Annotated in this window: 62 protein-coding genes (1 of these 62 cut by a window edge); 35 read left to right on the top strand and 27 right to left on the bottom strand. The window is 59.0% G+C overall.

Translation table 11 applies throughout. The features are described from left to right. Positions 1-20: 20 nt before the first annotated feature. The 6 genes from GOW31_RS17470 to GOW31_RS17445 form a co-directional block, all read right to left on the bottom strand. Positions 21-1115: a flagellar basal body P-ring protein FlgI gene (locus GOW31_RS17470; protein WP_171171820.1), complete on the bottom strand. Its 1095-nt coding sequence runs from the start codon at positions 1113-1115 to the stop codon at positions 21-23. Continuing rightward, positions 1112-2083 (bottom strand): flagellin, encoded by a 972-nt coding sequence (locus GOW31_RS17465; RefSeq protein WP_254441750.1) that lies wholly within the window; start codon positions 2081-2083, stop codon positions 1112-1114. Before GOW31_RS17465 ends, GOW31_RS17470 begins: the two co-directional genes overlap by 4 nt. 38 nt (positions 2084-2121) lie before the next feature. Continuing rightward, positions 2122-3573: a flagellar hook-associated protein FlgK gene (flgK, locus tag GOW31_RS17460; RefSeq protein ID WP_171171816.1), complete on the bottom strand. Its 1452-nt coding sequence runs from the start codon at positions 3571-3573 to the stop codon at positions 2122-2124. Between the two features lie 32 nt (positions 3574-3605). Beyond that, positions 3606-4901, bottom strand: a complete 1296-nt coding sequence (locus GOW31_RS17455) for a flagellar hook protein FlgE (RefSeq protein ID WP_152459745.1) — start codon at positions 4899-4901, stop codon at positions 3606-3608. 91 nt (positions 4902-4992) lie between these two features. Further along, the gene (locus GOW31_RS17450) at positions 4993-5832 is read right to left on the bottom strand and encodes a flagellar motor protein MotB (RefSeq protein ID WP_171171814.1); all 840 of its coding nucleotides are present in this window, start codon (positions 5830-5832) and stop codon (positions 4993-4995) included. A gap of 85 nt (positions 5833-5917) precedes the next feature. Beyond that, a complete protein-coding gene (locus tag GOW31_RS17445; protein ID WP_171171812.1) occupies positions 5918-7255 on the bottom strand; it encodes a FliI/YscN family ATPase in 1338 nt (445 codons plus the stop codon). Positions 7256-7315: 60 nt separating this feature from the next. Between GOW31_RS17445 and GOW31_RS17440 the strand changes: the two genes are divergently transcribed. The 9 genes from GOW31_RS17440 to GOW31_RS17400 are packed head-to-tail and all read left to right on the top strand — an operon-like array spanning position 7316 to position 11887. Continuing rightward, positions 7316-7729 carry a FlgB family protein gene (locus GOW31_RS17440; RefSeq protein ID WP_217356704.1) on the top strand — a complete coding sequence of 138 codons (414 nt, stop codon included), beginning with the start codon at positions 7316-7318 and terminating at the stop codon, positions 7727-7729. An 11-nt stretch (positions 7730-7740) separates the two neighbouring features. Then, a complete protein-coding gene (gene flgC / locus GOW31_RS17435; RefSeq protein WP_170345698.1) occupies positions 7741-8127 on the top strand; it encodes a flagellar basal body rod protein FlgC in 387 nt (128 codons plus the stop codon). 12 nt (positions 8128-8139) lie between these two features. Beyond that, positions 8140-8430, top strand: a complete 291-nt coding sequence (gene fliE / locus GOW31_RS17430; RefSeq protein ID WP_171171810.1) for a flagellar hook-basal body complex protein FliE — start codon at positions 8140-8142, stop codon at positions 8428-8430. A 4-nt stretch (positions 8431-8434) separates the two neighbouring features. After that, the gene (locus GOW31_RS17425; protein WP_170345696.1) at positions 8435-8707 is read left to right on the top strand and encodes a flagellar biosynthetic protein FliQ; all 273 of its coding nucleotides are present in this window, start codon (positions 8435-8437) and stop codon (positions 8705-8707) included. Beyond that, positions 8707-9417, top strand: coding sequence for a flagellar hook-basal body complex protein (locus GOW31_RS17420; RefSeq protein ID WP_171171808.1), 711 nt, complete (start codon positions 8707-8709; stop codon positions 9415-9417). The genes GOW31_RS17425 and GOW31_RS17420 overlap by 1 nt, the downstream gene beginning before the upstream one ends. 21 nt (positions 9418-9438) lie before the next feature. Next, on the top strand, positions 9439-10224 hold the full coding sequence (gene flgG / locus GOW31_RS17415) for a flagellar basal-body rod protein FlgG (RefSeq protein WP_171171806.1): 786 nt from the start codon (positions 9439-9441) through the stop codon (positions 10222-10224). Then, on the top strand, positions 10224-10640 hold the full coding sequence (gene flgA / locus GOW31_RS17410; RefSeq protein WP_171171804.1) for a flagellar basal body P-ring formation chaperone FlgA: 417 nt from the start codon (positions 10224-10226) through the stop codon (positions 10638-10640). The genes flgG and flgA overlap by 1 nt, the downstream gene beginning before the upstream one ends. Continuing rightward, on the top strand, positions 10640-11371 hold the full coding sequence (gene flgH, locus GOW31_RS17405) for a flagellar basal body L-ring protein FlgH (RefSeq protein ID WP_171120216.1): 732 nt from the start codon (positions 10640-10642) through the stop codon (positions 11369-11371). Before flgA ends, flgH begins: the two co-directional genes overlap by 1 nt. Before the next feature lie 9 nt (positions 11372-11380). Then, positions 11381-11887, top strand: coding sequence for a flagellar basal body-associated protein FliL (locus tag GOW31_RS17400; protein ID WP_171171802.1), 507 nt, complete (start codon positions 11381-11383; stop codon positions 11885-11887). A 33-nt stretch (positions 11888-11920) separates the two neighbouring features. Here GOW31_RS17400 and GOW31_RS17395 read toward each other — a convergent pair whose 3' ends face one another. The 8 genes from GOW31_RS17395 to GOW31_RS17360 all read right to left on the bottom strand — a co-directional run bounded on the left by GOW31_RS17395 (position 11921) and on the right by GOW31_RS17360 (position 19089). Continuing rightward, positions 11921-12307 (bottom strand): hypothetical protein, encoded by a 387-nt coding sequence (locus GOW31_RS17395; protein WP_171171800.1) that lies wholly within the window; start codon positions 12305-12307, stop codon positions 11921-11923. After that, positions 12304-13392 (bottom strand): flagellar type III secretion system protein FlhB, encoded by a 1089-nt coding sequence (flhB, locus tag GOW31_RS17390; protein ID WP_171171798.1) that lies wholly within the window; start codon positions 13390-13392, stop codon positions 12304-12306. The genes GOW31_RS17395 and flhB overlap by 4 nt, the downstream gene beginning before the upstream one ends. After that, the gene (locus GOW31_RS17385; protein WP_171171796.1) at positions 13389-14162 is read right to left on the bottom strand and encodes a flagellar biosynthetic protein FliR; all 774 of its coding nucleotides are present in this window, start codon (positions 14160-14162) and stop codon (positions 13389-13391) included. Before GOW31_RS17385 ends, flhB begins: the two co-directional genes overlap by 4 nt. After that, positions 14159-16186, bottom strand: coding sequence for a flagellar biosynthesis protein FlhA (gene flhA, locus GOW31_RS17380; protein ID WP_217356708.1), 2028 nt, complete (start codon positions 16184-16186; stop codon positions 14159-14161). The genes GOW31_RS17385 and flhA overlap by 4 nt, the downstream gene beginning before the upstream one ends. A gap of 69 nt (positions 16187-16255) precedes the next feature. Next, a complete protein-coding gene (locus tag GOW31_RS17375; protein ID WP_371813786.1) occupies positions 16256-16954 on the bottom strand; it encodes a transglycosylase SLT domain-containing protein in 699 nt (232 codons plus the stop codon). Between the two features lie 73 nt (positions 16955-17027). Then, entirely contained in the window at positions 17028-17456 is a 429-nt protein-coding gene (locus GOW31_RS17370) for an Lrp/AsnC family transcriptional regulator (RefSeq protein ID WP_152459759.1), read from the bottom strand. 52 nt (positions 17457-17508) lie between these two features. Beyond that, a complete protein-coding gene (locus tag GOW31_RS17365) occupies positions 17509-18828 on the bottom strand; it encodes an MFS transporter (RefSeq protein ID WP_171171792.1) in 1320 nt (439 codons plus the stop codon). Positions 18829-18831: 3 nt separating this feature from the next. Then, positions 18832-19089 carry a metal-sensing transcriptional repressor gene (locus GOW31_RS17360; protein ID WP_171171790.1) on the bottom strand — a complete coding sequence of 86 codons (258 nt, stop codon included), beginning with the start codon at positions 19087-19089 and terminating at the stop codon, positions 18832-18834. Positions 19090-19222: 133 nt separating this feature from the next. Between GOW31_RS17360 and GOW31_RS17355 the strand changes: the two genes are divergently transcribed. From GOW31_RS17355 to ptsN, 7 genes are all read left to right on the top strand, one after another. Beyond that, positions 19223-19837: a ribonuclease D gene (locus GOW31_RS17355; RefSeq protein WP_152459762.1), complete on the top strand. Its 615-nt coding sequence runs from the start codon at positions 19223-19225 to the stop codon at positions 19835-19837. Further along, positions 19834-20802 carry an SIS domain-containing protein gene (locus GOW31_RS17350; protein ID WP_171171788.1) on the top strand — a complete coding sequence of 323 codons (969 nt, stop codon included), beginning with the start codon at positions 19834-19836 and terminating at the stop codon, positions 20800-20802. Before GOW31_RS17355 ends, GOW31_RS17350 begins: the two co-directional genes overlap by 4 nt. A 29-nt stretch (positions 20803-20831) precedes the next feature. After that, complete coding sequence (gene lptC / locus GOW31_RS17345; RefSeq protein WP_253282598.1) at positions 20832-21413, top strand: LPS export ABC transporter periplasmic protein LptC; 582 nt, start codon at positions 20832-20834, stop codon at positions 21411-21413. Positions 21414-21416: 3 nt separating this feature from the next. Continuing rightward, complete coding sequence (locus tag GOW31_RS17340; RefSeq protein ID WP_371732247.1) at positions 21417-21908, top strand: LptA/OstA family protein; 492 nt, start codon at positions 21417-21419, stop codon at positions 21906-21908. After that, a complete protein-coding gene (gene lptB, locus GOW31_RS17335; protein ID WP_152459766.1) occupies positions 21908-22666 on the top strand; it encodes an LPS export ABC transporter ATP-binding protein in 759 nt (252 codons plus the stop codon). Before GOW31_RS17340 ends, lptB begins: the two co-directional genes overlap by 1 nt. A gap of 252 nt (positions 22667-22918) precedes the next feature. Then, complete coding sequence (hpf, locus tag GOW31_RS17330) at positions 22919-23482, top strand: ribosome hibernation-promoting factor, HPF/YfiA family (protein WP_171120161.1); 564 nt, start codon at positions 22919-22921, stop codon at positions 23480-23482. A 59-nt stretch (positions 23483-23541) separates the two neighbouring features. Further along, a complete protein-coding gene (gene ptsN / locus GOW31_RS17325) occupies positions 23542-24006 on the top strand; it encodes a PTS IIA-like nitrogen regulatory protein PtsN (RefSeq protein WP_117872900.1) in 465 nt (154 codons plus the stop codon). Positions 24007-24061: 55 nt separating this feature from the next. Here the strand turns inward: ptsN and GOW31_RS17320 are convergent, their stop codons facing one another. After that, a complete protein-coding gene (locus GOW31_RS17320; protein WP_171120163.1) occupies positions 24062-24577 on the bottom strand; it encodes a CAP domain-containing protein in 516 nt (171 codons plus the stop codon). A 169-nt stretch (positions 24578-24746) separates the two neighbouring features. On the opposite strand from GOW31_RS17320, the gene GOW31_RS17315 reads away from it, so the two are divergent. After that, positions 24747-25346, top strand: a complete 600-nt coding sequence (locus GOW31_RS17315; protein WP_152459769.1) for a L,D-transpeptidase — start codon at positions 24747-24749, stop codon at positions 25344-25346. Between the two features lie 139 nt (positions 25347-25485). Next, entirely contained in the window at positions 25486-25668 is a 183-nt protein-coding gene (locus GOW31_RS17310; protein ID WP_117870963.1) for a hypothetical protein, read from the top strand. A 72-nt stretch (positions 25669-25740) separates the two neighbouring features. On the opposite strand, the gene hemH is transcribed toward GOW31_RS17310, so the two are convergent. Together hemH and GOW31_RS17300 are read right to left on the bottom strand one after the other, a co-directional pair. Further along, a complete protein-coding gene (hemH, locus tag GOW31_RS17305) occupies positions 25741-26790 on the bottom strand; it encodes a ferrochelatase (RefSeq protein ID WP_171171784.1) in 1050 nt (349 codons plus the stop codon). A gap of 56 nt (positions 26791-26846) precedes the next feature. After that, positions 26847-27677 carry an SAM-dependent methyltransferase gene (locus GOW31_RS17300; protein ID WP_171171782.1) on the bottom strand — a complete coding sequence of 277 codons (831 nt, stop codon included), beginning with the start codon at positions 27675-27677 and terminating at the stop codon, positions 26847-26849. Here GOW31_RS17300 and GOW31_RS17295 point away from each other — a divergent pair. Genes GOW31_RS17295 through GOW31_RS17280 form a run of 4 tightly spaced genes read left to right on the top strand, consistent with a single transcriptional unit; the run spans position 27658 to position 30001 of the window. Beyond that, entirely contained in the window at positions 27658-28422 is a 765-nt protein-coding gene (locus GOW31_RS17295; RefSeq protein WP_371813785.1) for a double zinc ribbon domain-containing protein, read from the top strand. The two genes, GOW31_RS17300 and GOW31_RS17295, sit on opposite strands and share 20 nt — an antisense overlap. 38 nt (positions 28423-28460) lie before the next feature. Continuing rightward, positions 28461-28718, top strand: coding sequence for a glutaredoxin 3 (gene grxC / locus GOW31_RS17290; protein WP_171171778.1), 258 nt, complete (start codon positions 28461-28463; stop codon positions 28716-28718). Continuing rightward, positions 28718-29548 carry a carbon-nitrogen hydrolase family protein gene (locus tag GOW31_RS17285; protein WP_171171776.1) on the top strand — a complete coding sequence of 277 codons (831 nt, stop codon included), beginning with the start codon at positions 28718-28720 and terminating at the stop codon, positions 29546-29548. Before grxC ends, GOW31_RS17285 begins: the two co-directional genes overlap by 1 nt. Before the next feature lie 12 nt (positions 29549-29560). Next, a complete protein-coding gene (locus tag GOW31_RS17280) occupies positions 29561-30001 on the top strand; it encodes a MarR family winged helix-turn-helix transcriptional regulator (RefSeq protein WP_171120173.1) in 441 nt (146 codons plus the stop codon). A 4-nt stretch (positions 30002-30005) separates the two neighbouring features. On the opposite strand, the gene ubiG is transcribed toward GOW31_RS17280, so the two are convergent. Continuing rightward, positions 30006-30752 carry a bifunctional 2-polyprenyl-6-hydroxyphenol methylase/3-demethylubiquinol 3-O-methyltransferase UbiG gene (gene ubiG, locus GOW31_RS17275; RefSeq protein WP_171171774.1) on the bottom strand — a complete coding sequence of 249 codons (747 nt, stop codon included), beginning with the start codon at positions 30750-30752 and terminating at the stop codon, positions 30006-30008. A gap of 48 nt (positions 30753-30800) precedes the next feature. Between ubiG and pip the strand changes: the two genes are divergently transcribed. The 6 genes from pip (at position 30801) to infB (ending at position 38095) form a co-directional block, all read left to right on the top strand. Further along, positions 30801-31778, top strand: a complete 978-nt coding sequence (pip, locus tag GOW31_RS17270; RefSeq protein WP_171120177.1) for a prolyl aminopeptidase — start codon at positions 30801-30803, stop codon at positions 31776-31778. Further along, entirely contained in the window at positions 31775-32596 is an 822-nt protein-coding gene (locus tag GOW31_RS17265; RefSeq protein WP_171171772.1) for an ABC transporter substrate-binding protein, read from the top strand. Before pip ends, GOW31_RS17265 begins: the two co-directional genes overlap by 4 nt. 160 nt (positions 32597-32756) lie before the next feature. Continuing rightward, complete coding sequence (gene rimP, locus GOW31_RS17260) at positions 32757-33347, top strand: ribosome maturation factor RimP (RefSeq protein ID WP_152459779.1); 591 nt, start codon at positions 32757-32759, stop codon at positions 33345-33347. Beyond that, positions 33347-34966, top strand: a complete 1620-nt coding sequence (gene nusA / locus GOW31_RS17255; RefSeq protein WP_171171769.1) for a transcription termination factor NusA — start codon at positions 33347-33349, stop codon at positions 34964-34966. Before rimP ends, nusA begins: the two co-directional genes overlap by 1 nt. Before the next feature lie 22 nt (positions 34967-34988). After that, positions 34989-35612, top strand: coding sequence for an RNA-binding protein (locus tag GOW31_RS17250; protein WP_171171767.1), 624 nt, complete (start codon positions 34989-34991; stop codon positions 35610-35612). 8 nt (positions 35613-35620) lie between these two features. Then, positions 35621-38095: a translation initiation factor IF-2 gene (infB, locus tag GOW31_RS17245; protein ID WP_152459782.1), complete on the top strand. Its 2475-nt coding sequence runs from the start codon at positions 35621-35623 to the stop codon at positions 38093-38095. Positions 38096-38163: 68 nt separating this feature from the next. Here the strand turns inward: infB and GOW31_RS17240 are convergent, their stop codons facing one another. From GOW31_RS17240 to GOW31_RS17215, 6 genes are all read right to left on the bottom strand, one after another. After that, positions 38164-38991, bottom strand: coding sequence for an alpha/beta hydrolase (locus GOW31_RS17240; RefSeq protein ID WP_171171765.1), 828 nt, complete (start codon positions 38989-38991; stop codon positions 38164-38166). A gap of 3 nt (positions 38992-38994) precedes the next feature. Next, positions 38995-39879 (bottom strand): tryptophan 2,3-dioxygenase, encoded by an 885-nt coding sequence (locus GOW31_RS17235; protein ID WP_171171763.1) that lies wholly within the window; start codon positions 39877-39879, stop codon positions 38995-38997. Between the two features lie 64 nt (positions 39880-39943). Continuing rightward, on the bottom strand, positions 39944-40972 hold the full coding sequence (tdh, locus tag GOW31_RS17230) for an L-threonine 3-dehydrogenase (protein WP_171171922.1): 1029 nt from the start codon (positions 40970-40972) through the stop codon (positions 39944-39946). Between the two features lie 19 nt (positions 40973-40991). After that, complete coding sequence (locus GOW31_RS17225) at positions 40992-41942, bottom strand: PLP-dependent cysteine synthase family protein (protein WP_171171761.1); 951 nt, start codon at positions 41940-41942, stop codon at positions 40992-40994. Beyond that, positions 41939-43126, bottom strand: coding sequence for a glycine C-acetyltransferase (locus tag GOW31_RS17220; RefSeq protein WP_171171759.1), 1188 nt, complete (start codon positions 43124-43126; stop codon positions 41939-41941). The genes GOW31_RS17225 and GOW31_RS17220 overlap by 4 nt, the downstream gene beginning before the upstream one ends. A gap of 110 nt (positions 43127-43236) precedes the next feature. After that, on the bottom strand, positions 43237-43800 hold the full coding sequence (locus GOW31_RS17215) for a helix-turn-helix domain-containing protein (RefSeq protein WP_171171757.1): 564 nt from the start codon (positions 43798-43800) through the stop codon (positions 43237-43239). 116 nt (positions 43801-43916) lie between these two features. Between GOW31_RS17215 and GOW31_RS17210 the strand changes: the two genes are divergently transcribed. Further along, positions 43917-45092 (top strand): acetyl-CoA C-acyltransferase family protein, encoded by a 1176-nt coding sequence (locus GOW31_RS17210; protein WP_171171753.1) that lies wholly within the window; start codon positions 43917-43919, stop codon positions 45090-45092. A gap of 97 nt (positions 45093-45189) precedes the next feature. On the opposite strand, the gene ubiB is transcribed toward GOW31_RS17210, so the two are convergent. Together ubiB and ubiE are read right to left on the bottom strand one after the other, a co-directional pair. Then, positions 45190-46719, bottom strand: coding sequence for a 2-polyprenylphenol 6-hydroxylase (gene ubiB / locus GOW31_RS17205; protein WP_171120198.1), 1530 nt, complete (start codon positions 46717-46719; stop codon positions 45190-45192). A 3-nt stretch (positions 46720-46722) separates the two neighbouring features. Beyond that, positions 46723-47475, bottom strand: a complete 753-nt coding sequence (gene ubiE, locus GOW31_RS17200; protein WP_171171751.1) for a bifunctional demethylmenaquinone methyltransferase/2-methoxy-6-polyprenyl-1,4-benzoquinol methylase UbiE — start codon at positions 47473-47475, stop codon at positions 46723-46725. Between the two features lie 86 nt (positions 47476-47561). Between ubiE and mutM the strand changes: the two genes are divergently transcribed. From mutM to recF, 6 genes are all read left to right on the top strand, one after another. Further along, positions 47562-48413, top strand: a complete 852-nt coding sequence (gene mutM, locus GOW31_RS17195) for a bifunctional DNA-formamidopyrimidine glycosylase/DNA-(apurinic or apyrimidinic site) lyase (protein ID WP_171171749.1) — start codon at positions 47562-47564, stop codon at positions 48411-48413. 66 nt (positions 48414-48479) lie between these two features. Continuing rightward, positions 48480-49256, top strand: coding sequence for an enoyl-CoA hydratase (locus GOW31_RS17190; RefSeq protein ID WP_117870917.1), 777 nt, complete (start codon positions 48480-48482; stop codon positions 49254-49256). Between the two features lie 221 nt (positions 49257-49477). Next, entirely contained in the window at positions 49478-49741 is a 264-nt protein-coding gene (gene rpsT / locus GOW31_RS17185) for a 30S ribosomal protein S20 (RefSeq protein ID WP_152459792.1), read from the top strand. Positions 49742-50296: 555 nt separating this feature from the next. Then, on the top strand, positions 50297-51682 hold the full coding sequence (gene dnaA / locus GOW31_RS17180) for a chromosomal replication initiator protein DnaA (protein WP_170345655.1): 1386 nt from the start codon (positions 50297-50299) through the stop codon (positions 51680-51682). A 225-nt stretch (positions 51683-51907) separates the two neighbouring features. Beyond that, positions 51908-53029 (top strand): DNA polymerase III subunit beta, encoded by a 1122-nt coding sequence (dnaN, locus tag GOW31_RS17175; RefSeq protein WP_171120205.1) that lies wholly within the window; start codon positions 51908-51910, stop codon positions 53027-53029. 59 nt (positions 53030-53088) lie between these two features. Beyond that, on the top strand, positions 53089-54186 hold the full coding sequence (recF, locus tag GOW31_RS17170) for a DNA replication/repair protein RecF (protein ID WP_171171747.1): 1098 nt from the start codon (positions 53089-53091) through the stop codon (positions 54184-54186). Here the strand turns inward: recF and GOW31_RS17165 are convergent. Next, positions 54183-54590, bottom strand: the 3' portion of a protein-coding gene (locus GOW31_RS17165) for a carboxymuconolactone decarboxylase family protein (RefSeq protein WP_171171745.1). It continues 159 nt past the right edge of the window; 408 of the gene's 567 nt are visible here — the last part of the coding sequence; its start codon lies beyond the right edge, outside the window; its stop codon occupies positions 54183-54185. The two genes, recF and GOW31_RS17165, sit on opposite strands and share 4 nt — an antisense overlap.

The following is a 54590-nucleotide window of genomic DNA, read 5'->3' as shown; positions in this document are numbered from 1 at the left end:
TATCCCGCTGGCGGTGCCCTTCACCTGACGATGAATTCCGCATGCAGCGCGCCTGCTGCCTTGATCGTTTTCAGAATGTCGATCATGTCCTGAGGCGAGACCCCAAGCGCGTTCAGACCTGCGACAACCTCGGACAACGTGGTGGCCTCGGGGATTTCGGCGAGGCCGGTTCCCTCTTCTTCCTCGATACCTGCGATTGTACGTGGCACGACCACTGTTTCACCTCTGGCGAACGGGTTGGGCTGCACCGCAATCGGTGCTTCCTGAACCGTCAGAGTCAGGTTGCCTTGAGACACCGCAACACGCGAAATTCGGACCTCCTGCCCCATGACAATGGTGCCAGAGCGCTGATCGACAACAACGCGCGCTTTCGATTCAGGCTCGACCAGAATGTTTTCGATACGCCCTATGGCGTGGGCTGTCGAAACCGCCTGCGTCGCCGCGACGTTGATCTCAACCGTGCCGGAATCCCGCATGATTGCCACAACTCTGTTGAACTCGGTGTTTATCGCGGTTTCGATGCGCGCGGCTGTGGTGAAATCGGGCTCTCTGAGTGCAAGGCGCATTTGAGTGAGAGTTGACAAATCGAAGTCAATTTCACGCTCGACCCTTGCACCGGATGGGATCACGCCCGAAGTTGGCACCCCACGCACGACCGAGGCTGCCTCTCCTTCAGCCGAAACGCCACCTGCAAGGATTGTGCCCTGCGCGACCGCATAGATTTGGCCATCGGCTGCGTTAAGCGGGGTCATGATCAATGTTCCACCCAACAGGCTGCTTGAATCGCCTATGGCTGAAACCGTTACATCGATTTGACCACCCACCCGTGCAAAAGGCGGCAGGCTGGCCGTGACCAATACCGCTGCCACGTTTTTGGGCCGAAAATCCTCACCGGTGACGTTGACGCCAAGACGTTCGAGGATGTTGGACATGATTTCTTCGGTGAAAGGCGCGTTTCGTAACCCATCGCCGGTTCCGTTCAAGCCGACCACCAGGCCGTAACCCACCAGATCGTTGCCCCTTACACCGTCAAAATCCACGAGGTCCTTGAGACGGATTGTCCCAGCCCAAGCCATGCCGGGAAGGAAAATCAGGAGAAATATCAGCGCCCTCATCTCAGAAAGTTCACCAGCGACAGGTTCGCATTGCGAACGGTTACGGAATACAGGCTTTCCAGCTGAAATTGCACCGTTTGCAGTTTCGCTGCCGTCTCATAAGGATCGGCCGCGATCAGTTCGTTCCGGCTGAATTCCAGGCTGGTCCGGGCCGAGGAGTTGCGTGTTGCCGCCTCTTCGATGCGGGCTTCGGCCGCCCCGACCTTTGCCCGGAGCTTGACAGTGGCATCCTGTGCGTTGGCCAGATCGACCCCTAACTCCGTGAACAAAGCGGTACGTTGATCGGGCGAAAGTGCCAATGCGCTGTCGGTGGCCAGCGCCGCAACGGCGACGTCCCTGAGTGCGGCCTTGAACGCCGGATCCGTTGCCGTGATCGGCAGCGTGACGCTTTCGTTTTCCGAAATCTGCATCGGAGACAGGGTGCTGTTTGACCCCTGATAAATCACGGCGTCGAAACCGGCTGGGTCATTGAACCAGTTTTCTGCCGCCAGCCTGATATCAGCGACCGTGGCAAGCCCCGTCAACTGCGATTTCAGCGCCGTCAAAAGATCGCTCGAAGATTGCAGGGGCGACACATCGGTGGCGGTACCGGAAAACAGGCTGCGCCCTCCTACGCGCGTGTTCAGTGTCGAGATCATCGTGTCCAGCTCATTCTTCGCCTGCTGGGACGCTTGTTCATGATTGACGGGCTGATTGGCGGTTCCGTAAGCCAGCAAAGACGCGGTCATGTCTCCGACCGAATCTCCGAAGGTTTTCAGGCTCAGTTGCATGGTATCGGTGAACAGGGCCGCTTCGGACGTTGCGATGCCAAAGGCGTCGAGTCTGGCGAGGCTGCGGTCGAGATCCAGAATTTGCGAATAATCCCCGCCAAGCCGCCCCGAGACGTCCTGTACCCGCCCGGTGGACATTTCATAAGACAGGGTTTCGATCTGGGTTTTGGTATCTGTTGCGCGGGTTCGCAAGGTCATTCCTCGCGCCAAATCGCCGATAGAAGTGATATTCATGGTCACAACCTCAGAAGAGTTTCCATAAGCTCGTCAACAACCGAGATGACACGAGCGTTTGCGGCATATGTCTGTTCGACCTGCATGAGCCGCTGTAGTTCCTGATCGATATCTACTCCCTGCGCGGCCTCGATCTGCGCCATTTGCCGCTGGAAGCTGTTTGCAAAAGCCTTGCGTTGATCTGCGGCATGGGCGTGTGCGCCCGCTTTCGACAACAGGGCCTCGGTCAACTCGGCAGCGCGCATGTTTCCCGTGCCGAACAGCCCGCCGGGTACCGGACGTGCGTCGTTCAATATGCTCCCGAACGCGCGCAGTTGAGCAGCCTGCCCGGGGTCACCCGGAGTTGCGGCACCCAGACCCGCGCGCAGTTTCCAACTGTCCCCGCCATTGTCAGGGTCCACGGTTGAATTGAGTGAAATCCGTGATGCAAGCCCGGCAACAGATGCAGGATCAAATCGGTTGCCATCGTCGGTGAACAGACCAGGATCTGTCGCAAGAGCCGACGAATCCAAACCGGGCGTTTCAAATCGTTCAATCAGGTCCCTTGCAACCGTGTCGAGCTGAACCTGCGCCTCGACTGCCAAGTCGTCGCGGATGGTGAACTGCGCCATCAGTGCCCCGCCGCGGATTTGAGCGTTGTCTCCGCTTGTCCGTACCGGGTTGCCGTTCATCTCCAGACCGGACAACAGACCATTTGCCACGGTCATGTGAGATTTTGTTTCGCCGGTCGTGGAAAAAGTGAACTCCGAGGCCGTGCCTTCCAGCAGGATCAGCCCGCCCTCCGAGTACAGGGATACCTGATCATTGGCGCGCGGCACGACATTGACCGGGATCAAGGTATTGACCTGGTCGATCAGGACATGCCGCTGATCCAGCAGGGCACCGATGTCACCGCCAGAGTTTTGAATGGCGGGAATCTTGGCGTTCAGTTCTTCGATATCTTTCAGAGTCTGATTCAGGGTGTTGATCTGGGCGCCAATTTTTCGATCAGCATCCGAGCGTGCCTGGCGTACGCCTTCGGACGCCGCGTTCAGCTCGTTGGTCAGATCGCGGGCCGAGCGCGCAACCTGATCCAGCCGTTCGATCGAGTCAGGCAGACTGGCCGCCGTGATAAAGGCGTTTTCCAACGAGGACAGACGGGTAGACAGCGAAGGGCCGTCATCAGGAGACCCCACCAGTTGTTCGAACCGTGCGTGAAAATCTGAAACGTCCGACCGAAAGGCGAGTTCGGCATCAGACGAACGTCTGTTGGCGGTCAAAACCGGATCCTGATGCCGGATCACGCCAACGGTGCGTACGCCATTTCCGGATATTGGGCTTGTTGCAAGTTCCAGGGACCGGCGCGCATAGCCGGGGGTCAGCGCATTCGCGATGTTTCCGGACACCACAGCGGCCCCGCGACTGGCCGCAGTCAGCCCGCCCAATGCGTTATTGAGTGCTGTCGACATGTTCATGAGGCCGCTCCTTTCTTTGGGTCAGAGCTGGATTAACGTTTCAGGTTTGTCGTTTCCTGCAACATCTCGTCCACCGTCTGGATCACCGTGGCGCTGGAGGAGTAAGCACGTTGCGTCTGAATCAATGAGGTCAGCTCGGTCGCTACATCCGTGGTGGATTCCTCGCGCGCGAAAGAAACAAGATCCCCGGTCGGGCCTTCGCCGGCATTCCAAAGAAAGAACGTACCGCTTTCACGGGAAGGCGCGTAAGTCTGGCTGTCCAACGCGGTTAAACCGTTGGGATTGGGTACATCTGCCAACGGAATCTGGTACATCCGGCGACTGACGCCAGTGTCGTAGAACGCGTAGACATATCCTCTCTCATCGACCTGAACGCTGGTCATTGTTCCCACGGCAGAACCGTCACGTGTGATCGAAACAGGCGCGAACGTGTCGGACAATTGGGTTATCCCGTCTGCATCTCCGATCAGGCCGATATTGACCTCCATCGCTCCGCCGGCGACGTTGACCATGACACTGCCCGTTGCTGGATCATAAGCTCCGCCAGAAACAGGTGTGACGCTGGCCAGAGTGCCGCCTGCCGTTCGGTTGTCGGTGAATGTCAGCGTGTATTCACCGATGACCGCGCCACCCGACGCCGAGTCACGCAAGACCATGGTCCATTCGTTGCTGCTGCCGGTTGCGGGAACAGTTGGGATCAGCTGGATATCGACGCTTTCAGACTTGCCGAGATTATCGAAATACTCAACCGACAAAGGTTGAACGTCGCCCGGCGCGCCCGCATTTGTCGCCGTGGCCGGAAGGTTCATACGCAGTTTCATTTCTGTGGTTGGTGAACCCGACAGCTGGTTCACGCTCAGCTGAATGGGTTCAAGCGCGGCGGGTGTATCGCGCGAAACCGGTGGAATAGTGCCATCAGGTGCCGCGGGCCACCCCAGAAGAACAAGGCCTGATTCGGTAACCAAATACCCTTCTTCGTTGGTGCGGAACGACCCGGTGGTTGTCAGCAGCATCTCGTTCGAATTATTCCCGATCTGCGAACTGGGGCGCACAGGCAACATGCCGCGCCCACGAACTGCCAGATCGGTTGAGTTGCTGGTTGTGACCAGGGGCCCGCGTTGATCAATCATGCGCTGGCTTGTCGTCCGCACGCCGCCTGCCGAATAGCTGCCACCCTGGCCCGACGTGACCATTGAATGAAAATCCGTCTCGACCCGTTTATACCCGTAGGTTGAAGAATTCGCGATGTTGTCGGAAATCGTCGCCAACCTGTTGGCATTGGCTTTCAGCGCCGCCACACCGGCATTGAGCGAAGAGGAAATGGTCATGGGTGCGCCCTTCTGTTGCGTCCGTCTTTGATGCAACAGGTAACGCGCTGCCCCTTAACAGCGCGCTAACATGTAAAATACGCTCTATCATTTAGGGCTGGCGCAGAAAGATCACTTCGATCCTGTTGTTCCTCGCAGCCATGGGATTGTCGGCGAACAATTCTCGGTCTGCATGGCCCGTAACACGATCCATCCTTTGTGCCGCAACGCCCTTGTCCTGTAGCAATTGACGCAATTTTTGGGCCCTTGCCGTGGACAGTTCCCAGGCAGTGTTGCGCGCCTGCACAACCGGAGACGCGCTGACATGCCCTTCGACGGCGATCGAATTGACGACAAGATCCGAGGCTCGGGCGATGATCAGGGCCAGGGACCGCAGAAAGCTGGTTGGCTTGTCAGAACCCGATTCGAACAATGCCTGATCGTCGGTGTCGAACAGTTCCACCACCAATCCTTCATCGGTGACCCGTGTGACGATATGCTTGAGCAGTTTGTCTGAGACCTCGCTTTCACCCGTGCGCCCCAGCAGTTGCGCCTCCAGGGTAGAGAAATCTTCCTTGGCCCCTTTGTCGCCGCCCACGGCGTTCACTCCGATCGAGCCACGAGCCTGATGCGATTCGGTCGGGTGTGTGGTCGTGGCACCCTGACCGTCCCGCAGCAGCACTTCTTCAGACAGCATGCTGTCGCCGCCAAACGCCCCGTCCCCGCCGCCGGATTCCGGGCTTAGCGGAATTGTCGGTGCGAAATAATCCGCCAACCCTTTTCGTTGCTGTTCCGTTGTTGCGTTCAGCAGCCACATCAACATGAAGAAGGCCATCATGGCCGTCACAAAGTCGGCATACGCGACTTTCCACGCGCCACCGTGATGGCCATCGCCACCCGATACACGCTTCTTCTTGATGATGATTGGCGCTGCATTGGTTTGCGCACCCATCTCCACCACCTTTTTATCACCCGACTATTGGAATAGCAGTGCAGGTCTTAAGGCGGCCTTAATACTTAAAACTGTTCCGAGTTCACTAACGCGGCAGGCCGGCCGAAGCACGGCGCAGAATCAGGGACAGCCGGTTAAAGCTGTTTTCAATCCCTTCGGAATCGGGTTTGCCGAAAAACGAGTCCAACTCCTCATGAACGCGCACGGCCTGATCCAAGAGCGGATCTGATCCTTCTGAATACAGCCCGGCCTTTATCATGACTTCGGATTGTTCGTAGCTGCCGACAAGTTTGCGGGTTTCGTTGATCATCTGGTTCTCTGCCTCAGATGCAGCGACTGGTAAGCTGCGAGATACAGATCTGCTGAGATCAATCGCCGGGAAACGCCCGCGTTCAGCAATGTCCCGGCTAAGCACTATATGCCCGTCCAACACGCCGCGTAGAATGTCCGCGACAGGCTCATCCATGTCGGACCCGGCCACCAGAACGCTGAACACAGCCGTAATGTCCCCCTGATCTTGTGCGCCCGGACCAGCGCGTTCGCACAGGTTGGCAATCAGGGGTGTGACCGAAGGCGGATACCCGCGCAGAGATGGCGATTCCCCCATTGCGACGGCAATTTCCCGGTGCGCTTCGGCAAAACGGGTCACAGAATCGGCCAGAAAAAGAACGTTCAGGCCCTGATCGCGCAGGAATTCTGCTGCCGACATTGCCGACCACGCGCAACGCCTGCGGGACAAGGCCGACTGATCCGAGGTGGCAGCAATGACGATGGTCCGTCTCATGGCTTCTGGACCGACCGCGTGGGCGACAAACTCATTCACTTCGCGCCCCCGTTCACCAACCAGAGCGACCACGACTGCGTCGGCCTGTATGGAGCGTGCGAGGGTTGATAGGAGTGTGGACTTCCCAACGCCCGATCCGGCAAACAACCCGACTCTCTGACCACGTACAATCGGCAGCATTGTATTGAGAACGGACAAACCTGTGGGCATTCTCTGTCCCAACGGTTTGCGCGAAACGGCAGGCGGCGGGGCCTGCATGATATCGCGGTCCTGCGCCCCGTTTAGCAGAGATTTCCCGTCCAGTGGTTTGCCAAAAGGATCGATGACGCGCCCGAACCAATGCAGGCCCGGTGCGAAGCCGGGAGAAGGATCAAGATACACGCGGTCCCCCAGACTGACACCATCTGGTGCGGCGCCTGGCATCATATGAACGTGATCTGCATCCACGTGCAGAACTTCACCGGAAAGATCAGGCCCCGAGCGCCGCTGCAATGTAAGTTGGTCGCCAACTCGCGCGTGACTGTTCAGGCCGCTGATCTCGATCAACCCTTTTGCAACTCCGCTGACCAGCCCCACATGACGGACCGCAGTCATCCTGTCGAATTCATGTTTCAGAAGCATAGGGTCGAGATCGGACATTGTGGGTTCTCCAACTGAGTTCTGAAAACGGTTTCTAAAGGAATCGGGGTTAAGCCTTGATTGAAATTGATCGAGGGAGAAGCCCCGGTGTTCTATGACTTGAACGTCCTTAAGACCGCGCACGCAATGGCAACCCATGCCGGGCAACGGCAGGCGGTGATTGCGCGCAACATGGCCAATGCGGATACGCCGGGCTACCAGCCGCGCGATATCGACCTCTTCCATAAAGCACTTGAAAACTCGGGACGCGAAGTGACCATGATGGCCACGCGGCGGGGTCATCTGCATGGCGGTACGGGTACGCAGCCTTGGGCAGAGCACCAGGCCGCTCCGTCGGGTGATCCAAATGGCAACGGCGTATCGCTTGAAGAAGAGATGCTGAAATCGGTCGAGGTCAAACGACAGCACGACCGCGCGTTGGCGATCTACAAATCCTCGATGAACATCCTTCGCACCAGTCTGGGACGTGGATAAGGGGGCCGAGGATGAGCGATTTTTCCCACTCACTTGCGGCATCCGCCAGCGCCCTGCGTGCGCAGGCAGCCCGTCTGCGCCACGTGTCCGAAAACATATCGAATGCGGATACGCCCGGGTATCGGCGCAAGACGGTGCCGTTTGAGACCATAGAAAAAGATGGTCAGAACGTGGTGCAAGCCGGCCGCGTAAAGCTTGATCGACGCGACCTGACACGAATTTTCGACCCCGGCCACCCGATGGCAGATGCCAGTGGTCACTATCTGGGATCGAATGTCGATCTGATGATCGAAATAGCCGACGCGCGCGAGGCGCAACGGAGCTACGAAGCCAACCTCAAGATGTTCGATCAAACACGGCAAATGTCGTCGTCGTTGATGGAACTGCTCAGAAAATAAAGGACAGCCAGAATGGACATCCGATCATTGAACGCCGCGCAGAATTATGCCGGCGCCCGTCCTGCAACCCAGGCCGACCCCGATCACTCGGGCATGGTGCAGGGGCTGAAGGCAAGTTTTCAGGACTTTGCATCCACGTTGAAACACAGCGAGCAGATGTCGCAGACCGCGATGGTCGGGCAAGCCGACCCGCACGCGCTGGTGCAGGCGCTGGCACAGACCGAACTGGCCGTTGAGACAGCTGTGATCGTTCGCAACAAGGTGGTCGAGGCCTATCAGGAAATCCTGCGGATGCCGGTCTGATACGATGCTGAGCGAAGGTCTTTTCTATGACATCGTGCGTCAGGCTCTTTGGATCGCCGTCATCACATCGGTCCCGATTCTGGCAGTTGCTCTGGTGTCAGGCCTGGTCGTTGGTCTGTTTCAGGCTCTGACGTCGATACAGGAAATGACGCTGACCTTTGTTCCCAAACTGATCGCCATCGTCGTCGTGTTCTGGATCTCGATGGGGTTCATGACTCAGACCCTTGTTACGTTTTTCACCGGTACGCTTGTTCCATTGATCGCAGGAGGTCGCTGATGGACACCGCCTATGTCACCCTGTCCCGCCAGTCCGGGCTGATGAATGAAATGCGCCTGGTGGCGAATAACATCGCAAATGCCAACACGACCGGCTATCGCCAGCAGGGGCTGGTGTTCTCGGAATACATTCGAGATATGCCGAACAGCCTCTCCCTCTCCATGAGCCGGGCCGAGGCGCGAAATACGTCAATGCAACAAGGCGTGCTGACGCAAACCGGCGGGCAATTTGATTTTGCCATCGAAGGCGACGGTTTCTTCTTGGTCGAAACCCAGGATGGCAACCGGCTGACGCGGGCTGGCAGCTTTTCTCCCAATGCCGATGGCGATCTGGTTTCAATGGATGGCGCGCGCGTGCTCGATGCCAATGGCGCGCCTGTGTTCATCCCGCCTGACGCAGCGTCAATCGATGTCGGCAGCGACGGAACGCTGAGTGTCGATGGTCAGCTTCTGGGTCAGCTGGGCGTTTTCAACGTCGCCGATACGAACGAACTTGTACGCGAAGGAAACACTCGTTTCCGCACCGACGGTGCAATTGAGCCGGTCGACGAGCCGGTGGTTTTGCATCGCTTTCTCGAAGGGTCAAACGTGAATGCGATTCAGCAAGTGACCCGTTTGGTGGAAATCCAGCGCGCCTATGAGCTGGGGCAAAGCTTTCTTGAGAGTGAAGATGAGCGCGTGCGTGGAGCACTCAAGGCGCTGATGCGCTGATTTGGATGAGGAGAGTTGGACATGCGGGCCCTTAAAATTGCCGCCACCGGGATGACAGCACAACAGATGCGGGTTGAGACGATCTCGAACAACCTCGCGAATATGAATACCACCGGCTACAACGCCCGACGGGCCGAATTCGCCGACCTGCATTATCAACAGATGGCGCGGGCCGGCACCGTGAATGCGTCGGACGGAACGGTTCTGCCCACGGGTATTCAACTGGGTCTGGGTGTGCGACCGGCAGCGGTGACAGTGCAATTGGAACAAGGCGCCTTGTCGGCCACCGGGAGCGATCTGGATGTTGCAATCGAAGGTCGCGGATATCTGGAGGTGACCTTGCCCAGCGGTCAGGCCGCGTATACGCGCGACGGCAGTTTGAAGCGGTCGGCAGAGGGCCTGATCGTCACCTCTGACGGGTTTGCGGTTTCGCCGGAAATCACCATCCCTGACGATGCGCGTTCTGTTTCGATCAACGCGTCGGGCGAAGTCTATGCATATTTTGACGATTCCCCCGAAGGTCAGTTCCTTGGGGAGTTTACGCTGGCCAGTTTTTCGAACGCCAAAGGCCTGGAAGCCGTCGGAGGCAATCTTTTCAAGGAAACCGAAGCTTCGGGTGCTCCGGTTCTGGGTACGCCGGGCGAAGACGGTCTGGGAACTTTGCGGCAGGGTTATCTGGAAGACAGTTCGGTTGACGCCGTTCGCGAAGTTACCGAGTTGATCGAAGCGCAACGCGGCTATGAGATGAATGCCAAAGTCATCACCGCGGTGGACCAGATGATGAGCGCGACAACGCAGGTACGGTGATGCGACATCTGGTTCTTTCTCTGGTGCTGCTGGCGCCATTTGCCGCCCAGGCTGACATCGTGGTGCCGACACGCACGATCCGGGCCAAGGAAGTCATTTCTGCGGCCGATCTCGAGTTGAAGCCAACAGATGTTGCCGATGCAATTTCAGACCCTGATCTTCTGATCGGACAAGAGGCCCGGGTGGCGCTCTACCCCGGTCGGCCAATTCGCGGCTCTGATGTCGGGCCACCTGCCATCGTGGATCGAAACGATCTGGTCGTGCTGGTGTTCAGCAGCCAACCCTTGTCGATCACCACAGAGGGCCGGGCCTTGGGGCGCGGCGCGGCGGGGGATCGCATTCGGGTCATGAACCTTTCATCCCGAACAACCGTAACAGGCCGAATCCGTCCGGACGGTCAAATCGAGGTACAATGATGCACGGATTGCCAAAAACCCTTGTCCTGACGGCTTTTGCCTTGTCCGCATGTGGACGAATGGATCATTTGGGCAAACCGCCAAGTTTCACACCCAACGAGGATTCCCCGGAACAGGTTGCAATGTTGTGGCCGGGATTGCCATTGCACACCCAACCCCAGCGAAACGTCGACCGGTCCTCTTTGTGGAGCGGCGGGCAGCATTCGTTGCTGGGCGACCAGCGGGCGATCAAGAAAGGCGACATTCTGACCGTCGTCATCGAGCTGGACGAGAAGGCAGAAATTTCGAACAATACCAGACGATCCCGATCTGGGTCCGAGAACCTCGAAGTCCCCAGCCTCTTCGGCCTGCCTCAGCGCGTGCAAAAGAACCTGCCCCAGGGCGCGTCATTGGATGAAGCCGTTTCGATTGAAGCGGATTCCTCGAGCTCTGGCCGGGGATCCGTCAGGAGAAACGAAAAACTGACTCTGCGTGTTGCCGCAACAGTGCTGGATGTGTTGCCGAACGGAGTTCTTTCAATATCGGGATCCCAGGAGTTGCGGGTCAACTTCGAACTGCGAGAGCTTCTTGTGACGGGATATGTCCGCCCGCAGGACATCTCGCGGCAAAACGAAATAACCTATGACAAAATCGCGTCAGCGCGCGTGTCATATGGCGGCAGAGGGCAGATAACGGATGTCCAGCAACCCCGCTATGGTCAGCAAGTTCTTGATTCCCTTTTGCCGTTCTGAGGTGAGATCGTGGTCGCGAAATTGATTCCCGTGATTTTTCTGATTGTTGGACTCGGCGCGGGTATTGGCGCGGGTCTGGTTCTTGCACCTGCAAAAAAACCTGAAACTGCCGTTGCCGAAAAAGAAGCAGTCAAAGAGGATAAGTCGGCCGGCAAAAAAACCGGGAAATCAAAGGAAAAAGGCGAGGGGGAAAGCTTTGGTTATCTGAAAATGACCAAGCAATTCGTCGTCCCCGTTGTAAAAGACGACCAGATCGAAGCCATGGTAACGCTGTCGCTGAGCCTTGAGGCGAACCCGGGCATTACAGAAACCTTTTATGCAATCGAGCCTAAACTCAGGGATGGCTTTCTTCAGGTTCTTTTTGACCATGCAAACACGGGCGGCTTTGACGGGGCTTTTACAGAATCCGGGAACTTGGATGTATTGCGGAATTCCTTGCTGGAAGTGGCGCGCAAAGAATTTGGCGACGACGTGTCCAAAGTGCTGATCCTGAGTGTAAACCGACAAGACAGCTGACACTGACCGGCCCGATACGTCGGGTCGGTCAAGCTAGGGCCCGAAGTGCTTTTTGGCATTTGCTTTTCGGTTTGCCTGCTGAACTTTCTTTCGCAATTTTTCCACCGCTTGTTTTCGCCCAAAGGCAGTACGCAAAGCTTCCATTCCGGCCAGTTTCTGCGCGCGCGTTCGTGCCAGTTGCAGGTTCAATTGTCTCCGCGTCGCGGACTCCCAACTATTCCAGAGTACGTCGGTCCCTGAAACCTGATAGCCTTCGACCTTGGTGCTGTCTTGGCGCGCCTGACGGAGTTGACCGTCCAATCTGGCAAGTTGCTGCTTGATCCGTGCCTCGGCCTCCAGGATCGGTCGCAGCGCTTGAAATTGCTTCTGAAACGCTGCGTTGGTCACTTTTTCCAGATCGGGTAATTGCGTGTGAGTCATCGAACTTGCTCCTTCGCGCGTTTTCGCATCGCTTCGGCAAACCGGATCGCGGCGGCAACAGGACGATAGTGCTCTTCGGCGATCTCCTGACCTATTTCCACGGTCGCGTGAAGGGCACGAGCTGTGTGAGGGTCTGAATGGATCGGAACGCCTGCTTCTCCTGCGGCGGATCGGATGGTGGCGGCGATTTCGTCCACCCCTTTGGCAACGCAAACCGGGGCGCTGCCCGCAACCCGTGTCCATTTAAGCGCCACAGCATAATGGGTGGGGTTTACGATCACGACATCCGCGCCTGGAACATTTGCCAACATTTGGTTGGTTGCGATTTCCTGTGCGCGCTGGCGCCGGTGTTGTTTGACATGTGGGTCGCCCTCGGCATCCTTGGTTTCATCCATGATCTCCTTGCGGGACATACGGTTCTTGCGCATGTGTTCGGCATATTGCCAAAGGAAATCGACGACCCCGATGGCCAGTGCGATTGCGATCACGATGAACAGAAAGCGAAACAGCAGGTTCATCATGAGCAGAATGGATGACTTTGCCGGTGCCGCGCTGGCAGACAGAATCTCGGTTAGATTGGCTTTCAGAAAAAGCGCAAGGCAGGTGCTGTAGATCAACAGTTTGGTGGTGCTTTTGGCAAACTCGAACAGGCCACCCCGCCCGAACTTGTTCTTTGCGTTCGAAACCAGAGAGATACGCGAAAGCTTTGGTTTCAATTTGCTTGGGGCAAAGATCAGCGCGCGCTGGGCGATCAAGTTCAGCAGAACAGCCGCCGCAGGAAGGCAGAACAGCAAAGCAACAGGCAGCAGGGCACTTTTCAAAACCCCCGCAACCGGAGAATGCGATGGCCCATCCGTCAGAAGCCGTGCAAATGCGTCGGACTGATCGATCAGAACCATGAACCCGATGCCCATCTGCTCGACGCTGTATTGACCGACTGTAAGCAGGGAGATCAGAAGCCCGGTATATGCCGCCACAACCGACAAGTCGTTGGATTTTGGAACCTCACCCTTCTCGCGCGCCTTCAGCAGCTTTTGCGGTGTTGGTTCGTATGACTTGTCGCTGTCGTCATCACCTGCGCTCATCTTTGCGCTCCTATCGGGTTGGTGAAGAAGGCAACCAGCGCGTCAGCCCACACGGACAGGATCAGCGGTGTACCGGCGAACAGCAGAAACAGCCCGGCGAAGGTTATTGCAGGAGCGCCTACGAAGGCCACCATCAGCTGGGGCATTGCCCGGTTGATGACCCCAAGTGCCAGGTTGTAGATCAAAGAGGCGATGACGAACGGCGTTGCCAGTGCAAAAGCCAGCCCAAAGCTGTTGGCGACCTGATGCAATCCCCAGCGCGACGCATCCGCGGCATCAGGTGCCAGCCCTATTGGGAACAGGGCATAACTCTGGATCAGGAACTGCGCGGCCCGGATGTGCAGGTCCATGATTACGGCAAGTGTCAGTCCTGCCAGGGTCAGCAGGTATCCCATGGCGGGGACCGGATCGGCCGCCGCGCCACCCAGCAGTTGCGACAATGACGTGGACTGAGCCGCAATAGACCCCGCGGTTTGCAGCGCGAGAACGAACAGGCGCAGGCCTATCCCCAGGACAAGCCCGATCAGAACTTCGGTGCCGACCAGCCGCACGATCGTCCAAAGGCTGGGATCAATTCTGACGGGGGGCGCAGCGGGCAGTATGATCAGCGTGAAAGCAACGGAAGCACGAAGCTTTACCCGTGTCGGAATACTGCGCTCACCGAAAGCTGGAAGCAGCGAGCCAAGAGCGGAGACGCGCAGAAACACGACAAAGGCCTGCCAGATTGCTTCGGCCAACTGCGACAGCATCTCTGGCGGCAGGGCAATCACGCTGCAACAGTTCCGACCAAGGCAGGTTTGGCTTCCAGCCCGATTTCTTCGAAGGACAAAACCGGGTTGGACACGCCGCGTGCCTGCATGACGGTGCGCAGCAACCGACGGCGCCGGGTCGAGGTCACGACGGCCGGAAACAGACCGTTGTCAGCGGATTTGGCGATGGTGCTCACGACTCCGTCGGCCAGTTTGTTGAACACGTTCGGGGGCAGCGCGACATCTATGCCGGTAATTGGGGCGTCAATCTGGTAAGAGGCGAATGTGTCCTCCCATTCCGGGGCCAACTGGATCAGAGGGATCGAACCATCCTCGCGCTTCATGTCCGCGACCAACTGAAAGCCAAGACGCTGACGCACAAGTTCACAGATGCCTTCGGGCTGGGTTGTGGTCAGCCGCGCCTCGGCGACACTTTCAAGAATCAGCGCCATGTTCCGGATCGACACACGTTCGTCGAGCAACAGGCGCAGAACAGCGTGCAACGTGTCGATCGGCACTTTGTCGGGGATCAGTTCATCCAGCAGCTTACGGTTGGCTTCGGCGCGTACCGAGTCGCTCAGGCGGGTCATTTCCGACAGCAGGCGCCGGAGGGATTTCAGTGTCAGCAGGCGCGAGAAGTTCTGTTTGATGATCTCCAGCAGATGGGTTGCAAGAATCTCGGGCGGTGAAACTATGGTGGCACCGCTCAGCGCGGCGTCCTCCTGATCTTTCGGCAGGATCCAGCGCGCTGGAGCACCATAGACCGGCTCGGTCACGTCATTGCCCTCCGGCAGCAGGTCAAACCCGTCCTGCACGAGCGCCAGGATGAGATCGGGATGCAAGACACCGCGTGCCTGTTCGACGCCCTGAACCTTGATCACATACGTTCCGGTCGGCAGGTCGGCGCGGTCGGTCAGGCGGATTTCGGGCAGGATCAGGCCAAAGGTCGACGCCACATAGGTCCGCATATTGGCAATACGGGCGTCCAGCCCCGTGCCAGGATTCAGAACCATGCTGACCAGATCCGGAGCGAATTCCAGATGGACATCATCCAGGTCCAAGATGTCGCCGATAGCCTGGGATGTCGGCGCTTCGGTTTCGGTCGAGGGCAGGTTTGCCGACGCGTCTGCGTCTTGCTGCTTTCGGTGAACATTGTAAGCCGCATATCCCAGAATGGCCGCGCCGAGGATGAACGGCAGAAAAGGAAGACCGGGCACCAGAGCGAACAGGACCATGAGCACCGCGACGGTGGACAATGCTGCCGGGTGGCGGCCAAGTTGAGAAAAGATGGCGTTGTCCGTGGCCCCCTGCGTGCCGCCCCGTGCCAGCAGAAGGGCGGACGCTATGGAAATGATGACGGCGGGAATTTGGGACACCAACCCGTCGCCGACGGTCAGAATCGCATAGGTTTCGAACGCCGAGGCCACGGGCATTCCATGTACGACGACGCCCATGACCAGGCCCATGACAAGGTTCAGCAACGTGATCAGAAGCCCGGCGACGGCGTCACCTTTCACGAATTTCGACGCACCGTCGAGCGAACCGAAGAATGTCGTCTCCTGCTGTTCCAGCTCTCGCCGTTCCTTGGCCTGCTGATGATCGATTGCCCCGGCGGACATGTCGCTGTCGATCGCAAGTTGTTTGCCGGGCATCCCGTCCAACGCAAAGCGCGCGCCGACTTCGGCCATTCGGGCGGCGCCTTTGGTGATGACCATGAAATTCACGATCAGCAGCACGCCGAACACCACCAGGCCAAGAAAAATGCTGCCGCCCATGACGAAACTGGCAAAACCCTCGATCACGTCTCCTGCCGCATTCGGGCCGGTGTGCCCCTGCCCGATGATCAGTTTCGTCGACGACACATTCAGCGACAGGCGCAACATCAAAGATGCCAGCAGAATCGTCGGGAAGGACGAAAAGTCCAGCGGGCGTTCAATGAACAGGGTCAGGGTGAAGATCAGGATGGCCAGCGCAAAGGAGGCCGCCAACCCCACGTCCAGAACCCAGGCTGGCATGGGCAGGATCATCATGACGATGACCGTCATCAGCGCAATCGCCAGCAGGACAGTAGGCGAAAACAGCGACTGGATGTTTACCTTGGGCACGCGAAACTCCTAGTTGAAGGCGATAAACGCGGTTGCGGCGCCTGCGGCTGGCACCAGAGACCCAAGCGCGCCGGTGCGGGGCGAGGCCGTCGGAATGGGAATCAAGGGGAGGCCAGCCTCGGTGAACGGATCCCGAGACGTGCCCGCAACCCGGGTTCGGGGGGGCCCTTCGAGCTGTGCCAGCACCGTTTGAAACCGCTCTTTGTAAGCTTCGGCAAGGGGTGCCGTGCGGGAATGATAAGCCCCTGCGGCTGCGGGCCACGATCCAAGCTCGGCATGGAGTTCATTCAGGAACCGGGCGGCGTAGGTCGCGTTCTCATCTGGATCGAACATCGCGTCGATCGAACGGAAGGCTTTGCCGTGCCAGCGATAATTGATCTGAAAACAGCCGACATCAAAGCTGCGGGTGCCCGATTTGAAGATTTTGAACGCATAGGCCTTGGCTTCGACCTCGGACTTGAACCAGTACCCCTGGCCGCCGACGTTGATCGTCCAGGGCCAAGGCTGCAACCGGCCGTCCAGCCTGCGCCCTGTTTCAACGCGCGAGATGGCGCGCAGCACGTCCAGGGGCACGCCTTCGGACAAAGCGGCGCGGCGCGCGGCATGATCGCACAGGTCACCGGTTTTGGCATCTGGCATGGCAAACCCTGCCTGCGCCAAAAGCACATGCACCAACATGAGTAACAGCGGGAATTTCTGATTTGGCATTCTGCCGGTCCGGGATTCTGATCTCTCCCGGCCAAGCTAGCCAACGATCGGTTTACAGAGAGTTATCGCCGCTTCAGTTTCGATCTATCCTGCGCCCGAAAACAACGCTGGTATTGGTGCGCAAGACACCGGGAATTTTCGCCAGGTCATCGACCAGAATGTCCAGATCCTCCAGCCTCGGCGCCTCTGCGGACAGCATAAGGTCGAACTCTCCGTTGATCGATAGGCACAGTTTGACTTCAGGGTAGGCTTCGAGCCGCTTGATGATCCGGCTGGTTTCCTTTTGCTGCACTTCGAGCATGACGATGACCTGCACTTTCGGGGTGTCTTCGGTGGACCCGAGGCGCACGGAATATCCTTCGATCAGGCCGCGCTGTTCCATCCGGTTTATTCGCTCGTGCACGGTTGTCCGGGCAACACCCAGCGTGGTCGCAATCTGCGTGGTCGAGGCGCGTGCGTTGGCTTGCAGGGCGGCGATGATGCGACGGTCAAGCTGGTCCATTGGGGCTCTGGTTTGTGGTCATTGCGGGTTGAGATCAGGTCCAAGCGCCCGCTCAGGGTTCGCGCGGGATGCGCGGGTGCAGATCGTCGATGATGATCGGATGCGCGTGCGGGCCCGACCCGGCCAGATGTGGATGATCGGGCGGCAGGTCGGGGTGATCATGGGTGATCGGTTCCTGGTCGAGGCGCGGCCACAGGCCGATTGCACCGACGACGCCCGCCACGGACAGCGTCGCCATGCTGCTGAGTGTGACCGTCGGGCCGAACACGGTCATCAACCACCCCGCCAGCGGGTAAAGAACCAGCCAGCAACCATGCGACAGGGTAAACTGTGCGGCGAAGACGGCTGGGCGATCCTCGGGGTGGGCCGACCGGGTCAAAAGGCGGCCCGAAGGTGTCAGGGTGGTGGAATATCCGAAACCGGTGAATGCCCACAACGCGGTCAGCAACCCAAGCGACAGAGGAGCAATTGCGGCCAACATCGCGGCGACGGCCATGGAACCAGTGGCAAAAACGGCGCCCGCGACCATGACGCGACGGTCCTCGATCCGGTCCAGAAGGCGGGGCAAGGTAAAGGCTGCAAGCATCGATCCGCCCCCGAAACCGGCCAGGGCAATGGCCACCGCGCTTTCCGACAGGCCCAGATTGGCGCGCACGATGACCACGGTGTTCACGATCACCATCGAGCTCAGCGCCGCCGCGCTCCAGCTGAGTGCAAGCAGCCCGCGCAACCTGGGTGTTTTCAGATAGATACGTATGCCGCGTGTGGTGCGGTCATAGATGCCGCGGGGTCGGCTTGGCTTGGGTGACGGAAGCACGACCGAGACAACCAGCAATGCCGATGCGACAAAACCAAGCGCGGTACCCCAGAACAGGCTGTTGAAGCTGACCAGCAGCAGCAATGCGGCGGCGAACATCGGGCTCAGCAGGCTTTCCATATCGTAGGCCAGGCGTGACAGCGACAAGGCACGCGTGTATTCAGCTTCGTCTGGCAGCACGTCCGGAATCGTGGCCTGAAAGGCGGGCGTAAAGCCCGCCGACGCCGATTGGAGCACGAAGATCAGCACGTAGATTTGCCAGACTTCAGTCACGAAAGGCAGACATACTGCAACCGCTGCGCGGATCAGGTCCAGCACGACCAACATCTTGCGACGATCCAGACGCTCGGCAAAAGCAGCGGCGAGCGGTGCAACGGTGACATAAGCCACCATCTTGATCGTCAGTGCCGTGCCAAGGACAAGTCCCGCAGCATTCCCGGCCAGATCAAAGGCGAGCAGCCCAAGGGCGACCGTGGCCAGCCCGGTTCCGGTCAGAGCAACGATCTGGGCGGCGAACAGGTGGCGGTAGGTGCGGTGTTTCAGAATACTCAGCATGGCTCAGAGGTACTTTGTAATCGCCTTGAAGTCTTCGATCCCACCGCCATCGTCGTCAGCGGACAGGCAGTGTTCGATATGATCATGAATCAAAGCGCGTTTGGCATTGGTGACGGCCTTTTCTACTGCAAACAACTGTTGGGCGACGTCCGAACAGGGGGCTTGCCCCTCGAGCATGGCAATGACCTTGGCCAGGTGCCCATGGGCCCGCTTCAGCCGGGCCGTAATCTGTGGATGTGACTGGTGGGCGTTGTCTGACATGGCTTATCCATATCCCCCCGATGGGGATATGGTCAAGGATTTGGCATCGAATGGCCCGCGACTTTCGGACGGCGTTGAGTTTGGGGACCAAACCGCCTATCTCGGGGGCGATATCGCACAAAGGAATAGTCGCGTGGCGAACCATTTGTACAAAAACGATCTGCCGGATGGGCTGGATCTGGGCCCGGTTGTGGCCATTGACTGTGAAACCATGGGGCTGAACCCGCATCGCGATCGCCTGTGCGTGATTCAAATGTCAGGCGGTGACGGAAACAGCCATATCATCCAGGTGGACAAGGGCCAGACCGAAGCCCCAAACCTGAGTGCCATGCTGGAAAACCCCGATGTCCTGAAGCTGTTCCATTTCGGGCGGTTCGACATCGCCGCGATGTATCACACCTTTGGTGCCCTGGCCGCGCCGGTTTACTGCACCAAGATCGCCAGCCGGCTGGTGCGCACCTACACCGACCGCCACGGGTTGAAGAACCTGTGCCAGGAACTGATCGGCGTAGATATCTCGAAACAACAGCAGATGAGCGACTGGGGCGCTGAAACCCTGACCGATGCTCAGCTGGACTATGCGGCCTCGGACGTTCTTTATCTGCACCGCCTGCGCGACGAGTTGAACAAGCGACTGGCGCGCGAGGGCCGGACCGAGATGGCGCAGGCCTGTTTTGATTTCCTGCCGATGCGTGCGAAGCTGGATCTCGCCGGTTGGCCCGAAACGGATATCTTTGCACACTCATGACCGACACCGAAGCATTCCTGAGAACCGCCCGCCAGGTCGTCACCGACGAGGCCCGCGCGCTGGATGTGCTGGCCGACAGCCTTGACGAGCATTTTGCAGAGGCGGTGCATCTGATCCTGAAAGCCACCGGGCGCATCATCATCAGCGGCATCGGAAAATCGGGCCATATCGGCCACAAGATTGCCGCCACTCTGGCCAGTACCGGAACGCCCGCCTATTTCGTGCACCCGGCCGAGGCCAGCCATGGCGATCTGGGCATGGTTTCCAAAGGCGATGTGGTGCTGGCGATTTCGAATTCTGGCGAAGCGCCCGAGCTGGCCAACCTGCTTGCCTTTACGCGCCGCTTTGGCATTCCGCTGATCGGGCTATCCAGCAAGCCAGAAAGCACGTTGATGAAACAGGCCGATGTGCATCTGCTGATACCGTCGATGGGCGAGGCCTGCGGTTTCGGCATGGTGCCTTCGATCTCGACGACGCTGACCCTAGCCATGGGCGATGCGCTGGCCATTGCGCTGATGAAGTATCGCGACTTCCGCCCCGAGGATTTTCGCGCCTTCCACCCCGGCGGAAAGCTGGGTGCACGGCTGAGTACGGTGCGTGACCTGATGCATACCGGCGACGCCTTGCCTCTGGTCGCGGCGAACACCCCGATGAGCGACGCGCTGATCGAAATCAGCCAAAAGGGTTTCGGCGTGGCCGGTGTAACGGATGCGCAGGGGCATTTGTCGGGCATCATTACGGACGGTGACTTGCGGCGACACATGGACGGTCTGCTGGACAAAACGACCGAGCAGGTCATGACCGCCAATCCGACCACCATAACACCGGACGCATTGGCCGAAGAGGCGGTGGCGATCATGAATGATCGCAAGATCACTTCGCTGTTTGTGGTCGACGAGGCTGCATCCGGGCAGGCGCTGGGTCTTCTGCATATCCACGACTGCTTGCGCGTCGGTCTGGGCTGAGGGAGGCCGAATTGGACAGGTATTCCCGCATGGTACAGTTCCTGAAGGTTCTGTTGCCGCTTGCGGCCATTCTGATGCTGTCCACAGTGTTCCTTCTGTCGCGCAGCATCGAAACCAACGTAACGGTGCCATTCGCCGAAAAAGACATTGACGAGCGGTTGGCGCAACAGGTGGTCACACAGCCGAAGTACCGCGGGACAACCCGCAAAGGCGAAGATGTCCAGATCGAAGCTATCCAAGCCAAGCAGGGCGACGAAGACGAAACCCCGAACGCATCCGAATTTCGGGGCAGTCTGGGGCTTCTCAGTGGTGGAACGATATTTCTGGATTCCAATTCAGGTTTGATCCGCCCTGATGAGCGTACGGCAACTTTTGTCGGCGACGTGGTGATTACCACTGCCGACGGACTTCAAGTCACGACTGACCTGCTCAACACGTCGCTGGACGAAATCCGGGGCGACACGCCGGGGCGGGTGAACGGAACCGGGCCGATCGGCAATTTTTCCGCCGGACGCATGACCTTTGGGACTGAAAAAAAGGACGGACCGGTCCATATTGTTTTTACAGACGGCGTGAAGCTGGTATACGAGCCTGAAAAAGCAGAAAGATAACCTGTGTTCGATTTTCGTTTTGTTCCTTTGTGCCTTGCTCTGTTTGCAGGTGCCGTAACCGCGACTGCGCAGGAGGCGCAGGTGGCTTTTGGTTCCGCAAATGCCGACCCGAGCCTTCCGGTCGAGGTCACGTCCGAAACGTTGAACGTCAACCAGGAGGACGGTTCTGCCGAATTCCTCGGAAATGTCGTCGTCATTCAGGGCGAAATGCGGCTGACTGCTGAGCGGGTTCTCGTGATCTACAACGAGGAACGCTCGGCGATTGAACGGATGGAAGCCACCGAGAATGTTGTTCTGGTCAGCCCGCCGGATGCGGCAGAGGGCGATTGGGCGGAATACACGATAGATTCCGGTGTGATCGTCATGAAAGGCAATGTCCTGCTGACGCAAGGCCCCAGCATCATCAGCGGCGATCAGATGAACGCCAATCTGACAACGGGCACAGCGACCATGACCGGTCGCGTCAAGACGATCCTTCAGCAGGGAAACAACTGATGGCGCGACCCGACTTGTCAGTGGCCGAAGGCAATTCCGGGCTGCGCATCGAGAAACTGCGGAAATCCTACCGTAAGAAAACGGTGATCCGCGATGTCTCGATGACACTGGACCGGTCCGAAGTCGTTGCCCTGTTGGGACCCAACGGGTCGGGTAAGACCACGACCTTTTATTCCGTGGCGGGGCTTGTTTTCCCAGAGGCCGGCAAAGTCACGATTGACGGCCAGAATGTTACGACGTTGCCGATGTACCGGCGTGCGCGGATGGGCATCGGTTACCTGCCGCAGGAGATGTCGATCTTTCGCGGCATGAGCGTCGAAGACAATATCGCCGCGGTGCTGGATATCACGGTTCCTCATGCTCACAGGCGGAAAGAACGGCTGGAAGAGCTGTTGTCAGATTTCTCGATCGAACATCTGCGCCGCGCGCCTGCTCTTGCCCTTTCCGGCGGTGAGCGCCGCCGCGTTGAGATAGCGCGATGTTTGGCCGCAGATCCGAAATATCTTTTGTTGGACGAACCATTTGCGGGTGTTGATCCCATCAGCGTCGGCGATATCCGGCATCTGGTTGCCGACCTTAAAAAACGGGGGATCGGTGTTCTGATCACCGACCATAACGTGCGGGAAACGCTGGAAATTGTCGACCGCGCCTATATCCTGCATGACGGGCAGGTTCTGATGTCGGGCACACCGGACGAGGTCGTCGAGAACGAGAATGTCCGCCGTGTCTATCTTGGCGAAAACTTCCGTATTTCATAGGCTTGTTTTGGTCTGCGTCGGATGCATGGCGGAAATCGCGTATATACACACCTGTTTTGATTGACTCTTCCGTCGTCTCTTGCCTCAATTGTCCCATGGCATTTACCCGGTTCCAGTCTGGAGATCGTTGTCCCTTCGTTGAAGGGCTGGAGTTAAGACAACCGCGGAAAGTGTCTCGACCCCCCACCCGATAAAAACAAGTTCGTCGCGTAACGTGACGTCAGAATGGGTGTGAATTGTGAAGGAGATCACATGCGTTACCAAATCAGCGGAAAACAGATCGACATCGGTGCGGCGCTTCAGACTCACGTGCAGACCGAATTGGGCGAGGTTGTGAGTAAATATGCTCAGCGGCCTACCGATGCCAACGTCGTCTTTTCCCGTTCAGCGCATGAATATGTATGCGAAACAACAGTGCACCTGTCCACCGGGCTGACCGCTCAGGCCAAGGCGCATGCAACCGAAATTTATGCGGCGTTCGAGGCATGCTGCGACAAAATGGAAACACAGCTGCGGCGCTACAAACGTCGTTTGAAGGACCACCACAAGGATCGGTCCGAGCCGGTTGAACTCTTTGGGGCGTCCTCTTATATCCTCGCCTCTGACGAATCGGACGCGGCCGATGAACCCGAATCGCTACAGCCCATGATTGTGGCTGAGATGGAAACAAAAATCCCATCTTTGAGCGTTGGTGAAGCCGTGATGCAAATGGAACTTGCCGGTGCCCCGGTGCTGGTGTTCAGAAATGAGAACAAGGATGGATTGAACGTCGTGTATCGTCGCGAAGACGGTAACATCGGCTGGATTGATCCTTAACAGGCAAGGATACGGGGCCGCACCCGCCGACGCGGGTGCCGTGCCTATGGAGCGTGATCATGGAGCTTTCGAGCATACTGAAGCCCGAAGCAGTGCGTGTACTATCCGCCGCTTCCAGCAAGAAGCGGTTGTTTCAGGAAATCGGCGATGTCGCAGCCGCCAATCTGGGGCTCGATTCTCAGGCCGTCGTCGACTGTCTGCTTGAACGGGAAAGCCTGGGCCCGACCGGCGTGGGGCATGGCGTGGCGCTTCCGCACGCACGTTTGCCCGAGCTGGATTCGGTTTCCGGCGTATTCGTTATGCTGGAAAAGCCCATCGACTTTGGATCAGTTGATCGTCAACCCGTGGACATCGCCTTTGCACTGTTTGCACCGGAAGAGGCCGGCGTCGATCACCTCAAGGCGCTGGCCCTTGTGTCACGCACGCTGAGGGACACCTCGGTGTGCACCAAGCTTCGGGCGAACCCCGATCCGGTCAAGCTTTATGCGATCCTGACCGAAGCGCAGTCCATGCAAGCAGCGTAATCAGAAAAAAAGCCCCCGGATTTCGGGGGCTTTTTTGTGTGTACGGTGATCGGGGTCAGCCGCCGGTTCCCATTTCCAGCGTCCACCAGATTTTCCCGCCTTTTTCCTGATGCCAGGCGAACCCCATCTGCGTGGCCTTGGGGTCCATGATCACGGCGCGCGGTCCGGGTTCCTGCATCCAGGCGGCAAGGGTTTCGGTTTCGGTTTCGTAGGTCTCGGAAATGGCTTCACCGAGGAACGTGCCGAAATATCCGACCCGTGCAGCCCGATCGATCGGAGAGGAGCCGTCGGACCCGAAGTGCCAGGGCCGGTTCTGTCTGGCCATGTCCTTGGAATGGGTCGCCGCTGCTGCGTTCAGCTGCGCGTTCAGCTGGACAGGCTGCAATCCTTGGGCCTGACGCAGGGCATTGACCGAATCAACCATACGGAACTGCAACTTTTCCGGGTTGCCGCGAATTTTGTAGACCGTGGGCAGCGGGCGACCGTCTGCACCGATGGTCGTGGTGCCGGTGTCTGTACATGCCGCCAGCGCGACAAAGCAAATCAAGAGTAAAGAAACGATACGCGTCATGATCGACCTGGTTATTGTGTCATTACAGGGCATAGCGCGCCTGACAGCTCTGAGCAAACGCGCAATAGCCTAAACTTGCGTGATTCTGCCGGTTTGATTTGCGACTGAAGCATTCTGGCAATAGAATGTCACGGATTTCAGACCTCACTTGAACACAGGACCCGTTGTCATGGTCAAAAAGCGCATTCAAACGTCCACACGCAGGGGTTTTCTGGCTGGGGCCACTGCAACGCTGGCAACACCCGCACTGGCGCAGTACATCCCCGGTGATCCGCTGCGCCCTGCACCCGAACCCGAACCGTCGGTGCGCCGCAACGTATCGGGTTTCCGGGCGCTGGATTGGCAGCCGTACTTTTCGAACACCAGAAACGGTGCCATTCTGGTCGATACCGTGTCGCGCGCGCTGCACTATTGGTCAGATGATCAAAGTATATACAAACTCTACCCTTCATCGGTTCCCCTGACCGAGGAACTGACCCGCCGGGGGCGTACCAGCGTGATCAGAAAGGTTGAAGGGCCCAGCTGGTCTCCGACACCGTCCATGAAAAAGCGAAACCCGGAATGGCCTGACTATATCCCTCCGGGGCCGGATAACCCGCTGGGAACACATGCTTTATACCTGAGTTGGAAGTACTATCGCATTCACGGAACGCACGATACGCGAAAAATCGGACGCCGGTCGTCGAATGGCTGTATCGGTCTGTTCAACGAAGACATTGCCGAGCTGTTCTCGATGGCGAAGGTCGGCACGCAAGTGTTGCTAATTTGACGACATTTTCGTGTGGGAACCCGCTTAGCGGTCAAGTTGCAATTGCATTCCAGCGTCAATGCTGATTAGAAAAAACCACGAGGTAAGTCTTAGATGTGTGGTTCCGGGCATTGGAACTGCGCAAATTCTGGAGGTTAATATGAAGAAACTCGTTCTCGCTGCTGCACTGACTGCTGCTGCTTCGACCGCTTATGCTGGTAACCTGGAAGAGCCGGTTGTTGAAGCACCTGTTGTTGTAGAAGAAACTCAGGGTTCGTCGCAGGGCATCCTGCTGCCGCTGATCCTGCTGGTCGTTGTTGCTGCTGCTGTTGCTGCAAGCTAATCCAACACGGAATTCATGAAAAAGGCGGTGGAGCAATCCACCGCCTTTTTTATTTTCCCAAGGCTGTGCAGGTCAGTCCAGCCAGCCGCGCAAGTTTTCTTCGATCACTGTGCCCAATGCAGCTATGTGCGCCGCATCGTCATTGAGACATGGAATATAGGTGAAGGTTTCGCCGCCCGCTTCTTCGAAGCTTTCCTTGATCTCTTCGTTGATCTCTTCCAGCGTTTCGATGCAGTCGGCCGAGAAAGCCGGCGCGATGACCGCTATGTTCTTTTTGCCCTGTTTGGCCAAATCCGCCACATGATCCACTGTATAGGGTTTCAGCCATTCCTCGGGGCCGAATCGCGACTGGAACGTTGAAACCAGTTGATCGTCAGACCATCCCAGCCGTTCCTTCAGCAGCCGTGTCGTCTTGGCGCACTGGCAATGATAGGGGTCACCCTGTTGCAGATACCGTTCCGGCATCCCGTGATACGAGCAGACCAGAATATCGGGTTTTATCTCCGCCGCTGCATAAGCACGTTCAACGGATTGCGCCAGAGCGTCGATATAGGCGGGTTGGTCGAAATAGGCCGGTACGGTTCGCGTGGCAGGCTGCCAGGCCTCATCCATCAGTGCACGAAAGAACTGGTCATTGGCGGTGGCTGTGGTTGCGCCCGCGTATTGTGGGTAAAGCGGGAAAAACAGAATACGGTCACAGCCCGCGGCAACCATCTCGCGCACTTTGGACTTTGTTGACGGGTTGCCGTAGCGCATGCAGAAATCGACCATCACCTGATCCCCATACCGATCCTGCATCGCGTCGCGCAGCTTGGCAGTCTGGTCCTTGGTGATCGTCATCAGCGGGCTTTCGCCCTTTTCATGATTCCAGATCGATTTGTAGGCTTCACCCGAACTGAATGGCCGTTTGCTGAGGATGATTCCCTGAAGAATCGGTTGCCATTTCCATTTCGGATAGTCGATGACCCGCTGATCCGACAGAAACTCGTTCAGATAGCGACGCATCGGCCAATAGGTATAATTGTCCGGTGTGCCCAGATTGGCCAGCAAAATGCCAACACGGCCCATCTTGACCTTGGGATGGTCGGCAGGGGCATGAGCGGGACGAGTGGCATCAAACATTTGAGCATTCCTGAGTTTTCGTGTTCCGACCTGAGATAAAGGGATTTGGTTGCGCGTCAATCCGACAGTTTGCCCTCTTCCGTGCGCAGAGCATCTGCCAGGCGCATTTGGGCTGACCCCGGGCGCAGCGGCTTTGGTTGGCTGTCATCGGGGGACCAACCGGTCAGGCAAATCAGTTCGAAGGTTGCGGCGAGGCGGCCTGTTCCCGTCGAAAAGTGATCCGAATAGACGCGCTGTGCGGCTTCGAAGACTCTGCGCCGGGTCGGGCATTTCAACCGGGCAGCCAGAGCGTTGGTCTCACCCATGTCCCTCAGATCATGCATCAGGTGCCAGATATCGCGGTATTCTGCCGTCAGCGGTACGGCATCGGCCACTGGCAATGCCAGACCGGCCCGTTGCAGCAACCCACCCAGATCGCGCAGTTCGGCCATGGGGGCGATGCGGGGGCTGAGCCCGCCCGTGACTTCGATTTCGGCCTGACCCAGCGCGGCGCGCAATTCGTGAAGGGTCTCACCCCCAAGGCATACAACAAGAAGCAACCCATCCGGTTTCAAAGCCCTTTTGCATTGGATCAACTGTCCGACCGGGTCATTGGCGCAGTGCAGCGCCATCGCATGAATCACCAGATCATGCGCACCGAGTTGAAGTGACAGCACATCGTCATCCGCGACAATGGCGGCATCCGGAAAAACGTCTGCCCAAAGTTGTGGGAAAGGGGTCACAACCGCAGGTGCCGTAAAGGTTCTGTTAACCATGGAGAGCCGATCCTGAACCTCATCAATGGCGGCGCGGTGCAAGAACAGGGCGTCGTCCTTCGCGCGGGCGCGATGATGCAGAATGGCGTTTCGGTCGAAAAGAGAGGGTGCGGTGGGCTCGGGCAGTTTCATAGGTCGCAAGTATCGCATTGCGCAGCGGATTCAAACTGCCCTTGCATTGATCTATCCGCCGCGTTGCATGGGCTGCGGAGAGCTGACGGAATCCGATTTCGGCCTGTGTGGGGCGTGTTGGCGGGATACGCCGTTCATCGGTGGCACGGTTTGCGAAAGCTGTGGTGTGCCCGTGATCGGAAGTGCAGACAGGTTCCGGACCGAGTGCGACGATTGTCTGAAAACCCCTCCGCCCTGGAATGCGGGCCGCGCTGCGCTGATGTATGATGGGAAGGCGCGGTCACTTGTTCTGGCCTTGAAACATGGTGACCGGACCGAACTGGCCCGCCCCGCTGCGCGTTGGATGGCGCAGGCCGGACGCGATCTGCTGCGTCCCGGGATGGTGATTGCTCCGGTGCCGTTGCATTGGTCACGCCTGCTGAAACGGCGATACAATCAGTCTGCGCTGCTGGCACGCAACCTGGGGCAAGAAACCGGATTGGACTGCGTGCCGGATCTGCTGGTGCGCAAACGGAGGACCCCGGTGCTGGACGGAAAGACCGCGGGGGAAAGGGGCGACGTCTTGGCAGGCGCAATTGACATCCACCCAAGGCGGGCACTGCATTTGATGGGGCGCGATGTCCTGCTGGTGGATGACGTGATGACCTCCGGCGCGACGTTGGCGGCGTGCACGCGTGCGTGTCAGGCCGCAGGTGCAAATCATATTTTCGTGTTGGCACTGGCGCGCGTTGCCAAGGATGCCTAATTCGCCCAAGATCGCACGAAACCCAAAGGGACCGGAACATGAAGCCCGTAGAAATCTATACCTCGCCGCTCTGTGGTTTTTGCCACGCGGCCAAACGTCTGCTGAAGCAGAAAGGCGTTGAGTTCAAGGAAGTTGACATTCTGATGCACCCCAAAAGCAAGCCCGAAATGATCCAGCGTGCAGGCGGCAAACGCACCGTGCCTCAGATTTTCATCGGGACACAGCATGTGGGCGGCTGCGACGACCTTTACGAGCTGGAGCGGCAAGGCAAGCTTGACCGTCTGCTTGCGGCCTGATGAAGACCGCGCTGCTGCAAATCACCTCGTCGGATGATCCGGTCGAAAACCTGGACATGGTGCGCGCCATGGCGGCCGACGCGGCAGGGCAGGGCGCGCGGTTTATCCTGACGCCAGAGGTCACGAATTGCGTGTCAAACAGTACGACGCGGCAAAACGAGGTTCTTCAGCACGAAGAAGACGACATCACCTTGGCCGGCCTGCGGGATCAGGCCGCCCGACTGGGCGTGTGGGTGTTGATCGGGTCACTGGGGATCAAGACTCATGACGCTGACGGGCGGTTTGCCAACCGGTCTTTCATGATCGATCCGCAAGGTCGGATCGTGGCGCGTTACGACAAGATCCATATGTTCGACGTGCAGGTCACCGAGACCGAGACGTTCCGCGAATCAAAGAACTACCGCCCCGGCGAAAAGGCGGTCATAGCCGAAACCGATTTTGGCAAGGTGGGTTTGACCATCTGTTATGACATCCGGTTTCCGTACCTGCATGCGGCTTTGGCGCAGGCAGGCGCGCGAATCCTGACCGTTCCGGCAGCGTTTTCACCTGTTACGGGCGCCGCGCATTGGGAATCGCTGTTGCGGGCCCGGGCGATCGAGACAGGCTGTTGGGTCTTGGCCCCCGCGCAAACGGGGGAACACCCATCAACGCGCGGAAAGACGCGTTTTACCCATGGGCACAGCATGGTCGTCGACCCCTGGGGAAAGGTGCTGATCGACGCAGGTACCGATCCGGGCATTCACATTTTCGATTTGGATGATAGTTCTGTGACAGAGGCACGCCGCCGCGTGCCGTCGTTGACACACACCCGGTCTTTCACTGGACCCTGACAGAATTGAACAATGACGGAAGACACCAACGCCCTTGCGGTCACGCTGTTCAGCGAGATCCTGACCGCGGATCAGTTGTTGCGCAACCGGCTCAGCCGGGTGCTGCCCAAGGGTATGGAAATTTCGCATTTCTCGGTGCTGAATCATCTGGTTTTCGTCGGGGACGAACGTAGCCCGGCGCAACTGGCCAACACATTCCACGTGACCCGTGGCGCGATGACCAATACTTTGGCCAAGCTGGAATGGGCCGGGTACATCCACATCCGCCCCGACTGGGACGACGCCCGCCGCAAGATGGTGGCGATCAGCCCCGCAGGTCGACGGGCGCGGGATCAGGCGATTTCCTCGATTGCCCCGCTGATCAACCGCGTGGTCGGAGAGCTCGGGCCGGACCGGGTCCGCAGCGCCCTGCCAGTGCTTCGGGATTTGCGCATGCAGTTGGAGGGGGAATAACCCCCTACTGTGGCTTCACGCTCGCCGTCACGTAATTCACGCTCAAGTCCCGATCCGAGATAGACCAGCTCCAAAGGATCGGGTTGAACACGAACCCTTTGCGGTCCACCGGGTCCAGCCCGGCCTGACGCAGCAGGTCGAACAGCTCGTCCGGCGTGATGAACTTGTTCCATTCATGCGTGCCGCGCGGCAGCCAACGCATGACGACCTCGGCCCCGAAAATCGCCATGGCGTAGGATTTCGGGTTGCGGTTGATGGTTGAACAAATCTCCAACCCGCCGGGTTTGAGCAAGTGACGCGTGGCGGTCAGATAGGACAGGGGATCAGCCACGTGTTCGACCACTTCCATGTTCAGCACAACATCGAATTGCTCACCGGCAGCGGCCATGTCCTCGGCCGTGGTATGGCGATAGTCGATCTTCAGCCCGGACTGTTCAGCGTGAATGCGCGCCACGGGCAGATTGCGTTCCGCGGCGTCGGCGCCCACAACGTCGGCCCCAAGACGCGCCATCGGTTCGCTCAGCAGCCCACCGCCGCAGCCGATATCCAGCAGGCGCAGACCTTCGAACGGCACAGGCGACTTTAGGTCGCGATCGAATTCTCCGGCGATCTGCTGCGTTATATAGTCCAGCCGGCACGGGTTAAGCATGTGCAATGGTTTGAATTTTCCGTGCGGGTCCCACCATTCCGCGGCCATCGCCTCGAATTTTGCGATCTCGGACGGGTCCACCGTGTTCGGATGCGCTTGCATTCCTGTCTCCGTGTGCTCTTTTACGCTTAAGGACTATATAGGGCGATAATGGACAAGTACCCGGACCAAAAGCGCGCAGTTCAATATCTGTACCCGCCGATCGACCCTTTCGACCAGCGGATGGTCGATATGGGCGATGGGCACCGTATTTATGTGGAACAATGCGGTAATCCTGACGGCATACCCGTCGTGATCCTGCACGGGGGGCCGGGTGGGGGGTGCAGCCCGGCCATGAGGCGATACTTCGATCCACAGGCCTACAGGGTGATTCTGTTTGACCAGCGCGGATGTGGCCGGTCGCGCCCCACCGCCTCGGTCGAGGACAACACGACGTGGCATCTGGTGGCCGACATAGAGCGGCTGCGCAAACTCTTCGAGATCGAAGAATGGATCGCTTTTGGCGGAAGCTGGGGGGCGACTCTGGCGTTGATCTATGCCCAGACTCATCCCGACCGCGTCAGTCGACTGGTGTTGCGCGGGGTGTTCCTTGCGACTCAGGCCGAGCTTGACTGGTTTTACGGCGGTGGCGCCGGGCGGTTCTGGCCCGAGCAATGGCAGAAATTCACCTCGCTGCTGCCCGAGGTTGAACTGGACGACACCATTGCCGCCTATAACAAACGTCTGTTTTCGGGCGACCGCGCGACAGAGATCCTGTATGCGCGGGCCTGGTCGCATTGGGAAAACGCGCTGGCCTCGATCCACACCAACGGATCGGTTGGCGAAAGCCCCGGCGAATACGCGCGCACCTTTGCGCGGCTCGAAAATCACTATTTCACCAACAAGGCGTTTCTGGAAACGGACGGGCAGATTCTGGATCAGATGGACCGGATCGCGCATATCCCCGGCCATATCGTGCAGGGGCGCTATGACATGATCTGCCCGCCGCAGGCCGCGTGGTCGCTGGCGGAACGCTGGCCGAATGCCGAACTGAAAATGGTTCGTCAGGCGGGGCACGCCCTGTCCGAGCCGGGCATCAGCGCGGAACTGGTGCGAATCATGGACCGTGTGGCGGAGGGTGTCGCATGACCCGCATCGATCGCCGTGCTCTCTTTGCCTCTGGTGCCGCTGCCGCATTGCTGGCGGCGACAGGAGCATCCCTTGCTGGTACGCCCAAAAAAGGCGGGACATTGCGTCTGGCCGTTCCGCGCGATGACAGCCTCGAGCAAGTGGCGCGTGGGGCCGTTTTCGACACAATGACTGAAATCGCCCCGGATGGTACGTTGCGCGGTGAGCTTGCGACCGGCTGGCAAACCGACGCAGACGCACGGGTCTGGAACTTTGATCTGCGTGATGACGCGGTCTTTCACGATGGCGAACCGTTGCAGATTGCTGATGTCATGGCCGTTCTGGCCGAAATCGGAGGACCCGAGGCGCTTGCCCCCAACCGCCTGCGGCTTGAACTTGCCGAGGCAAATCCCGGATTGCCTTTCCTGTTGGCCGACAGCCGCTTTGTTGTTGCGCGCGCCGGTGAAACCGTATCCCCGTTGCGCAAGGCCAACGGCACCGGCTGCTATCGTGTCGAACGGGCAGAAGATGGCCGCCATTTTCTGGGCCGCCGTGTCGAGGGGCATTACAAAGATGGTCAGGCCGGATGGGCTGACGCGGTCGAGGTCATTGTAATCCCGGACCCCGCCGTGCGGGCCGAGGCGCTGCGGGACGGGTATGTCGATATCGCGGCGCTTCCGGATCGGGCCGGAATGCGAGGCACGCGCGGTGTCCGGTTCCACCCGTCCGAGGCCGACATGGCCCTTGCCGTATCGGATGCTGTCGGGATGCCGCGACAGATTGCCGGGAACGGTGCGCTGGACGATGGCCGCATCTCCGAACGGTGGTGGATGGTGTAAATCCAAATGCGCATCCCTCTGGGGGTTGCAGACTCGGGCCATCCTGCGTATATGCAGTTTCAACAGCGGCGCGTTGGACTTCTGGTCCAAGGCTCCACCGGAAAATTCGACGGGCCGCGCGCCCGTTTTTTTGTGCCCGACTGACAGGGTAGAGTACCAGATGACAAACGACCTGATAGCAAAAGCTGCCATTGACCGGCGACTGGCCGAGATCATCACGCCCGTGATCGAGGATCTGGGGTATGAGTTGGTCCGCATCCGCCTGATGAGCGGCAAGCAGACCACGCTTCAGATCATGGCCGACAAGCCCGATGGCGGTATCGAAGTGGATGATTGCGCCGAAATTTCCAACGCGGTCAGCGCCACGCTGGATGTCGAGGACCCAATCCTTGATGCCTATACGCTCGAGGTCTCGAGCCCCGGTATCGACCGCCCTCTGACCCGTCTGAAGGATTTCGAGACCTTCGAAGGGTATGAGGCCAAGATCGAGACCGCCGAGCTGATCGATGGCCGCCGACGCTTCAAGGGCGAATTGGCCGGGATCGAAGGGGACGAGGTTCTGATCAACATCCCCGAGGGGGATGAAACCATCACCATCGGTCTGCAATTCGACTGGCTGAGCGATGCCAAGCTGGTCCTGACCGATGACCTGATCAAGGAAATGCTGCGCCAGCGCAAGGATGCCGGCGCCCTGAACGAAAACGCTTTCGACGAGATTGAGACCGAAGGGTCCGAAGAGGAGACGAACTGATGGCAATCACCTCAGCAAACCAGCTGGAGCTGTTGCAGACCGCCGAGGCCGTGGCCCGCGAAAAGATGATCGACCCCGGCCTGGTTGTCGAAGCGATGGAGGAATCGCTCGCCCGTGCCGCCAAGAGCCGCTACGGCGCCGAGATGGACATCCGCGTCAGCATCGACCGCAAGACCGGCAAGGCGACGTTCACCCGTGTTCGAACGGTGGTCGAAGATGACGAGCTTGAAAACTATCAGGCCGAAATGACCGTCGAGCAGGCAAAGCAGTACATGGAATCGCCCGAGGTTGGCGACGTCTTCGTCGAAGAGGTTCCGCCGGTTGAAATGGGTCGGATTGCGGCTCAGTCCGCCAAGCAGGTCATCCTGCAAAAAGTGCGCGAAGCCGAGCGCGACCGTCAGTACGAAGAATTCAAGGATCGCGCGGGCACCATCATCAACGGTGCGGTCAAGCGCGAAGAGTTTGGCAATGTCATCGTCGATCTGGGCGGTGCCGAGGCCGTTCTGCGCCGCAATGACAAGATCGGCCGCGAAAGCTATCGCCCGAATGACCGGGTGCGCGCGTACATCAAGGAAGTGCGCCGCGAAGTGCGCGGCCACCAGATCTTCCTGTCGCGCACCGCGCCGGAATTCATGGCCGAGCTGTTCAAGATGGAAGTGCCGGAAATCTATGACGGCATCATCGAGGTCAGGGCCGTGGCCCGTGACCCCGGTTCGCGCGCCAAGATCGCTGTGATTTCCTATGATGGCTCGATCGATCCTGTCGGGGCCTGCGTTGGTATGCGCGGCAGCCGTGTTCAGGCCGTTGTGAACGAGCTTCAGGGTGAAAAGATCGACATCATTCCGTGGAACGAAGATCAACCGACTTTCCTGGTGAACGCGTTGCAGCCTGCCGAGGTCTCCAAGGTGGTTCTGGACGAAGAAGCCGGCAAGATCGAGGTCGTCGTGCCCGAAGAACAATTGTCGCTGGCCATCGGTCGCCGCGGTCAGAACGTGCGTCTGGCCAGCCAGCTGACCGGTCTGGACATCGACATCATGACCGAAGCCGAAGAATCGGCCCGCCGCCAGAAGGAATTCGAAGCCCGTACCAAACTGTTCATGGACAGCCTGGATCTGGACGAATTCTTTGCTCAGCTGCTGGTCTCGGAAGGCTTCACCAACCTCGAAGAGGTTGCCTATGTCGAGATCGAGGAACTGCTGGTCATTGACGGCGTTGACGAAGGTACCGCGCAGGAACTGCAAACCCGCGCCCGCGAATTCCTGGAAGCACAGGCCAAGGCGGCACTGGATGCGGCGCGTGAATTGGGCGCCGAGGACAGTCTCATTGAATTCGAAGGTCTGACACCCCAGATGGTAGAGGCGCTGGCCAGGGACGACGTGAAGACTCTGGAAGACTTTGCAACTTGCGCCGACTGGGAACTGGCCGGTGGCTGGACGACCGTCGATGGTGAGCGTGTCAAGGATGACGGTGTATTGGAGCCTTTCGGCGTAACGCTGGAAGAGGCGCAAGATATGGTCATGACCGCGCGTATCCTGCTGGGTTGGGTTGATCCGGCCGAGCTGGAACAGGCGGAAGAAGACGTCGACGGCGACGCAGCAGACGAGGAGGTCGAGGCCTGATCTCGGGCTTCGGGTGGCGTGTATGAGTCGCGGTGGCGCCCATAAGGATCGGTCCGACGGACCCGAGCGCAAGTGCATCGCCACGGGCGAGGTGCAGCCCAAATTCGGGTTGATCCGCTTTGTGACGGGGCCGGACGGTCAGGTTTTTCCGGATGTCGCGGCGAAATTGCCCGGGCGGGGGGTCTATGTGGCGGCGGATCGTGCCGCCCTGGACAAGGCCGTTGGCAAGAAACTGTTTGCGCGGGGGTTCAAGGCGCAGGTGTCTGTGCCGAAGGACCTGGCGGAAAAGGTTGAACAGCAGATCGCGCGGCGCGTTGTCGAGCTGCTCAGCCTGGCGCGCAAGTCCGGCGACGCGGTCGCCGGGTATGAAAAGGTCAAGACGTGGCTGGACCGGGAAGAGGCGCAGGTGCTGATTCAGGCCGCTGATGGATCGGGGCGCGGCAAGTCCAAACTGAGCACGCCGCACTTCGGGAAATACATAGGTTGGCTGACGGCAGACGAATTAGGACAGGCATTTGGGCGCCAAACGGTGATTCATGCGGCCTTGGCCTCTGGCGGACTCGCCAAACGTGTTGTAGAGGAAGCGCAGCGCCTGCGTGGCTTGCGCGAAACGGATGACGGCGGCAGGGGCCGCGCGGAAGGGTAAGTAGCTTTATGAGCGATAATGACGGCAAAAAGACATTGGGTCTTCGTGGCGGGGCACGCCCCGGAAATGTGAAACAGAGTTTCAGCCACGGACGCACCAAGAATGTCGTGGTGGAAACCAAACGCAAACGCGTGGTGGTTCCCAAGCCGGGCGCAGCAAAGCCGGGTGGCGGTGCTGCACCTTCGGGTGATCCGTCGCGTCGTCCTGCGGGCATTTCCGATGCGGAAATGGCGCGCCGCATGAAGGCGTTGCAAGCGGCCAAGGCCCGCGAAGCCGAAGAGGCCGCAGCGCGCGAGGCTGCTGAAAAGGCGCGCGAAGAAGAGCGCGCCCGCCGCCGTGCGGAACAGGAAGCCAAAGAACGCGAACAGCGCGAAGCCGAAGAGCGTGCGCGTCAGAAGGCTGAGGAAGAAGAACGCAAGCGCAAAGAGGCGGAAGAAGCTGCCAAACGCGCCGCTGCCGCGCCCGCACCGGAAGAGCCCAAAGCGGCTCGCGCCCCGGCCAGCAAACCTGCGCCGGCAGCCACGCCGCGCAAACAGGATCGCGAACGTGAGCAGCGTGGTCGTGGCAAAGGTCGCGATGACAACCGCCGTTCGGGCAAGCTGACTCTGGGTCAGGCGACCGGTGGCGAAGGCAACCGTCAGCGCTCGATGGCCGCGATGAAGCGCAAGCAGGAGCGTGCGCGTCAGAAAGCCATGGGCGGTGCCGTTGAACGGGAAAAGGTGATCCGCGACGTACAGTTGCCCGAGGCGATCATGGTCTCGGAACTGGCCAACCGTATGGCCGAGCGTGTGGCTGACGTGGTCAAATCGCTGATGCAGATGGGCATGATGGTCACGCAGAACCAGACCATCGACGCAGACACCGCGGAACTGATCATCGAAGAATTTGGCCACAAGGTCACTCGCGTATCCGATTCGGATGTTGAAGACGTTATCAAAGAGGTCGAAGACAGCGAAGACGATCTGCAGCCGCGTCCGCCGGTCATTACCATCATGGGTCACGTTGACCACGGCAAGACCTCGCTGTTGGACGCAATCCGCGACGCGCGCGTTGTGGCGGGTGAGGCCGGTGGCATCACCCAACATATCGGCGCGTATCAGGTGAAAACCGATGGCGGCACCACGCTGACCTTCCTCGACACTCCGGGCCACGCGGCGTTTACGTCGATGCGCTCGCGCGGCGCTCAGGTTACGGATATCGTGGTTCTGGTCGTCGCGGCTGACGACGCGGTGATGCCGCAGACGATCGAAGCGATCAACCACGCAAAAGCGGCCGAAGTGCCGATGATCGTGGCAATCAACAAGGTCGACAAGCCGGATGCAAACCCGGACAAGGTGCGCACCGATCTGCTGCAGCACGAAGTGATCGTTGAGAAAATGTCCGGTGACGTCCAGGATGTCGAAGTGTCCGCAATCACGGGTCAGGGTCTGGACGAATTGCTGGAAGCCATCGCGCTTCAGGCCGAGATTCTGGAACTGAAAGCAAACCCGAACCGCGCCGCCCAAGGTGCCGTGATCGAGGCGCAGCTGGACGTGGGTCGTGGCCCGGTTGCCACGGTTCTGGTTCAGAACGGCACGCTGCGTCAGGGCGATATCTTCGTTGTGGGTGAGCAGTACGGTAAGGTCCGTGCGCTGATCAATGACAAGGGTGAGCGCGTCAAGGAAGCTGGCCCCTCGGTTCCGGTCGAGGTTCTGGGCCTGAACGGTACGCCCGAAGCGGGCGACGTTCTGAACGTGACCGAGACCGAAGCGCAGGCCCGTGAAATCGCCGCTTATCGCGAACAGGCCGCCAAGGACAAACGCGCCGCGGCAGGTGCCGCGACCACCCTTGAACAGCTGATGCAGAAGGCCAAGGAAGACGAGAACGTGGCCGAGCTGCCGATCCTCGTCAAAGCCGATGTGCAGGGTTCTGCCGAAGCTATCGTTCAGGCGATGGAAAAGATCGGCAACGACGAAGTGCGCGTGCGTGTGCTGCACTCGGGCGTGGGTGCGATCACCGAGACGGATGTTGGTCTGGCGGAGGCTTCCGGCGCGCCGGTCTTTGGCTTCAACGTCCGTGCCAACGCATCGGCGCGGAACACGGCAAACCAAAAGGGTGTCGAGATCCGCTACTACTCGGTGATCTATGACCTAGTCGACGACGTGAAAGCGGCCGCGTCCGGCCTGCTGAGCGCCGAGATCCGCGAAAAGTTCATCGGCTATGCCGAGATCCGCGAAGTCTTCAAGGTTACCGGTGTCGGCAAGGTTGCCGGGTGTCTGGTGACCGAAGGTGTTGCCCGCCGTTCGGCAGGCGTTCGCCTGCTGCGCGACAACGTAGTGATCCACGAAGGCACGCTGAAGACCCTGAAGCGCTTCAAAGACGAAGTGGCCGAGGTCCAGTCGGGTCAGGAATGTGGTATGGCGTTCGAGAACTACGACGATATCCGCCAGGGCGACGTGATCGAGATCTTCGAGCGCGAAGAGGTTACCCGCACCCTGGATTGATCCCAAGCGGGACGGACACAAAAAAACAGCGGCACCGATCGGGCCGCTGTTTTTGTTTGAAAAATGCCTCATTGCGTGTCGGGCTGGAATGTCCCGGAATGCAGGATGATGTCGAAATGGTGCATTCCGTGTTTCAAGGCAAAGCTGACCGAGTGCCCGGCCTTGCGCAGCCGTTCCGCATAGTCGCGGCTTTGACGAATGAATTCGCCGGTGTCCCGTTCCCCCACTGAAACATGATAGCGGGGGCCCGGTGGGGGCAGGTTGCGGATTGGGGACAGATCGTTCACTTCGACCGGGGTCAGGTGCAGAGGATCATTCACGGATGTCAAACTGATGGGTTCCAGATCATAAACACCGCTGATCAGAAGCACGTCACGCACACGCAGCCCGGCGCGGGCCAATGCGCCGGCCGAGGTCGCCATGACCATGCTAGCCAGATGAGCGCCGGCACTGTGCCCTGACAAGGTGATCCGCGTCGGGTCGAATCCCAGTGCCTCGGCCTGTGACGCAAGCCACAGAAGGGCGTCGCGGCATTCGTCGACCATTTGATCCAGCCGTGCATCCGGGGCGAGCGTGTAGTTCAAGGTGGCAAAGGATTGCTCGGCTTCGATCAGCGCCGGGGCCATCATGGCCGATTCGCGCTGGCTGAGATCCTGCCAATACCCACCGTGAATAAAGACATGCAACGGGGCGCCGGCCCCCTTCGCGGGAAAGAAATCCAGCACCTGGGCCGGGGCGTCGCCATAGGCCAGGTTGGCCTGAACGGGCAGCTCGGCTCGGGCTTGCGCACTCAGCGTTTGATAGCTGGCCAGATAAGGGGTCAGGTCGCCACCGATCATCGAACTGGGAGAGTATTCCCGCTCCAGTTCGGCTTGTGAAAATCCGCGATACAGCATGGCTCAGCCCTGCCCGCTGTACATCAATTCCGTCCGCACATCATAGAGGTCATGGAAGAACCGCAACTCAAGTGCTTTTCGCAAGAAAGCCACGCCGCTGGAACCTCCGGTACCGGGTTGCATTCCGATCACACGTTCAACCGCCGTGGCGTGGTCAAAGCGCCAGCGTTGAAACAGGCTTTCCACATCCATGAGTTTTTCGGCCAGCGCATACAGATCCCAATATTTGTCCGTGTTGCGGAACACGTCGACCCAGATCTGAACCACGCGCGGATCACCGGAATAGGGTTCGGAGTAGTCCCGCTCGATCAAATCCCTTGGAACGTCGAACCCCTGTCGGGCCAGCATGTGCAACACTTCGTCATACAGGGACGGTTTGGTCAGGGCGGCGTTCAGCACCTCCATCACCTCGGGGTCATGCTCGTGCACTTTCAGGGTCGATGCATCCTTGTTGCCCAAAATGAACTCGATCTGCCTGTACCCATAGCTTTGAAACCCGGAAGAATTGCCGAGGGCCTGCCGAAACGTCATATAGTCGGCCGGCGTCATGGTCAGCAGGGTTTCCCAGGCCGCAATCAATTGCCGTTGAATGGCCTTGATGCGGTCGAGGTTTTTCATGGCGGGTCCGAATTCATCTTGTTGCAGGAACCGACGCACCTCGACCAGTTGGTGATGCATCAGTTTCAGCCACAGCTCACTGACCTGATGAATGATGATGAACAGCATCTCGTCAGGTTGTGCGGGGTCCTGAAAGGTTTTTTGCAGGTTCAGCAGCGTCTTCAGTTGCAGGAAGTCGCCATAGCTTTTGCGGTGCGTTTCGGCGAAATCAGTGACTAGGGTGTCTTCGACCCCCCGCTGCAACAGACGATCGTCTTTGTTCTCGCCCATCTCATGCCTCCCTTGTGCAAGTTCTGCACCTGTCTAGGGGCTGAACTTGCAACTTTCCAGCGCGTTAGGTCCAGTCCAGAACAACCTTGCCGGACAGGCCTGATTTCATCGCGGAAAACCCTTTGGCGAAATCATCAACCGCAAAGCGGTGCGTGATCACGCGGGACACATCCAGACCGTTTTGCAGCATGGCGATCATCTTGTACCACGTCTCGAACATCTCACGCCCATAGACCCCCTTGATCGTGATGGCCTTGAACACGATGCGCGACCAGTCGACCGGAGATTTGCCCGGAGGAATCCCCAGCAACGCGATCTTTCCACCCATCACCAACGCTTCGACCATCTGGTCCAGGGCGGCTTGCGAGCCGGACATTTCAAGCCCGACATCGAATCCTTCTTTCATCCCAAGCTCGGCGATGACGCCCTGTAAGTCCTCGGTGGAGACATCGACGGTCCGCACCGAGGGAACCACATGTTCGGCCAGTTTCAATCGGTCTGCGTTGATGTCGGTGATGACCACGTTGCGTGCACCCGCGTGACGAGCGACGGCAGCGGCCATGATGCCGATGGGGCCCGCACCCGTGATCAGAACGTCCTCGCCCAGCAAATCAAAGCTGAGGGCAGTATGCACCGCATTGCCCAGCGGATCGAGGATGGCCCCGATCTCATCCGGTATGTCGTCGGGTAAGGGCACCACGTTGAAGGCAGGCAGTTTCAGATATTCGGCAAATGCGCCCTGTTCGTTCACTCCAATGCCCCTGGTTCCCGGATCCAGGTGAAACTTTCCGGCGCGGCTCTGACGGCTGTCGGTGGTGATCAGATGGCCCTCGCCCGAGCATCGCTGGCCGATTTCAAGCCCTGTCACGTTGCGCCCGATCTCGACGATCTCTCCGGCAAACTCATGGCCAGTGATCATCGGAACCGGCACGGTATGAGACGCCCATTCATCCCAGTTCCAGATATGGATGTCGGTGCCGCAGATACCCGTCTTGTTGATGCGGATCAGCACATCATCGGGGCCAATTTCGGGGATCGGGGCCTGCACCATCCACAACCCTTCTTCGGGTTTGGATTTTTCCAGTGCTTTCATTGTATTGGGTCGCATATGTTTACTCCCACAAATCGGTCGACAGGTATTTCAGGCCGCTGTCACACATGACGATGGCGACGCAGCCGCCTTCTTCGGGGCCGCGCAGCAGTTCAATTGCCGCGGCAAGATTCGCGCCTGCCGAATAGCCGGCGAATATCCCCTCGGTCCGGGCCAGAAGCCGGGCGCAATCCCGCGCGGCCTTCCCCGAAACAGCTAGGTGTCCTGCCAATCGGCTATCCTTCAAATGCACCAGATCACCCATGGCGTAACCGCCGCCCTGAATGGGATGGTCCGGGGTCGAAACCGGCTCACCGGCCAAAGCGCGCGCGCCCGCAGGTTCCACGGCATAGCATCGCACGCCGTGCCGGTTCAGATACTCTGCCGCTCCGGCCAGCGTTCCGCCCGACCCTGCAAAGTCGCAGAATGCCGTGACGGTGCCTTCGGATTGCGCCCAGATCTCGGGCCCGGTCCCGGTTTCGTGGGCCTTGGGGTTTCCCGAATGGCCAAATTGATCCGCACGAAACGCGTTGCGTGCGGTCGTGATGCGTTTCGCCTCGACATCGACCAGTTCAAGATCGGCCCCAGAGACTTCGCCGGGTTTGCTGCCGGGGGCCTGGGGGACGATCACCACCTCGGCGCCCAATGCGCGCATCATGCGGGCACGTTCGACCGAGTTCCCCGCGCTCATGACTGCCACGAACGGGTGCCCCAGAATGCCGCAGACAATCGCCAGGCCGGTGCCCATGTTGCCTGAGGTCAGCTCGACCACCGTCTGCCCCGGTGACAAAGTCCCGTCTGCGCGCGCCGTTTCGATGATGGACTTCGCCGCGCGGTCCTTTTTCGAAAATCCCGGCAGCAAATAGTCAAGCTTGGCGATGATACGCCCGTTCAGCTTCTGCTGGGCACACACGCGCGACAGTTCGACCATGGGGGTGTCGCCGATCACATCGATGACCGATGGAAGGATCATTCGATGACCCCCAGCTCTTTGCCGACCTTGCCAAATGCGGATAGGGCGCGGTCCAGTTCATCCCTGGTCAGAGCCGCATTCATCTGCGTTCTGATCCGCGCTTGCCCGCGTGGGACGACCGGAAAGAAGAAGCCCGAAACATAGACGCCTTCGTCGAACAGCCGTGACGCCATGTCTTGTGCCAGCGTCGCCTCACCCAGCATCACCGGGATGATCGGGTGTTCCCCGGGCAGCAGGTCAAAGCCAAGCTTTTCCAGCCCAGCGCGCCAATACTTGGCGTTGCCGAAGAGTTGCGCGCGCAGCATGTCGCCTTCTTCGACCAGACGGATTGCCTCCAACCCGGCAGCGACGATCGAGGGCGGCAGCGAGTTTGAGAACAGATAGGGCCGCGCCCGCTGCCGCAGCAGGTCGATCACTGGCTGCGGCCCGGCGATATAGCCGCCGATTGCCCCCCCAAGTGCCTTGCCCAAGGTTCCCGTCAGAATATCCACATCGACGCCGAAATGATCGGGTGTGCCGGCCCCGTTCGGCCCCATGAAGCCGGTCGCATGGCAATCGTCCACCATGACAATCGCATCGTATTTATCGGCCAGTTCCCTGATTTTCGGCAGGTTGGCCAGATAGCCGTCCATCGAGAACACGCCATCGGTGGCGATCATGATATGCCGTGCCCCGTCCTCGCGCGCCTGTTTCAGCCAGGCTTCGAGGTCGTTCATGTCGTTGTTCAGATAGCGATAGCGTTTGGCCTTGCACAGCCGCACGCCGTCGATGATCGAGGCGTGGTTCAGGCTGTCTGAAATGATGGCGTCTTCCGGTCCCAGCAGAGGTTCAAACAACCCGCCATTGGCGTCGAAACAGGCGGCAAAAAGGATGGAGTCGTCCTTGTTCAGGAAATTGGCAAGACGTTGTTCCAGTTCGCGGTGAATGTCTTGCGTGCCACAGATGAACCGAACCGACGCCATGCCGAATCCTTTGGGCCCCATCGTTTGTGTCGCGGCCTCGATCAGCGCCGGGTGATCCGCCAGACCCAGATAGTTGTTGGCACAGAGGTTGATCACCTGCTTGCCGCCCACAGTGATCTCACCGCCCTGAGGCGAGGTGATCATTCGTTCGCGTTTGTAAAGACCCTCAGATTCGATCTGCGCAAGTGTGTCCGTGATATGGGACAGGAATGCATCTGACATGGCGACCTCCGTTCAACTGAGTCGCACATCTAACATAGCGGATGAAATTCCCAAATAGGGGAAATTCAATATGAAGGAAAAATATCCGTGAAGGCGGAATTTCGCGGATGTCAGGCGTTTTTTACGATCAGAAATACTCGGGCTGGCCCTTGGGCACAGATGGAATGCGCAATGTCGGCGGCGTATCGGGCCGTGTCCCCCTGGTTCAACTCGGACACCGCATTGCCTGAAGTGACTTTGACCGCGCCTTCCAGCACGGTGAGCTGTTCACGGGCACCGCGGGCGTGGGGTTGGCTGTTCAGGGCCCCGTCCTCGTCAAATTCGATATCATAGACTTCATGACCCCCGGCCTCTTCCGGTGGTGACAGGATGCGAATTCGGCAGTTCTGCCCCATATTGTCGATGCTGGGCACTTCGGAGTTTCTGAGTACCTCGATCTGGTCCGTGGCCTTTGTGCCCTCCAAGAGACCGGCGAAATCCACCTGCAAGGCGCGTGTCAGGTTCCACAAGGTCGAGATCGTCGGGCTGCTTTCGCCGCGTTCGATCTGACTGACCATGGACCGGGACACACCGCTGAGATTGGCGACCGCTTCCAGGGACAGGCCTTTGGCCCGGCGTGCCTCTTTCAGGCGAGCGGGCAGGAGGTTCAGGATATCGTCTGTGTCTTCCGTCATGACGGAATCCATGGGGGGTGTGCAACGCAATGTCAATTCCCGCCGTGACGGGACGTTTGGGGCGACAGTGCCATTCTGCGCATGCATAATGCAGCGAAATTCAGGAGGAGTAGCTCATGAGCGATATCGTTATTCTCGACGGTGCCCGCACCGCAATTGGCACCTTTGGTGGTGCGCTGGCTTCAACCGCGCCGATTGATCTGGCCACTGTCGCGACCGAAGCGGCGCTTGAGCGCTCGGGGGTTGAGGGGGCGCAGATCGGGCATGTTGTGTTCGGTCATGTGATCAACACTGAACCGCGTGACATGTATCTGTCGCGCGTCGCCGCCATGCAGGCGGGCATTCCCAATGGTACGCCGGCCATGAACGTGAACCGCCTGTGCGGATCCGGCGCGCAGGCGATCGTGTCAGCCGTTCAGTCCCTGATGCTGGGCGATGCTGACTTTGCGGTGGCAGGCGGAGCAGAAAGCATGTCACGCAGCCCCTATATCGTTCCGCAGGCGCGCTGGGGTGCAAAGATGGGCGACGTCACCTCGCTGGACATGATGCTGGGCGCGTTGAACTGCCCCTTCGGCACCGGACATATGGGGGTGACGGCCGAAAACGTGGCGGATGAGCATCAGATCAGCCGCGAGCAGATGGATGCGTTCGCATTGGACAGCCAGACACGTGCGGCAGCGGCGATCGAGGCCGGGTACTTCGACAGCCAGATCACTCCGGTACAGGTCAAGGTCAAGCGGGACATGGTCGATTTCAAAATCGACGAGCATCCAAAGGCGACGACCGCCGAAGCGTTGGCCGGTCTGCGCCCGGTGTTCAAGAAGGACGGGCGCGTGACAGCCGGCAATGCCTCGGGCATCAATGACGGCGCGGCGGCGATGGTGCTGGCGACAGCGGATGCGGCCGAAAGGGCCGGTTTGAAACCGAAGGCGCGTGTGATTGGTTATGCGCATGCAGGCGTGCGGCCGGAAGTCATGGGCATCGGTCCGGTTCCGGCAGTGCAAAACCTGTTGAAGAAGACGGGCCTGTCAGCGGAAGATTTCGACGTGATCGAAAGCAATGAAGCCTTCGCCGCGCAGGCACTGGCTGTGAATCAGGAGCTTGGATTGGACGCGAGCAAGGTGAACCCCAACGGCGGTGCGATTGCGTTGGGGCATCCGGTGGGGGCCACGGGTGCGATCATCACGCTGAAAGCACTATACGAGCTGGAACGTACCGGCGGATCCAAAGGGTTGATCACCATGTGCATCGGGGGCGGTCAGGGGATTGCCATCGCCATCGAGCGGCTCTGACCCGGAAGGGGTGCGGGGGGGGCTGTCTGCCCCCCATCGCGCCAGGGCGCGATTCCCCCCGAGGATATTTGTGGCCAGATGAAGCAGGCGGGTTGGTTCAGCTGAGCGCGTTGATCAGCAAGACCAGCGCCGCACCTGCTGCGGCGCCGATCGTGGCGGGCAGAGCAAAGGACCAAAGGGTGGGCGTCTGCGGTTCGTCCTTCTGGGTCTGCGCGATCAGTGCGTTTTCGACCAGTGCCGGCAGACGCGGGCCGAAGCGGGCCAGCACCATTGCGGTTTTCCCAAAATCACGCAGGGCCGCCCGCGGGCCGATGGATTGTTTGATGTAGTCTTCGACCACGGGTCGGGCGACTTCCCAGATGTTCATATGAGGGTCGAGTGAGCGCGCAACGCCTTCGACGACAACCATGGTGCGTTGCAGCAGGATCAGCTCGGTACGTGTTTCCATCCCGAACCGTTCGGTCACTTCGAACAGATAGCTCAGCAACCGCCCCATCGAGATATGCGTGGCGTCCATGCCGAAGATCGGCTCGCCCACGGCACGCAGGGCGCGGGCGAACTCGTCGACGTCCTGGTTGGCGGGAACATAGCCGGCTTCGAAATGCACCTCGGCCACGCGTTTGTAATCGCGGCGGATGAAACCGAACAGGATTTCGGCATAGACCCGGCGCGTGTATTCATCGATATGCCCCATGATGCCGTAGTCATAGGCTATGATGTCTCCGTTCGCGGCGACCTTGAGGTTGCCCTGGTGCATGTCGGCGTGGAAAAAGCCGTCGCGCAGGGCATGCAGAAGGAACAGGCGCAGGACACGTTCGGCCAGATCATTGCGGTTGTGACCTGCGGCATCCAGAGCATCATTGTCACCCAGCGCGATCCCGTCCGCCCAGCTGAGCGTCATGACGCGCCGCGCGGACAGAGACCACACAACGGGCGGCAGCCAGAAGCCGGTGTCGTCCTTTGTGTTGGCGGCATATTCGGAGGCCGCCGCGCTTTCCAGACGCAGATCCAGTTCGCCGCGTACGACACCGTCGAAATGCTCGATCACCTCCACCGGTCGCAGACGGCGCGCGCCGGGGGCGAAGAGCTGGACGATCCGGGCGGCGAAATAGAACGCATCGACATCTTTGCGGAACGCGCGTTCGATCCCCGGACGCAGAACTTTCACCGCGACATCCTCGCCCGTGCTGGTCAGCTTGGCCTTGTGAACCTGCGCAATCGAGGCTGCGGCAATAGGTTCGCTGAATTCGCTGAACATGTCCGAGATCGGCTGACCCAGTTCTTTCTCGACTTCGGCCATCGCGTCGGCTTTGGAGAAAGGGGGCAGTTTGTCTTGCAGAACGCGCAGTTGCTCGGCCAGTTCATTTCCGACGACGTCAGGGCGGGTCGAAAGCACTTGCCCGAATTTGATATAGGCGGGGCCAAGCGCCGTCAGGGCGCGCGTGGCCGGTGGCATACCGGGGTCGCCTTTGTAGCCAAGCCATTGAAAGGGTTTGCCCAATGCGTGGGCCAGGATGCGTACTGCGCGCGGGGCTTCGAACGCATCCAGTACCACGTTCATGGCGCCTGTGCGCTCGAGCGTGGCGCCTGTGCGGATCAAGCGGATGATGTTATGGGGACCACGCATGTGTCAGATCTTCCAGCCGGAATGCAGCGCGGCGATACCCATGCTCAGGTTCCGGTATTTGGCGTTTTCGAAACCTGCGGCGCGAACCATGTTCAGGAACGTCTCCTGATCGGGGAATTTTCGGATCGATTCGACCAGGTACTGATAGCTGTCATAGTCATTGGCGATCAGTTTTCCCATGCGCGGGATGACGTTGAAGCTGTAAAGGTCATAGAGCTTTTGCAGCCCCTCATTGGGCAGCTGGCTGAATTCCAGCACCATCAGGCGGCCTCCGGGTTTCAGCACGCGGTAAGCCTCGTTCAAAGCTTCTTGCGGGCGGGTGACGTTCCGAATGCCGAACGAGATCGTGTAGACATCGAATGTATTGTCTTCGAAGGGCAGGGCCATGGCATCGCCCACGACCCAGTTCAGGCTGTCCGACATCTGATCTGCCTCGGCACGTTGCCGCCCTTCGATCAGCATCGGCTCGGTCAGGTCCAGCACCGTGGCGTGGCCGTGACCCGCGCGCTTGAGGAACCTGAACGAGATGTCGCCCGTACCGCCGGCCACGTCCAGCAGCCGCTGGCCGGGGCGTGGCGCCAGCCAGTCCATCATCGCGTCCTTCCAGACCCGGTGGATGCCCATCGACATGACGTCGTTCATCACGTCATATTTCGAGGCAACCGAGTTGAAAACGCCCTGCACGCGCCCGGCCTTTTCGTCCTCGGGGACGGTTTCGAAACCGAAATGAGTGGTCTTGTGGATGTTGTCGGACATTTGCCTTGCCGTTTGTCGAATTTCGCCTCTGTTATAGGGCCAAGAGAGGCGGGCACAATGCGGCCCTTTGAATTAGGAGCCCTGTAATGCCCGAATTACCTGAGGTCGAGACAGTAAGACGCGGCCTGAGTCCCGCCATGGAAGGGGTCTTGATCGAACGGGCTGATGTGAACCGCCCCGATCTGCGCTGGCCGTTCCCTGAACGTATGGCCGAACGGCTGACCGGACAGCGGGTGGAGCGGTTGCGGCGGCGGTCGAAATACATTCTGGCGGATCTCAGCAGCGGTGAGACGCTGTTGATCCATCTGGGTATGTCGGGGCGGATGACGGTGTCGGGTGACCCGTTGGGGCAATTCGCACATAACCATCCCGCCGTGCAAAAACATGACCATGTGGTCTTTCATATGGCCAACGGCGCGCGCATCACCTTCAACGATCCCCGCCGGTTTGGCGCGATGGACCTGTTGCAAACGGCCAACGCCGAAGATCACAAGCTGCTGTCGGTTCTGGGGCCTGAACCCTTGGGCAACGATTTTCACGACCAACACCTGATCAAGGCGTTCAAAGGCAAGAACACCCCTGTCAAATCCGCCCTGCTGGATCAGGGAATCGTTGCCGGTCTGGGCAATATCTATGTTTGCGAAGCTCTTTATCGCGGCCGAGTGTCGCCACGTCGCAAAGCCGGACAGATTTCCGAACCCCGCGTGGCGGCGCTTGTTCCGATCATCCGGCAGGTGTTGCAGGACGCCATCGAAGCCGGTGGGTCTTCGCTGCGGGATTTCCGCCAAGCCGATGGAGAACTTGGATATTTTCAGCACAAGTTTGATGTCTACGGCCGCGAGGGCGAGGCCTGCCGGACCGAAGGGTGCGGAGCGCCGATCAAGAGAATCACCCAGTCCGGTCGCTCATCCTTCTATTGTGCGCAATGCCAAAGATAGCTTGATCCAAGTTTTTCGCGTGGTAAGGAATCGTACCTGAACGGAACAACCGGAAGCTTTCTCCTCATGGCTTTTGAGACGATCATCGTCGAAATCGAAGACCACGTCGCACTTATCAAACTCAACCGACCGGATGCGCTGAACGCGTTGAACACCCAGTTGCTGGGTGAGCTCTGCACCGCGCTGGAAGATGCGGACAGCAACGACAAGGTGCGCTGCATCGTGATAACCGGATCGGACAAGGCCTTCGCCGCCGGCGCGGACATCAAGGAAATGTCCGAGATGAGTTTTGTCGACGTCTACAACATCAACCTTTTTGCCGATGCGAATGATCGTGTGACCGCAATTCGCAAGCCGATCATTGCGGCCGTTGCAGGTTACGCGCTGGGCGGTGGATGTGAACTTGCCATGCTGTGCGATTTCATCATCGCGGCGGACACCGCGAAATTCGGCCAGCCCGAGATCAATCTTGGCGTCATTGCCGGTCTGGGGGGAAGTCAGCGTCTGACGCGGTTCGTGGGTAAATCCAAATCGATGGACATGAACCTGACCGGGCGTTTCATGGATGCCGACGAAGCCGAGCGTGCGGGTCTTGTCAGCCGGGTGGTGCCGGCCAAGAAGCTGATCGAAGAAGCCGTGAGCGCAGCGCAGAAGATTGCCGAGAAATCGCAGCTGACCGCAATGGCCGCGAAAGAAGCGGTGAACCGCAGCTACGAGCTTCCGCTGAGTGAAGGCATGTTGTTCGAGCGTCGTGTCTTCCACTCGATGTTCGCGACCGAAGATCAGAAGGAAGGCATGGCCGCGTTCCTGGAAAAGCGCACAGCGCAATTCCGCGACAAGTAAAGCGCGGGACTTGTGTGGCGGGTGGCTTTAGCCCGCCCCATATTCTTGGCCATGGTTCCAAGAATCACCTTGGCAATCTCTTTGAACTTGGCTAAAGACCCCCGTTATACATGCGCGTGCGGCCCGCTTGGCCCGACTCACACTCGTGATTTCTGATCCGGTGCGGATATGTCCGTGGCGCGCAACCCAAGATTAACGTACCTAACGAAGGTCAGATTCACATGGCAAACTCGCCTCAGGCAAAAAAGCGCGCTCGTCAGAACGAAAAGCGTTTTGCAATCAACAAAGCGCGTCGTTCGCGCATCCGCACCTATCTGCGCAAAGTCGAAGAAGCGATCGCATCCGGCGACAAGGACGCGGCGACTGCTGCTCTGCGTGCGGCTCAGCCCGAGCTGATGCGCGGCGTCACCAAGGGTGTTTTCCACAAGAACACCGCCGCCCGTAAAATGTCGCGCCTGTCTTCGCGCGTCAAAGCACTGGGCTAAGCTTTGGGGTGACCCTAGGTCACGTCAGAAAGGCTGAACCATTCTGAAAAGGCGCCGCACATCACGGCGCCTTTTTTCGTGTTGCCAGAAAACCGCGCCTTCACAAAACCGAGAGATTCTTTCGCCCAAAGACCCGAGTCAATATCAGAGTTTCGTTGCCGCGCCCCTCTCGGAATTGCTACGACTGATGTCAGCGATTCACTCGCTTGGGGGGACAGGCTGTTTTCCCGATCGAACTGACGGGCATCAGAGCGATCAGGGGACAATTGTCGACGACTGGCTTGAGCCAGGCTGCCGATCTGCCATGGAAGCCGGAATAAACCCGGTGATCTTGGCCCTGTCTAAAAATTGAGATTGCGACGTGCAACCCGATTTTCGGGACGTTCCGTTATTGCTGAGCGTCAGAACTGGGGTTGCCGAGCTCTTCGGGATGGTCCCGCCAAGCCGACTGGTTTGGCGACTGGATACCTATTGCGTGTGAATACAACACCGGGGAACCGGCTTCGTATGAATAAGGCTGACAGGCCAATAAGAATGGGATGCGTGAGGCGCTTAATGACACAAGAGAAATGGGGACTACTGCGTAACAAGTTGCTGAAGGCCATCGGTCGGAACAATTATACGACCTGGATCGAGCCTTTGGAATTCAAGGAGCTTCAGGACGGCGTGGCGGTTTTCTCGGTGCCGACCAATTTCATGGGCAATTACGTCAGCCAGAATTTTGCGGACCTCATTTTATACGAGCTGAACACCGCAGGTGAAACTGTGCAGCGTCTGGATTTCCGCGTCGCTGCAAACTCGCCTGCCCGACCCAAGCCAGCTGTCGATACGCCGCCGGTGGCAAAGCCTGAACCTGTCGCCGCGCCGAGCGAGGACCCGGCGCAGGATACATTGGAATCGCTTCAGGCCGCCCCGTTGGATTCCCGCTTTACCTTTGACAGTTTTGTCGTCGGCAAGCCCAATGAACTGGCCCATGCGGCTGCGCGTCGGGTATCCGAGGGCGGGCCGGTGACCTTCAATCCGCTGGTTCTGTACGGCGGCGTAGGGCTGGGTAAGACCCACTTGATGCATGCCATCGCATGGGAGCTGAAAACCAAACATCCGGAACTAAATGTTCTGTACCTGTCGGCGGAACAGTTCATGTACCGGTTCGTGCAGGCCCTGCGCGAGCGTCGGATGATGGATTTCAAACACCTGTTCCGTTCGGTTGACGTTTTGATGGTTGATGACGTGCAGTTCATCGCCGGCAAGGATTCCACTCAGGAAGAGTTTTTCCACACGTTCAACGCGCTGGTGGATCAGAACAAACAGATCATCATCTCGGCCGATCGCGCCCCGGGTGAGATCAAGGATCTGGAAGATCGGGTGAAATCCCGCCTGCAATGTGGTCTGGTGGTTGACCTGCACCCGACCGATTATGAACTGCGTCTGGGCATTTTGCAGAACAAGGTGCAGCAATACAGCTCATCCTATCCGGACCTGGCGATTGCTGATGGCGTTCTGGAATTTCTGGCGCATCGCATCTCGACGAATGTTCGGGTGCTGGAAGGTGCCCTGACCCGTCTGTTCGCCTTTGCCTCGCTGGTTGGTCGCGAGATCGACATGGAACTGACGCAGGATTGTCTGGCGGATGTGCTGCGCGCCTCGGAACGCAAGATCACCGTTGAAGAGATCCAGCGGAAGGTGTCCGAGTATTACAACATCCGGCTTTCTGACATCATCGGCCCGAAGCGCCTGCGCTCTTACGCGCGTCCGCGTCAGGTGGCGATGTATCTGTGCAAGCAGTTGACCAGCCGGTCGCTGCCCGAGATCGGCCGCCGTTTTGGCGGGCGCGATCACACGACGGTCATGCATGGCGTCAAGCGCATTGAAGAGTTGAAACTGACCGACGGTCAGATCGCTGAAGATGTGGAAATGCTGCGCCGGTCGCTTGAAGCCTGATCCGCGCCTGTAGTCTAGGAAACCGCCCCGGTCCCCCGGGCCCGGGGCGTTTCTTGTGCGCATTAGTCCACGGTTGGATCAGAACTGGTGCCTGTCAGGCACGCTGCCCTTGACGCTGGACGCAATCCAACCCAGAAATCCGTAAAAAATCCTTGTGCCTCAGGGTGGAACCGCTAACGTGCCAGTCCCGCCCATGTCGGTACGCAAGTCAGAGGAATTGAGGGTATGAAGATCAGCATCGAACGCGGCACCCTTCTCAAGGCCGTTTCGCAGGCCCAATCCGTAGTGGAACGCCGCAATACCATTCCCATACTTGCCAATGTCCTGATCGAGGCGGAAGGCGATCAGGCGCTGTTTCGCGCGACCGATCTGGATATCGAAGTAGTCGACAAAGCCCTGGCGCAGGTCGAGAAAGCCGGTTCCACCACCGTGGCCGCGACCACCTTGCACGAGATCGTGCGAAAACTGCCCGACGGAGCGTTGGTCACGCTGACCGCCGACAGCGCGGCAGGGCGTCTGACGGTTGAGGCCGGTCGGTCAAATTTCTCGTTGGCGACGCTGCCGAAAGAGGATTTCCCGGTCATGGCGTCGTCGGAGTATCAATCAAATTTCACGGCTTCGGCTGCCCTGCTGCGTCGGTTGTTCGACAAGTCGAAATTCGCAATCTCAACAGAAGAGACACGGTATTATCTGAATGGTGTCTACATGCATGTGGCCGACGGATCCGATGGCGGCAAGGTGCTGCGCTGCGTGGCCACCGACGGCCACCGGCTTGCTCGGATCGATGCCGATTTGCCGGATGGTGCAGAGGGCATGCCGGGCGTTATCGTCCCGCGGAAAACCGTGGGCGAACTGCGCAAGCTGCTGGACGATGATGAAATGGATATCGCGGTTTCGGTCAGCGAAACCAAGGTGCGTTTCGCCACGCCGGATATCACGCTGACCTCGAAGGTCATTGACGGAACCTTTCCCGACTACACGCGCGTTATCCCGCAAGGAAATACGCGCAAGCTGGAAGTGGATGCTGCCGAGTTCGCACAGGCCGTGGACCGGGTGGCAACGGTGTCTTCCGAGCGTTCGCGTGCGGTAAAGCTGCAACTGGATGGCGACAAGCTGGTCCTGTCGGTGAACGCTCCAGACAGTGGCGCGGCCGAGGAAGAACTGGCCGTCGCCTATGGTGATGAGCGTCTGGAGATCGGGTTCAATGCCAAATATCTGCTGGAGATCGCGTCTCAGGTGGATCGAGAGAATGCGGTGTTCATGTTCAATTCAGCTGGCGACCCGACCCTGATGCGCGAAGGCAATGATCAGAGCGCGGTTTACGTCGTCATGCCAATGCGCGTCTGATCGCGCGGACGCGCGATGCCTCCGGCGGGAGTATTTTTGAAAAGATGAAGGGAGGGGTCATGGGATTGGCCCTGACCGAGCTTACGGTCTCGCATTTTCGGTCTCACAAGCTGGCGCGGTTGTCTCTGGACGGGCGACCGGTGGCGATTCACGGGCCGAACGGGGCGGGCAAGACCAATATTCTGGAAGCGGTATCCTTGTTTTCACCCGGTCGCGGAATGCGGCGGGCAAGCGCGGCCGAGATGACGCGGCGGCCCGAGGCGTTGGGCTGGAAACTGTCGGGACTGTTGCAATCGCAGGGTCAGAATTTCGAAATCGAAACCTGGTCTGAGGGTGGTGCAGCACGGCAGGTGAGGATTGATGGAAAATCCGCCACCCAGATTGATCTGGGTAAACTTGCGCGGGTGGTCTGGCTGGTTCCATCCATGGACCGCCTGTGGATTGAAGGGGCCGAAGGCCGGCGCCGGTTTCTTGATCGCATTGCGCTCAGTTTTGATCCGTCTCATGCAGAGGCCTCGCTGACGTACGAAAAAGCAATGCGCGAACGGAACCGTTTGCTGAAAGAGCAGGTTCGGGACGCGCATTGGTATGCTGCGCTTGAGGGTCAGCTGGCCGAGATGGGGCATCGTATCCACGCAGCGCGATTGGCGGCGTTGAGCCATCTGCGGGTGGCGCAGGACCAGGCGGAAACGGCTTTTCCGTCTGCCGAGTTGGAATTGTTGCAAACCGAAGGCGCGATGCCGGAAACGGCTGAGGATTTGCGCGAGGCTTTGAATGAAAGCCGGTTCAGGGACTTGGCTGCGGGTCGGACTTTGGTTGGGCCGCATCGGTCAGACTTGTATGGCGTCTTTGCTGCCAAGGGTGTTCCCGCCAAGGATTGTTCGACCGGTGAGCAGAAGGCGCTGCTGGTTTCATTGATCCTGTCCAATGCCCGAGCTTTGGCCGCAATGGTGGGTGTGCCACCGATCGTGTTGCTGGATGAGGTGGCTGCTCATCTGGACGCGGGTCGGCGCGCTTCACTTTATGACGAGATTTGTGCGTTGGGTGCTCAGGCCTGGATGACGGGCACCGGGCCTGAACTGTTTGAGGAGTTGGGTGACCGGGCCCAGACGCTGATCGTGACCGAAGGCGATGAGGGGTCGGTCGTGGCGGCTTAGGCCGGTTCGTTGACTTTGCGCTCCCACAGGAAACCGCGCATGACTTCATCGACCGGTGTTTTGGCCATGTGGTTGACGTAGTTTGACATGGTTTTTTGTGCCAGGCCCAGCACCACGTCCAGAACCGCACGATGCGAATAGCCCGCGTCGAAGAACGCCTGAAGCTGTTCCTCGGTCGGGTTGCCACGGGTTTCCATCACTTGCAGGGTGAAGGTGCGCAGCGCTTCGAGCTTGGGCGAAGGCAGTGGGGTTTCATTGCGCAAAGCCTCAGTTATCTCGTCTGATACCTTCATCATCTTTGCGATGCCGGTGTGCGCGGGCACGCAGTAATGGCATTCGTTTTCCACATTGATGGTCTGCCAGACGACGGTCTTCTCATCGTTGTCAAAATCGGTCTGCAAGAA

Source organism: Ruegeria sp. HKCCA0370 (genome assembly GCF_013033705.1).
Lineage (GTDB): Bacteria > Pseudomonadota > Alphaproteobacteria > Rhodobacterales > Rhodobacteraceae > Ruegeria.
Note: the sequence above shows the minus strand (reverse complement) of the source record. Positions and strands in the feature narration are given on the sequence as shown.

Bases quoted from the DNA above. Each gene is read 5' to 3' on its own strand.
- grxC (WP_171171778.1), top strand. From the start codon at position 28,461: ATGAAGCCCGTAGAAATCTATACCTCGCCGCTCTGTGGTTTTTGCCAC.
- GOW31_RS17280 (WP_171120173.1), top strand. From the start codon at position 29,561: ATGACGGAAGACACCAACGCCCTTGCGGTCACGCTGTTCAGCGAGATC.
- GOW31_RS17210 (WP_171171753.1), top strand. From the start codon at position 43,917: ATGAGCGATATCGTTATTCTCGACGGTGCCCGCACCGCAATTGGCACC.
- lptB (WP_152459766.1), top strand. From the start codon at position 21,908: ATGGCGCGACCCGACTTGTCAGTGGCCGAAGGCAATTCCGGGCTGCGC.
- pip (WP_171120177.1), top strand. From the start codon at position 30,801: ATGGACAAGTACCCGGACCAAAAGCGCGCAGTTCAATATCTGTACCCG.
- ubiG (WP_171171774.1), bottom strand. From the start codon at position 30,752: ATGCAAGCGCATCCGAACACGGTGGACCCGTCCGAGATCGCAAAATTC.
- flgA (WP_171171804.1), top strand. From the start codon at position 10,224: ATGCGACATCTGGTTCTTTCTCTGGTGCTGCTGGCGCCATTTGCCGCC.
- GOW31_RS17445 (WP_171171812.1), bottom strand. From the start codon at position 7,255: ATGTCCGATCTCGACCCTATGCTTCTGAAACATGAATTCGACAGGATG.
- ubiE (WP_171171751.1), bottom strand. From the start codon at position 47,475: ATGTCCGACAACATCCACAAGACCACTCATTTCGGTTTCGAAACCGTC.
- lptC (WP_253282598.1), top strand. From the start codon at position 20,832: ATGGTACAGTTCCTGAAGGTTCTGTTGCCGCTTGCGGCCATTCTGATG.
- flgG (WP_171171806.1), top strand. From the start codon at position 9,439: ATGCGGGCCCTTAAAATTGCCGCCACCGGGATGACAGCACAACAGATG.
- GOW31_RS17300 (WP_171171782.1), bottom strand. From the start codon at position 27,677: ATGAAACTGCCCGAGCCCACCGCACCCTCTCTTTTCGACCGAAACGCC.
- GOW31_RS17375 (WP_371813786.1), bottom strand. From the start codon at position 16,954: ATGCCAAATCAGAAATTCCCGCTGTTACTCATGTTGGTGCATGTGCTT.
- GOW31_RS17285 (WP_171171776.1), top strand. From the start codon at position 28,718: ATGAAGACCGCGCTGCTGCAAATCACCTCGTCGGATGATCCGGTCGAA.
- GOW31_RS17395 (WP_171171800.1), bottom strand. From the start codon at position 12,307: ATGACTCACACGCAATTACCCGATCTGGAAAAAGTGACCAACGCAGCG.
- GOW31_RS17225 (WP_171171761.1), bottom strand. From the start codon at position 41,942: ATGATCCTTCCATCGGTCATCGATGTGATCGGCGACACCCCCATGGTC.
- dnaN (WP_171120205.1), top strand. From the start codon at position 51,908: ATGAAGATCAGCATCGAACGCGGCACCCTTCTCAAGGCCGTTTCGCAG.
- dnaA (WP_170345655.1), top strand. From the start codon at position 50,297: ATGACACAAGAGAAATGGGGACTACTGCGTAACAAGTTGCTGAAGGCC.
- hemH (WP_171171784.1), bottom strand. From the start codon at position 26,790: ATGTTTGATGCCACTCGTCCCGCTCATGCCCCTGCCGACCATCCCAAG.
- flgK (WP_171171816.1), bottom strand. From the start codon at position 3,573: ATGAACATGTCGACAGCACTCAATAACGCATTGGGCGGGCTGACTGCG.
- GOW31_RS17265 (WP_171171772.1), top strand. From the start codon at position 31,775: ATGACCCGCATCGATCGCCGTGCTCTCTTTGCCTCTGGTGCCGCTGCC.
- ubiB (WP_171120198.1), bottom strand. From the start codon at position 46,719: ATGCGTGGTCCCCATAACATCATCCGCTTGATCCGCACAGGCGCCACG.
- flgC (WP_170345698.1), top strand. From the start codon at position 7,741: ATGAGCGATTTTTCCCACTCACTTGCGGCATCCGCCAGCGCCCTGCGT.
- GOW31_RS17220 (WP_171171759.1), bottom strand. From the start codon at position 43,126: ATGTCAGATGCATTCCTGTCCCATATCACGGACACACTTGCGCAGATC.
- GOW31_RS17425 (WP_170345696.1), top strand. From the start codon at position 8,435: ATGCTGAGCGAAGGTCTTTTCTATGACATCGTGCGTCAGGCTCTTTGG.
- mutM (WP_171171749.1), top strand. From the start codon at position 47,562: ATGCCCGAATTACCTGAGGTCGAGACAGTAAGACGCGGCCTGAGTCCC.
- GOW31_RS17450 (WP_171171814.1), bottom strand. From the start codon at position 5,832: ATGGGTGCGCAAACCAATGCAGCGCCAATCATCATCAAGAAGAAGCGT.
- GOW31_RS17320 (WP_171120163.1), bottom strand. From the start codon at position 24,577: ATGACGCGTATCGTTTCTTTACTCTTGATTTGCTTTGTCGCGCTGGCG.
- fliE (WP_171171810.1), top strand. From the start codon at position 8,140: ATGGACATCCGATCATTGAACGCCGCGCAGAATTATGCCGGCGCCCGT.
- infB (WP_152459782.1), top strand. From the start codon at position 35,621: ATGAGCGATAATGACGGCAAAAAGACATTGGGTCTTCGTGGCGGGGCA.
- GOW31_RS17315 (WP_152459769.1), top strand. From the start codon at position 24,747: ATGGTCAAAAAGCGCATTCAAACGTCCACACGCAGGGGTTTTCTGGCT.
- GOW31_RS17455 (WP_152459745.1), bottom strand. From the start codon at position 4,901: ATGACCATTTCCTCTTCGCTCAATGCCGGTGTGGCGGCGCTGAAAGCC.
- rimP (WP_152459779.1), top strand. From the start codon at position 32,757: ATGACAAACGACCTGATAGCAAAAGCTGCCATTGACCGGCGACTGGCC.
- GOW31_RS17310 (WP_117870963.1), top strand. From the start codon at position 25,486: ATGAAGAAACTCGTTCTCGCTGCTGCACTGACTGCTGCTGCTTCGACC.
- GOW31_RS17470 (WP_171171820.1), bottom strand. From the start codon at position 1,115: ATGAGGGCGCTGATATTTCTCCTGATTTTCCTTCCCGGCATGGCTTGG.
- GOW31_RS17240 (WP_171171765.1), bottom strand. From the start codon at position 38,991: ATGCTGTATCGCGGATTTTCACAAGCCGAACTGGAGCGGGAATACTCT.
- GOW31_RS17250 (WP_171171767.1), top strand. From the start codon at position 34,989: ATGAGTCGCGGTGGCGCCCATAAGGATCGGTCCGACGGACCCGAGCGC.
- GOW31_RS17465 (WP_254441750.1), bottom strand. From the start codon at position 2,083: ATGACCTTGCGAACCCGCGCAACAGATACCAAAACCCAGATCGAAACC.
- hpf (WP_171120161.1), top strand. From the start codon at position 22,919: ATGCGTTACCAAATCAGCGGAAAACAGATCGACATCGGTGCGGCGCTT.
- recF (WP_171171747.1), top strand. From the start codon at position 53,089: ATGGGATTGGCCCTGACCGAGCTTACGGTCTCGCATTTTCGGTCTCAC.
- GOW31_RS17420 (WP_171171808.1), top strand. From the start codon at position 8,707: ATGGACACCGCCTATGTCACCCTGTCCCGCCAGTCCGGGCTGATGAAT.
- GOW31_RS17370 (WP_152459759.1), bottom strand. From the start codon at position 17,456: ATGGACCAGCTTGACCGTCGCATCATCGCCGCCCTGCAAGCCAACGCA.
- rpsT (WP_152459792.1), top strand. From the start codon at position 49,478: ATGGCAAACTCGCCTCAGGCAAAAAAGCGCGCTCGTCAGAACGAAAAG.
- GOW31_RS17365 (WP_171171792.1), bottom strand. From the start codon at position 18,828: ATGCTGAGTATTCTGAAACACCGCACCTACCGCCACCTGTTCGCCGCC.
- GOW31_RS17215 (WP_171171757.1), bottom strand. From the start codon at position 43,800: ATGACGGAAGACACAGACGATATCCTGAACCTCCTGCCCGCTCGCCTG.
- ptsN (WP_117872900.1), top strand. From the start codon at position 23,542: ATGGAGCTTTCGAGCATACTGAAGCCCGAAGCAGTGCGTGTACTATCC.
- flgH (WP_171120216.1), top strand. From the start codon at position 10,640: ATGCACGGATTGCCAAAAACCCTTGTCCTGACGGCTTTTGCCTTGTCC.
- GOW31_RS17350 (WP_171171788.1), top strand. From the start codon at position 19,834: ATGACCGACACCGAAGCATTCCTGAGAACCGCCCGCCAGGTCGTCACC.
- flhA (WP_217356708.1), bottom strand. From the start codon at position 16,186: ATGACGGTCATCGTCATGATGATCCTGCCCATGCCAGCCTGGGTTCTG.
- flhB (WP_171171798.1), bottom strand. From the start codon at position 13,392: ATGAGCGCAGGTGATGACGACAGCGACAAGTCATACGAACCAACACCG.
- nusA (WP_171171769.1), top strand. From the start codon at position 33,347: ATGGCAATCACCTCAGCAAACCAGCTGGAGCTGTTGCAGACCGCCGAG.
- GOW31_RS17360 (WP_171171790.1), bottom strand. From the start codon at position 19,089: ATGTCAGACAACGCCCACCAGTCACATCCACAGATTACGGCCCGGCTG.
- tdh (WP_171171922.1), bottom strand. From the start codon at position 40,972: ATGAAAGCACTGGAAAAATCCAAACCCGAAGAAGGGTTGTGGATGGTG.
- GOW31_RS17190 (WP_117870917.1), top strand. From the start codon at position 48,480: ATGGCTTTTGAGACGATCATCGTCGAAATCGAAGACCACGTCGCACTT.
- GOW31_RS17235 (WP_171171763.1), bottom strand. From the start codon at position 39,879: ATGGGCGAGAACAAAGACGATCGTCTGTTGCAGCGGGGGGTCGAAGAC.